This window comes from Corynebacterium phocae (genome assembly GCF_008693075.1).
Taxonomy (GTDB): Bacteria; Actinomycetota; Actinomycetes; order Mycobacteriales; family Mycobacteriaceae; genus Corynebacterium; species Corynebacterium phocae.
The window spans coordinates 172,218-229,756 of record NZ_VXKJ01000030.1; the positions used below are offsets into that span (position 1 = coordinate 172,218).

The following is a 57,539-nucleotide window of genomic DNA, read 5'->3' on the forward strand; positions in this document are numbered from 1 at the left end:
AAGAAATCCCCAGGTTTGAGGTTACCGTTGGCGATCTCCCCTTTCAGGTAGTTTGCAATCTTTAAGTACTGTTGCGGCTCGCGGCGGGACATGATGACAACTCTTTTCGAGGTTAAATACTCATGGGTCGTAACCTATTTTACCCATATTCACCTGGGATTTCCGAAAGTAATGAGAACCTTAACTAAACCAAATATTCGAAAGCCTATTCAAATTGCTCAGTAATTGTTGGTGTGAGGTCGACTGTAGTGCGATCATAAGCTCGTCCACTTGAGAAAGCTTAATTAATTTAAGGAGATCTTTTTTAACTTTCTCAGGTTCTCCGACGGCGTTGTAGCGCAACATGTCCAGAATTTGCCTGCCCTGAAAGGTGTCCATAACTGCGCGGACCTGGCCGTCATCTAGGTCACGTCCACGCCCCACAAAGGCTTTCACACGCCGGAAACACACCTTATCCCACTCGCGCTCAGCACTCTTTTCATCCTCAGCCACCAGCACGTTTATCCCGGCAATGAGATACGGTTCCGGGCACTGCTGGGATGGTTCAAAGTTGTTGCGGTAATGGGAGGCGGCCTCGCGGAGGTGGGTGGGGGCAAAGTGCGAGGCGAACGCGAAAGGCAGCCCCAGGCGCGCGGCCAGGCCGGCCCCAAACATTGAGGACCCCAGAATGTAGACAGGCACGTTGGTACCGGCCCCCGGTACGGCCCGCACGCCGGGGATGGGGCTGGAGTCAGATAAGAACCCGCGCAGCTGTTCTACGTCGTGGGCAAACCTGTCAGCGGCGTGGGCGTCCCGGCGCAGCGCCCGGCCCACAGTGTTCATGTCGGTGCCCGGTGCGCGTCCCACGCCCAAGTCAATCCGCCCTGGGTGGAGCTGCGCCAGGGTGCCAAATTGTTCCGCAATCACGTAGGGCACGTGGTTGGGCAGCATGACTCCGCCGGAGCCCAGCCGGATGGTGGAAGTATGGGCCGCCACGTGGGCTATGAGAACTGCGGGCGCGGAAGAGGAAATGTGTGGCATGTTGTGGTGCTCGGTGTACCAGATGCGCTGGAACCCCCGGGCCTCGGCCTGTTGGGCCAGTTCCACGGAGCGGCGGAAGGAGTCAGCTGCGGTTTCTCCCGGGTAGATGTGGCAAAAATCGAGGAGGGACAGCCCCGTCATAAATTCCTTTCTACCGCACCTGCCATGCGGTCAATGGCTTCTTCCAATATTTCCCGCGAGGTAGCAAAATTCAACCGCGCGTGGCCGGCCCCGCCGGTGCCAAAGCTGGCGCCCTCATTGAGGGCTACTCGTGCGTGCTTGAGCAGCCACGCCGCCGGATAGCTGCCGATGCCCGCCTCCGCGGAGTTGAAGTCCAGCCACGCCAGGTAGGTAGCCTGCGGGGGTTCCACCTTTATGCCCGGGATACGGGAAGGCAGCTGGGCGCAGACAAAGTCCCGGTTGGCGCGCAGTATCTCAAGTTGTTGGTCAAGGTAGGGGTCCCCGTGGTCGTAGGCTGCGGCGGCCGCCAAAATGCCCATTGTGCCGGTTCCCTCCTTGGCCACTAAAGGTAGACCTTTCCACACCCGGTAGTCAGCTTCGTTGGACAAAATTAGCTGGGCGCACTTCAACCCGGCGGTGTTGAAGGCTTTGGACGTGGCGGTGACTGTGATGGTGCGGTCAGCGGCGGCATCGGAAAGGCTAGCCACGGGGAGGTGCCGGCCGTCAAAGACTAGGGGCGCGTGGATTTCATCTGCCAAGATACGCGCGTCATATTTCACCGCCAGGTCCACCAACCCGGTGAGCATTTCCCGGTCCAAGACGGTGCCCAGTGGGTTATAGGGGTTGGCCAGGAGGATTGAGCCCGCCCCGGCGGCAAAGGCACGCTCGATGGATTCCAGATCCAGCCCGCACTCCAGGCGCTCGCGGCCGTGGAGCCCGGGTAGCTCCAGCAGTGGGGGATAAGAGGGCGTGGGTACCGCCACCGCGGAGCCGGCGCGGGTGAAATACTGGATACTAAGGGAAAGCCCGCGCACGACGTCCGGGATCCAGAACACGCGCGCCGGGTCCGGGGTCCAGCCATAGCGGCGGCCGTAGAAACTGGCCACGGATTCGCGCAGCGTGGTGGCCCCCGGAGCCGGGTTATAGCCAAAGCATTCCTTGGCCACCATGTCTTTGATGGCCGCTAGGACCGGCGGGGCGGTGGGAAAGTCTGACTCAGCAATCCACAGCGGCAGCACGTCTGGTCCGTACGTGGTCCACTTGGAGGTACAGCGCTTTTGTAGCGTAGCGAGGGTAGGGAAATCCATGCGCCTTAGTGTAGAGCGTTATCTTTGGCCACGAACCCGTATCTTTTGAGTTTTTCCCGATCTGCCTGGGCAGAGGATTGCGTGAGGGCTAAAAGCTCTGCATAAATTCCGCCGGACCCGGCCAGTTGCGCTGGGGACCCCATTTCCGCCACGCGGCCGTTGTCTAGCGTGATGATGGTGTCCACATCCGCGATGGTGGACAAACGGTGCGCGATGATCAAGGTGGTGCGGTCTTTCATCAATTCTTCTAAGCCGGCCTGGACCACGCGTTCAGACTTGGTATCCAGCGCGGAGGTGGCCTCATCCAGGATGAGGATAGGGGCGTCTTTGAGCATGGCCCGGGCCACGGAGACGCGTTGTTTTTGGCCCCCGGAGAGCTTGAGCCCCCGCTCGCCGATGACGGTGTCATAGCCGTCGGGGAAGGCCGTGATGAACTCGTGGGCGTTGGCGCGGCGCGCGACTGCTTCGATTTCCGCATCCGTGGCGCCGGGCTTGCCGTAGGCAATGTTTTCGCGGACGGTCCCGGAAAACAGGTACGCGTCTTGGAATACCACGCCCACGGACGCGCGCAGTTCCCAGGCACTGAGGTCGCTGATATCACGGCCCAGGACCCGCATGGCACCACGGTCCGGGCGGTAGAGGCCCAACAGGAGGTTGACCAGCGTGGACTTGCCGCCACCGGACTCACCCACCAGGGCAATTTTTTCCCCTTCCCGGGCATGGAAGGTAATGTCTGCGACCACCGGCTTGCCCTGTTCATAGGAAAACCCCACGCGGTCAAAGGCAAAGACCGGTTCACCGGCAACGTCTGGGAGCGCGCGGGGGTGGGCTATGGTCAGCTGCGGGGTATCGGACGCGGTAGTGGCCGCCACCAGCTGCGGGTTGGCGGTGGGCTCAATTTCTTCCTCCATGACCTGGAAATAATCGCGGGATCCGGCAATCGCCCGTTGCGCGGTATCCACCATCCAACTAAGCATGAACACTGGTTGGCGGGACATGGAGACCAACTGGATGAGCATGACCATGTCCCCAATGGTGAAGTAGCCCTCCAGCGTGCGCCAGAAAATCACCGCGTAGACGCCAAAGAAGGCCGCCGCCATGGACAGTTGGCGCAGGGCGTCCATCTGGTGCCACCACCGTGACTGCGGACGGGTTTGGTCCACAGTCCCGCGGTAATGCTTGCCAAATTTCAGCAGCTCCCGCGCCTCTGCCACGAAGGACTTGGTGACCTTGATTTGTCCCACCACCTCGGAAAAACGCCCGTTGGCCTGGTCGATGTGCTCGTTTTTCACCGTCTCATACTTCTGCCACCGCGTGGATGTCAGCGCGGTTAGCCACAGGTAGAGCGGGAAGAGGATAACCAGTAGGACGGCCAGCGGCCAGTAGTAGTAGGCCGTAATAGCTAGTACCGCCGTGATCTGCAGGATCATGGAAAAGAACGTGTTGGCAAAAGACTGCAGGAAGTTGGACACGTTCATAATGGAGCGGTCCAGTCTGGCGATGATAGTCCCGGTTACCTGTTCGTCGAAGTAGCCCTGCGGCAGGACCAACAGCTTAGCGAAGTACCTGGTGGAAAGTATTTGCCGCAGTCGCGCTACCATCACGTCGCCGGCGTAACCGCCAATGTTGTGGATGACGCCGTGGGCGGCGTCGGCAGCTAGGAGCCCTACCGCCAACCATAAGACGGTTGCCAAGGCCCCCTCTGCGGCGCCGTTGTTGATTGCGGCCACGATGGTGTCTGTGGCCTCACGCACCAAAAACGGCGAGACCATAGCCAAAGCCGCGCCTAAGGTTGCTGTGACAATTACCGCTACATAAAAAGGCCACAGGGCAGAAGCAGAACAAATAATCCGGGTCAGTTGTTTCATTGCCAAATCACTATGCCACCTTGTTTCTGTCCCTGCACCTTGCTATTGCCTAAGTAAAACCCGGAGTGGGTTAAAGTAGGAGGGTAAAAGAATTTCGTCCTTTTGAAAGGTCAGCCCCGTGAGTAAAATCTCCCGTGTCCTCCTGGTGCCTACCGCTGTGGCTTCTATGCTGGCGCTATCAGCGTGCGCCGTGCTACAACCCGAGGAAGCCGGCCTGGGCGGTGGCGAAGAAATTGAGGTCACCACCTCAGTTGCGCCACCCTACGAACCCAAGGTGGTTGCCAACAAGGAAATCACCGAACCCAACCGGGACTGGATTAAAGACGAGGGCCTGGGGGTGTCGTGGAAGCTCCAGGGCGTCTACGCCGACACCTACCGCGGCACCGTGGTCACCGTGTTGGTGCGCAACGATAACCCGCAACCGCTGCCGCCTACCGCCATTGGCCAGCCCAAACTTGAGCGCACGGACGGCGTGGACGGTTTCATCCCAGTCGAACCGGTGGAATATGACCCGGAGCTCAACACGGACCTCACCCCACCTGGCTTGGATGTCCCGCTGGGCTCTCAGGCGGCCACCAACTTGCAGTACCGCTTTGACACCGGCGTGGGGTCTTTGTGGAAAGCCAAGTTCACCATTGGCAACGTGACCTGGGTGGGAAACCTCAACGTATGACGGAGCAGGTGGTACTCATAGGTGCGGACGGCCAGCCGGCCGGAACTGCTGATAAGGCCGCCGTCCACACCACTGACACCCCCTTGCACCTGGCCTTTTCCGCGTGGGTGCTCCGCGGCCGGGAGGTGCTTATCACCCGCCGCGCGCTGACCAAGAAAACGTGGCCGGGCGTGTGGACCAACGCCTTTTGCGGGCACCCCGGGCCGGGGGAGGATATGACGGCTGCGGTGCGCCGCCGCGGGGCGTTCGAGCTGGGGTTCGACCACTTCAAACCGTCCCCGGAGCACCAGGGCCCGGAGCTTAGCGGGACGCTTGGAGAGCCAGAGCTTGTAGTTCCGGATTTTTCCTACCGCGCGGTGGACTCATCGGGCATTGTTGAAAATGAGATTTGCCCGGTTTACCTCTGCCGGGTGGCCCCGGGCGTAGAGCCCCGGCCCAACCCGGAAGAGGTGGACTCCTACCTGTGGGTGCCCGCAGCAGCGTTGCTATCCGCGGTTTCTGCCACTCCCGGCGTCTTTAGCCCCTGGATGGTCTGGGAGTTAGAGCACCCCCAGCTCCAACAACGGGTCCTGGGCTAGCTTTCCTGGAAAGCCTGGGTGACGTAGTTCAGCGTGCCGTAGGTGGTGCGCGCGTGACCGGTGTCTAGGTTAAATTCCCACACCGCGTGGTCCGGGCGGTAGGCCTCAAAACCGGGCTCGCCGGTCCGGGCGAATTCCACCAGCCAGCCGTGCAGCAGGGACTCGGTGACACCAAACAAGGGGCGCAGCTCCTGGCAGTGCAAGGCGGGGCCTTCGGCGCGCACGAATTCCATCATCCACGTCTTTCCCGGCGCGCGCGCCCCGACCTGTTCCACCCAGCGCCGGATGAGGCTATCGCCTACCAGCCGGCCAAGGGGATTGGACTTGGCACCGGAAAGGTCAAGCCAGGTGGAAAAACGTTCCCGGCGCATGTCAAAGCGCGGGCACAGCCACCACGCCAGGGTGCGGCGCGCCGGGCTGATATCTGCCTTGCCGCCCAAATCGTAGAATTCCTCCCGCGTGGAAGACAGCACGATGGGGATATCTGCCAGCTCTTCCGGCTGCAAAGGATAGGGCCCCAGCGCCATGTCAAAGCGGTATTTTTTCCGGAACTTCGCGTAGCCTGCAGTGACCTTCTCCGGGGCGGTGGCCTCCAAGTTTGCCTTAGTGATGGGCGCTCCCAAAGCCCGGCGCAGCGTGGCCTTGCGGTGCTCAAAGCCCTGGCGGGGAAAACACGGGGACATGGCCAGTACCCGGCGGAACGCCCCGCGGTAATGATCGCGGCGGGCCAGCCACAACGCTGTGGTAGCCCCCGCCGATTGCCCGACCAGAGTGACGTTAGTGGGATCCCCACCGAACGCCGCAATGTTTTTCTGGATCCACTCCAACCCCAGCTGGCAGTCACCTATAGCCCGATAAGAAAAGTAGTTGTCCTCCGGGAGCTTGGCCAACCCCGGCAGACCCACCCGGTAGCCCAGCTGGACCTGGACTATGCCGGCGCGGGCGTTGGCGGTGCCATCGGCACGCGAGTCTTCGTGCGTGCCGGACTCATAGCGCCCGCCGTGGATGTAGACCACCACGGGGTACCCACCGCTGCGGCGCGGGGTGGGCGCGGTGATGGTTAGCGCTATGGCGTCCGGGCGGGGCGTGGTGGCGTCATACTCACCCAGGTGCGGCGCCGGCTCCGACTCCGCGTATTCACCGGGGATGTGGGAGTACGCGATGGAGTGGAAAGAGTTCACACCATCTTCGGTGCGGCCTTGGAAAGTACCAGCGGGGGCAGTAATGCTCACGTAAGTCATAGCTACAAGACTACAATTTATGAGCATGGAATGGTTTGACTCTTTTGCCCAGTGGATGGTCAACGCGCCCATCGCGGTGCAAATGCTCATCCTGGTGGCCACCGCGGTGCCCGCCATGGTGGTGCTGGCCTGGGTATTGATGTGGGCCGTTGACGCCGTAGCCCGGCTGGGCGCTAGGATTTACTCCCATGAGCAATGAACACCGTGAAGGCCTGTGGGACCCCGAGCGCCCCGTTAAACGCAAACGCGCGCTGCCCAAATCACGGGTCAGCGCGGCGCTATGGGTGCTGTTGGCGCTAGTGGCGGCAACAGCACTGCTGGGGGTTATCTTTTAGCAGCCTGGGCTACTTGCTGGAACAGTTCGTAGTCCGGCAAGTCCTCCAGCAGCACGGCCTGGCCCTGGTCATCAGTCAGCGGGATACACCAGTTGGGGTACAGCGCACGCGTGGTGCCCGGCATATTTTGCGTCCGGCGGTCTCCCACCAGGTCCACCAGGTTGGTGCAGGTCAGCGCGGAGGGGGTGGAGGAGATGAACTCGTGCAAAGCAACCACCTGCTCCTTGGGCGTCTGCGCGCCGGGGGCGGCAAAGTCCAAGACCTGGTCCATCCATTCGCGCTCAATGGCCAGCTCCTCGTCTACCGAGCGGGTCAAAAGCCCCAGCTGGTTGCGCAGCGTGATGTGCTCCCCGGCCAGGTAGCCCAGAGTGGGCGGGAGGTCGTGGGTGCCCACGGAGCTTAAGGCCAGCGGCCGGTAGTCGGAAGCCGGCAGGGGACCGGAGCCGTCAGCGGCGCTTTCAAACCAGATGATGGAGGTGCCCATGAGCCCGCGGTCCGCCAGAGCCCCGGCAACCCACGGCTCCAGCGTGCCCAGGTCTTCGCCTACCACTATCGCGCCGGCGCGCTTGGCCTCAAGCGTAAGCACTCCCACCATGGCCTCCCAGTCGTAGGAGACGTAGGTTCCCATGGTGGGCGGCTGACCCTTAGGAATCCAGTAGAGCCGGAACAGCCCCAGGATGTGGTCCACGCGTACGCCGCCGGCGTTGCGCAGGACGGTGGCCAGCATGTCACGCCACGGCCGGTAGCCGGATTCCGCTAGGCGCTCTGGGTGCCACGGTGGTTGGGACCAGTCTTGGCCCATCTGGTTGTAATCATCGGGCGGCGCGCCCACGGAGGCCTCCGGCACCAGGTATTGGGCCAGGGCGGCCGCGTCCGCGCCCTGGGCGTGGATGCCTACCGCGAGGTCGGTTATCAGCCCCACCTCCATCCCGGCGGCGGTGGCGCGTTCCTGGGCAGCGGCCAGCTGCTCGTCGCACAGGAACTGCAGCCAGCTGTAGAATTCCACCAACTCGGCGTGATCGGTGCTGCGGGCGTGGCGCCGGTTGGGGGTGGCCGCCAGTTCTTGTTGTGCGCACCAGGCGGCAAACTTGCGCAGGCCTTCCCCTTCGCGTTCGCGGAAGGCCTGGAAGGCTTCCTCGCGCGCGGTAGGGCGCGGCAGGCTAAAGAGCTCGCGCAGCACCTGGAGTTTGGCGGCGTAAATTTCATCGCGCACGATGTGCTGGGCGCTGGTGTTTCGTTCGCGGAATTCTGCCTGGAGTTCCTCGACGTCCTCCCGGATGTCTGCTGGCAGCAGGTCCAGCTCGGGGATGTCCGCAATGCTCAAGTAGATGGGGTTGATAAAACGCCGCGAGGTGGGCAGGTAGGGGGAATCTTCCACCGGCGGGAAGGGCTCTGCAGCGTGCAGGGGGTTTATCAGCAGGTAGTCCGCGCCGGCTTCGGTGGCCACGGTTTCGGCCAACAGGCCCAGGTCGCTGAAGTCCCCGATACCCCAGGAGTTGCGGGAGCGCACCGAGTACAGCTGCGCCATCACGCCGGTGCGCGGCCGCGCCAGGAGGGGGTCCGCGGTCTCCAGCCGCCGCGGCGCCACAATCAGCGGGCAGCATGCTTTGCCGATGCCGTCTGAGTCCAGGTGGATTTCATGGTAGCCCTCCGGCAGGTTGCCAGGCACGTGGAAGGTGGCCTCACCCCACATTTGGCCGTCTACGTGGGCGGGAGGGGTGAAGTTGTCATCTTGGTAGACTTCCGCCCGGCCGCCGCCTTCGAGCTCGATGTGTAGGCGCGCCGGGGCGCCGTCATGGACATGGACGGTAAATTGGCGCTCGGTGCCGGCGGTGGTCACCACTGCCGGCGGCAGTGGCCTAGACATCCGCTGGGTATATTCGCGGAAGAGCAGACCGGTGAGTTCTTCTTCATCCGGTTGTGCGGAGATGGGAACCCCAAGCGCCGCGAGCGCATAGATAATTGAGGAACGGGGGATCTCAACGTACTTTCCACTGGCGGAGGTATATCCGGTGGCAACGTTGTACCTTTTTGCAAGCTGTGCGAGAAGATCTGGGATAGTCACATGGTCAATTGTGCCATGAAAGGTAAGGTATCTAGCAGTCGTTGTTAGAAAGAAAGAGATATGCAGGAATTTAGCAGTCCAGCCCAGTTTGAAATTGCCCCCGGGGAAACAGTCCTCACCGCTTTGATGGATACCGCCAAGGCCCGGCCGCATGGTGTGATGTTCACCCGCCCGGCCAACTATGAGTGGGTCAACGTCACCGCGCAGGAGTTCATCGCGGAGGTCTTCGAGGTAGCCAAGGGGTTAATTGCCGCCGGAGTTGAACAAGGTGACCGCGTGGTGTTGCTCTCCGCCACCCGCTACGAGTGGTCCCTTCTGGACTACGCCATCTGGGCTGCGGGTGCGGTGTCCGTGCCGGTCTATCCCTCATCCTCGCTTTCCCAGGTGCAGTGGATTGTGGAGGACTCGGGCGCCGTACTGGCCATCACGGAATCCCGCGACCACTCTGAATTGGTCCGGCACCTGGTGCTGGGGGAAGACGGCCAGCCGGGGTTGAAGGGTTCCACCTCGCAGTTGCGCCGGGTCCTAGAGATTAATTCTGCGGCTATTGAAACGCTGAAATTTGAGGGCCGCGCTGTTGCGGACGCCGCCGTATGGGAGCGCATTCACGCCACGCGCACCGATGACCTGGCGTCTTTGGTCTACACCTCTGGCACCACGGGCCGGCCCAAGGGCTGTATGCTCACCCACCGCAACTGGTTGGCGCAGGTGCGCGGCCTGCTGACTAACCCCATCGGCGGTATTGCCGTTCCTAGTACCCACGTCCTGACTTTCTTGCCGTTGGCGCACGTGTTCTCCCGCGCGGTGTCCCTGGCCATCGCTGTAGGCGGGGCCTCGCAGAACCACTGGGCGGACTTTGGCTCACTATCCGTGGAGTTCTCCCGCTCCCGCCCCAACCTCATCCTGGGCGTGCCCCGGGTGTTTGAGAAGGTGCGGGATTCCGCGGCTAATAAGGCTGCTAACGCGGGCGCTATCAAGGGTGCGTTGTTCGCGGCATCGGAAGCCACGGCCATTGAGTACTCCAAGGCGCTCGATACCCCGGAGGGGCCCTCCCGAGTGCTGGCGGCCAAGCACAAGACCTTTGACAAGCTGGTCTATTCCAAGATCCGCGCCGGCGTGGGCGGAAGCGTCAAGTACTGCATCAGTGGCGGCTCCGCCATCAGCCCGGAACTGCTGCACTGGTTCCGGGGCATCGGCGTGCCTGTGTATGAGGGCTACGGGCTAACTGAGGTGGCTGCGGCCGCCGCCGTGGACTTCCTCAACCAGACCATTGGGACCGTGGGGCCACCGCTGGGCGGCGTTAGCATCCGCACCACCGAGGAAGGCGAAATTGAGCTCAAGGGCGATATCGTTTTTGCCGGCTACTGGAAAAACCCAGAAGCTACTGAGAAGTCTTTGCGCGAAGGCTGGTATTCCACCGGGGATCTTGGCGAAATTGATGAAGACGGCAAGGTGATTATCACCGGTCGCAAGAAGGACATCATTGTCACTGCCGGCGGGAAGAATGTTTCCCCCGGGCCCATGGAGGACCAGCTGCGCAGCCACCCGCTGATTTCGCAGGCCATGGTGGTAGGCGACGGCAAGCCGTTTATTGGCCTGTTGGTCACCCTGGGGGAGGAGGCACTGTCCAGGTGGAAGCTCAAGCACAACATCCCGGAGTCGCGCCCCATGAGCGAGGTTGCCACGGACCCCACCTTGCGCGCGGAGATCCAGGACGCCATTAACCGCGTGAACGCCACCGTCTCCCAGGCGGAGGGGATCAAGAAGTTCTACATCTTGGAGTCTGACCTCACGGAGGAAGAAAACGAGCTCACGCCCACCATGAAGGTCAAACGCAACGTGGTGGCCCGCCGCTACGCGGACGCCATAGCCCACATCTACAAATCTCAGCGCTAGTTCCGCGCTCCACGCCACGGCCGTTTCCCCGCCGGCCCGGTTTCGCGCCTGGCTTGCTTCCCGCCGGCCCGGTTTCGCGCCTGGCTTGCTTCCCGCCGGCCCGGGTTCGCGCCTGGCTTGCTTCCCGCCGGCCCGGGTTCGCGCCTGGTTCTTGCTTCCCGCCGGCCCGGGTTCGCGCCTGGTTCTTGCTTCCCGCCGGCCCGGTTGGCGTCTGGTTCTTGCTGCGCCCGTTTCCCGCCGCGGCCCGGTTGCCGTGGCCGGGTCTAATTGGGCCTTGCTGCACTGGTGGCGCGGCTCCTGGATTTTTGCTGTGAGGATTTTCGGAGTGTCGCACCGGTGCGGGCGTGGAAGTTGGCTAAAGTTTCCACCGTTGAGCAAAAGTCTCAACCTAAACTAGAGGTCTCGAAGGGAGTGTTCGGTGCACAAACACGCAGCCGTGCTACGCCACCGTGAACTCACCCAAGAGCTGTACAACATCGGTGACGAAGTCGCGGAATACATCGAGCACCTCATAGAAGCCATCGAGGACTGGGACCAGGAGCTAACCCTGGACTGCCTGAGCGAACTAGCCGAAATCGTTGAGGACGCGCGCGTGGACTCCGGGCGGATAGTAGGGGAGCTCATTGGCTTGCGCCACGCGTTGGTCTCCGGGGTCCGCGCCGGGAGTATCTCCGCCAGCGTCAGTGGGGATTTTGAGCTGGAACCGCCCCGCGCGATTACCGCGCGGACGCTGGAACTGCGCTTCCCGCTGGAAGGCCCGCAGGCAATCTCGGAGGTAGCCCACGTGCTGCGCAGCCGTACCGAGTGCGTCCAGGCCTACCTGCGTGAGATGGTGGACTACGTCCTGGAGCAGACCAACGCTGTGGCCCGCAACCTGGACATGATTTCTTTGCCGCACCTTTACAAGCGCGCCGGCACCGGCGTCCGCGACGCCGCCTCCGCCTGGGTCCAGACCGTTGCCGCTAGCCACCCTGCGTATGCGCGCACCCTGCGCGGCGGCAACCCGCCCGCGTTTCTGGAGGAGCGCGCCCGGGTCAACGCCATCGTGGAGAAAGTCGCGGCCAAGCGCGCCGCCGCACGAAAGGCCACCGGCACCGCCTAGATAAAGACTTCCTTGTTACCAACATGGCAAGGGCTACAAAAAGCCACCACACTCCCTCGTGGTGGCTTTTGTGTTGCGTTGTGGCGGTCCCCGCCGTTGCACTGGCTTAGTCCTACCGCAGATTCCCAGCTGGGCCGGGGATGTGCCCCAGTGGCACCGCAAGCGTGGGAGGTCCCAGGTGCCAGGTGCAGGCGTGTGGGTGCGGAAGGGGGCACAGGGATCCCAAGGTGCCGGCTGCGGGCGCGGGGGCCGGCGCAGGGGTCCTAGGTGCAGGCGTGCCGGGGCGTGCCGGGGCGGGAACCGGGCAGCAAGAAGCCCGGACCGCAGCTGGGGAGCAGCGGGGCAGGAACCGGGCAGCAAGAAGCCCGGACCGCAGCTGGGGAGCAGCGGGCCGGGCTAGAGCGTGGACGTTATATTAAACCTCGGTGTTTTTAGCCGGGGCCTGTTGGTCAAGCTGCTCGGCAATCTGCGGCCACAGCTGTCCCATGATGTTGTCCCAGGTAAGGCTCCACACCGCGTTGTCTGCTTCCGGGGCACCAACTACCACCAGCTGCTTGCCACGCGCGCGCATGGTGTCCAGCGTGGACTGCACCTTGGTCTGCGGGGTTACGCGCAGCACAGGCTGGGCAAACTGCAGCGCCAGCTCCGTGGGGGCGGCCAGCAGGGTGTCACGGACGTGGACTACCTGCAGGGCGCGCCCCGTCTCATCGGCGATGAGAACGCGCATGGTCCGCTTGCGTCCCACAAACTCTTGCACGTCCGCCACGGTGGCGTCAGCAGGCAGCGGGACAATCTTGGAACCGTGCTCGCGCGCCAAGTCACCAGTGGTAGCGGACTCCAGCTCAATGACGCCGGTGATTTGGTTGGCGGAATCTTGGTCCAGGGCCCCGGTGTCGCGGGAGTGCTCCACCAGGGAGCGCAGGGTTTCTACGTCATACCCGGCGGCGCTGGCGCTGTCCACGGGTTCCTCGCCGGCCGCGCGCACCAGGCGGTTAGCCATGCGGTTGACCCATAGCAGCAAGGGGCGGAACACCCAGATGAACCCGCGTGCCGGCACGGCTACCAGCTTTAATGCCGTCTCCGGGTGGGTGATAGCCCAGGACTTAGGGGCCATTTCACCTACCACGAGGTGCAGGAAGGTAACAATGAACAGGGCCAGGAGAAACGCCACAACGTCAGAGGCGCGGTGGGGAAGGCCTAGGTCGTGGAGTGGGTGGGCCAGCAGGTGGTGGACCCACGGCTCCGTGATGGCACCCAGGGCGAAGGTGGCGGCGGTGATACCAAACTGCGCGCCTGCCAGCATGAGGGTTAGTTCGTTGAGGGAGCGCAGCCCGGCGCGGGAGGCGCGGGAGTTTTCCGCGGTTTCTTCCAGCCGGTGGCGGCGCGCGCCCATGGTGGCAAACTCAATGACCACAAAGAACGCCGAGGCAATCAGAATGAGGATAGTGAGCACGATGTTAAACATCTTGAGCCTCCTCTTCTACCAGTTCCAGCGCCAGGGTGGAGGGAACGTGGCGTTCTACTTCCTCTACGCGCATGATGAGTTTGCGGACGGGCGCGGTGTCGCCTTCCACCCAGTCTTCGGGTTCGGCTTCCATCTCTATCACGTGTTCCTCGCCTACCTCGGGCAGGGAGGAGGACGCGGAAATCAGCAGTCCAGCGATTGTTTCATAGTCACCTTCTGGCAGGTCGTGGCCGATGGCGCGTTCAATCTCATCAATAGGAGTGTCTCCGTCGACCATCCAGTGCGTGGCGTCTTGCAGCGTGATTTCCTCTGTTTCCTCAATATCGTGTTCATCGGTGACGTCTCCAAGGATTTCCTCTGCGAGGTCTTCCATGGTGACTATTCCCACGAAACCGCCGTATTCATCAATAACGCACGCCAGTTTTTGGTTGGAGCTGCGCAGCGCGTCCACGGTGTCGGGCAAGTTCATCAGCTCCGGGACCACCACTGGTTCTTGCATGAGCTTGGTGACCGGGGTGTGGTCCGGCAGGTCGGTATCTAGGATGTCGTAGAGCTGGATGACGCCAATGGGGTTGTGGTCTTCATCGATGATGGGGTAGCGGGTGTGGTTGGTGGCCATGAGTTCCCGGACTTCGCCCAGGGTGGTGTCCGGTTCTACCACGTCCACGCGCGAGCGCGGGATCATGGCGTGCCCGGTGTCCTGGTCCGGGAAGTCCAGCAGGCGGTCTAGCACCATGAAAGTGTTTTCATCCAAGTTGCCGCTGATACGGGAGTCATCCACGATGGATTCCAGGTCATCGGAAGTAGCAGAAGAGTCAATGTCTTCCACCGGTTCAATGCCCACCATCTTGAGGATGCTGTTGGAGGAGAACTCGAAGAAGTTAATCAGCGGGCCGAAAATCTTCAAAAACAGTCCCGTGGAGGGCGTGAGCGCCATGGCCACCTTCATGGGCGTGGCAATGGTGTAGTTCTTGGGAAATAGCTCCGCGAAGAGCATGGTGGCCACGGTGGAGGCGGCCAGCGCCACGACGGTGCCCGCTGCCACGGCGGCGGTGCGGTCAATCCCAAAGTCACCCAGCAGCTCACCCAGGCCGTTGCCAACCAGGGGTTGAGCTACGTAGCCAATGAGCAAGCCGGTGACGGTGATTCCCAATTGGGAACCAGATAGCACGAAGGACGTACGCTTGGTTAGCCCCAGGGCTTGTTGGGCTTTCTTGTCACCGGCGGCGGCCATGTTGCGCAGTTGTGCGCGGTCTACGGACATAAACGCGAACTCTTGGGCCACGAAGTAGCCGTTGCAAGCGATGATGACGCAGATTACAGCTATGCCAGCAATCAGCAGAAGAATAGCAGTGAGCATTAGAGGTTCCTACCCCCAGTTTTTTCCTGGGGACACGGACTCGGAGGTTCCAACTTCACTAGGCCTTTCTCTATAAAAAATTTGCAGAAGATGAGAAACACAGTACACCCAAGATAAGGTAACTTTCCATGAAGGTCCCCTTTGGTCTGTATATCCATGTGCCGTTTTGTTCCTCTAGGTGCGGTTATTGCGATTTCAACACGTATACTCCCGGCGAGCTGGGCGGCACCGAGCTCATTGCCGGATATCTTGACGCCCTGGATAGGGAGCTGGAGTTGGCAGCCGCCCGCGTGGGCCGGCCAGCGGAGACGGTGTTTGTGGGCGGTGGTACGCCCTCGTTGCTGGGGGCGGAGGGCCTGGCGCGGGTGCTGGGGACGGTGAAAAAGACCTTCGGTCTGGTGCCGGGTGCGGAGGTGACCACGGAGTCTAACCCGGAGTCCACCAGCCCCGAGTATTTTGCGGGCCTACTAGAGGCGGGGTTCACGCGGCTGAGCCTGGGCATGCAGTCCGCCAGTCCCGGGGTGTTGGCCATCCTGGAGCGCGCCCATACTCCCGGGCGCGCATTTGATGCCGCCCGCGAGGCCCTGGCTGCAGGTTTCCAACACGTGAACCTGGACATGATCTACGGCACGCCCACCGAACGCGATGCCGATGTCCGCGAAACCCTAGAGCGCGTACTAGACACCGGCGTAGACCACGTGTCCGCGTATTCGCTGATTGTCGAAGACGGCACCCGCATGGCCCGCAAGGTCAACAAAGGACTGCTGCCGGCGCCGGATGAAGACGTGCTGGCTAGGCGTTATAACCTCATCGCGGACACGCTGGAGCAGGCCGGTTATGACTGGTATGAGGTATCAAACTGGGCCCGGCCGGGCGGGGAGTGCCAGCACAACCGCATCTACTGGGTGGACGGCAACTGGTGGGGCGCTGGCCCCGGGGCGCACTCGCATTTAGGTGAGGAGCGGTTTTTCAACGTCAAGCACCCGCGCCGCTACGTCAGCCAGCTGCTGGAAGAAGGACAGCTGCCCATCCAGGGCAAGGACACGGAGGTACTTACTGCGCCTGAGCGCCACACGGAAAAGATCATGCTGGGCCTGCGCCTGCGGGAGGGAATCCCGGAGGACTGGCTGGCACCGGCGGCGGCCGGGGCCATCACGGCCTATGAAAAGCGCGGGCTGCTGGAGCGTTCCGGGGGCAGGTTGCGGGTCAGTGCGGCGGGGCGGTTGTTAGCTGACGGCATAATCACCGACCTGCTCCTGGCGGAAGAAGCGGGCTAAAATGGCTGCTATGTCTTCTCCCACCCAACAACGCCGCAGGGAGGTTCTGCGCGCCATAGTCCAGGACTACATTGCTAGCCAAGAGCCGGTGGGTTCCAGGTCTTTGGTGGAGCGCCACGGGCTGCAGGTTTCCCCGGCAACTATCCGCAATGACATGGCCATCTTGGAAGAAGCCGGGCTTATTACCCAGCCCCATTCTTCCTCCGGGCGCGTGCCCACGCAGGCGGGCTACCGCGAGTTCGTGGACACCCTCCATGACGTCAAGCCGCTGAGTTCCCCGGAACGCCGCGCTATCATGCGTTTCTTGGAAGAAGGCGTGGATTTAGAAGACGTCCTGCGCCGCTCCGTCCGGCTGTTAGCGCAGCTGACCAACCAGGCGGCGGTAGTGGCCCTGCCCAACCTGAATGTCAGCCGGGTACGCCACTGTGAGGTGGTGGCGCTGAGCCCGGTGCGGCTGCTCCTGGTACTTATTACGGACAACGGCCGCGTGGACCAGCGCAACGTGGAGCTAGATACCGTCATTGAGCCGGAAGACGTTACGCGCCTGCGGGAGGCACTCAACCAGGCGTTGGCTGGGCAGACCATGGAGGGGGCATCGGCAAAGCTGGCTAACCTGGCGGAAACCGCCCCGCCGGACGTGAAATACCACCTGGTCAAATGCGCTACCACGCTCATTGACACGCTGGTTGACTCGCGCAGCGACCGCTTTATCATTGCCGGGGCGGCCAACCTCACCCGCGGGCTGCCGGGAATCATCGAGGCTTTGGAAGAACAGGTCATTGTGCTCAAGCTGCTATCCAACCTGCCGGACCTGGGGGATGTCTCCGTGGTTATCGGTGATGAACATGAGCTGGCCAGTCTCAAAGACTCCGCCGCAGTCACCACCTCCTACGGCGGCGGGAGCGGCAACCCCCTGGGCGGAATGGGCGTGGTGGGGCCCACATATATGGACTATTCGGGAACAATTGCTAAAGTGCGTGCTGTTGCACGTTATGTCGGTGACATAGTTGCCGGTGAGTAAACTTTGAACAACCCCGATTAATTTCACAACATAGAACATAGAAGGACTGAATAAACCCGTGGCTCTTGATTATTACGGCATTCTCGGTGTGGGCAAAGACGCCAGCGACCAAGACATAAAAAAGGCTTATCGCAAGCTGGCGCGCAAATACCACCCTGATGTAAACCCGGGTGATGAAGAGGCCGCGGAGAAGTTCCGTGAGGCCTCCGTGGCCCAGGAAGTGCTACTTGACCCGCAAAAGCGCCAGATTGTGGACGCCGGCGGGGACCCACTTGACCGCTCCCAGGGCGGAATGCCCGGTGGCTTTGGCGGCGGCGGCCTGGGGGATATCTTTGCGGAGTTCTTTGGCGGCGGCGGCGCCGGGCCCCGGGGCCCGAAGTCCCGCGTTCAGCCCGGCCAGGACGCACTGCTGCGCACCCGGATTACGCTGGAAGACGCCTTTGCTGGGGTGAAAAAGACCATCACGGTGGACACCGCCGTGTTGTGTGAACGCTGCCATGGAGATGGCTCCGCTAACGGGGAAAAGCCCGTGACTTGCCAGCAGTGCGGCGGCGCCGGGGAAGTCCAGTCCGTACAGCGTTCTTTCCTGGGCAACGTGATGACTTCGCACCAGTGCCCCAACTGCCGCGGGTATGGGGAAATCATTCAGGACCCTTGTTCCCACTGTGGTGGGGACGGCCGCGTGAAAAAGCGCCGCGACTTGACCGTGAATATCCCCGCCGGGATTGGCGACGGCATGCGGATCCGCATGGGCTCCCAGGGTGAGGTAGGCCACGGCGGCGGCCCGGCCGGTGACCTTTACGTGGAGGTCCATACCCAAGCGCACAAGATTTTCGAGCGCGAGGGTGATGACCTGCACCTAACCGTGCGGGTTCCCATGGTGGACGCCGCGTTAGGTTCCAAGGTCAGCATGACTCACCTGGACGGCAGTGAGCTGGAGTTAGAGATTGCCCCCGGCACGCAGCCTGGGCAGTCCATCACGCTGCAAGGCCAGGGCATGGCCCGTTTGCGCCGGGAAGGCCGCGGCAACTTGTACGCCCACGTGGATGTCCAGGTTCCCACGTCCCTAGACCGCAAGACCCGCGAGCTGCTGGAGCAGGTGCGCGAGCGTTCCGATGCCGTCACGGCCATCCATGACGGGCAGACCGAGGAGGCCTCCGTGTTTGACCGCCTGCGCAACAGGTTCCGTATCTAATGAGCCTGCCGGTTTTCTTGCACCCGGATTTGAGCGCGGCCGCGCCGGGTTCCTCCGTTGCCATTGATGGCGCGGAGGGCCGCCACGCGGTGACTGTTAAGCGTGTGCAGCCGGGCCAGCAGGTGGCGTTGGTGGATCCGGAGGGCTTCCGCGCGGAGGTCACGGTGACCGATGTCCAGGGCAAGGACCTGTTGGTGGGAACGGTGGGGGCTATAGCTCAGGTCCCGGAGCCGGACCCACGGGTGGTGGTTATCCAGGCCATCCCCAAGTCCGAGCGCGCGGAGCTGGCCGTGGATTTGGCCACTCAGGCCGGGGCGGACGAAATCATTGCGTGGCAGGCTGACCGCTGCGTGGCCAAGTGGGATGGCAAGAAGGCCCATAAGGCTGTGGCCAAGTGGCAGGCGGCGGCTACTGCTGCGGCTAAGCAGTCCCGCCGCCCGCGCGTTCCTAGGGTCAGCGGGCCGTTGAGCACCGCCCAGGTGGCCCAGCTCATTGGCAACGGCAATCCCGGCGCAACCACGGCCCCAGGCCCAGCCCCTGCCACCGCCTTCGTCTTGCATGAGGAGGGCCAAACCTCCCTGAAAGACGTTCCCCAGGATCAACTTCGCGGCACTATTTACTTGTTGATTGGCCCGGAAGGCGGGATTGGACCCGAAGAACTTCAGCGCTTGGGGGCAACTGCCGTTAGGCTGGGGCCGGAGGTGCTCCGAACGGCGTCGGCAGCCATGGTTGCACTGGCCGTCCTAGGTGTGCGAACAAACCGCTGGTAGATTGGAAAATTGTGTCTGTAATAACTGAGAAAATCAAGGTGGATTCCGCCTATATCGCCACCGTGTTGGGCACGGCGGATGAGAACCTGCGCGTGCTCAACAACTTAATTGACGCGGACTTATTCGCGCGCGGCACCACTGTCACGGTCACGGGCCCTGATTTTGAGGTTGCCCGCGCGGCAAAGGTGCTCGAGGAACTTGAGGCCATTGCGCGGCGCGGTCACGCGATTAGCACCGATACCGTCAAGCACACCGTGGACATGGTGGCCGTTGAGGCCCCGCAGTCTGTGTCCGCCGCGTTGGCGGCGGACATTGTGCGCCGCCGGGGCAAGACCGTGCGCCCTAAGACGGTGGGCCAATCCCAGTACGTCCAGGCCATCGATGACCACACGGTGGTCTTTGGCATAGGCCCGGCTGGGTCTGGCAAGACTTACCTGGCGGTGGCTAAGGCGGTCCAGGCGCTGCAAAATAAGCAGGTAAGCCGGATTATCTTAACCCGCCCGGCGGTGGAGGCAGGGGAGCGTCTGGGATTTTTGCCGGGCACCTTAAATGACAAGATTGACCCTTACCTGCGCCCGCTTTATGACGCGCTGCGCGACATGTTAGACCCGGAGATGATCCCTAAGCTCATGGACGCCGGGATAATTGAGGTAGCCCCGCTGGCGTATATGCGCGGGCGCACCCTCAATGACGCTTTTGTGATTTTGGATGAGGCCCAAAACACCACCCCGGCGCAGATGAAGATGTTTTTGACCCGCCTGGGCTTTGGCTCCAAGGTTGTGGTCACCGGTGACATCAGCCAGGTGGACTTGCCGCGTGGCCAGGTCTCCGGCCTGCGGCTAGTGCGTGAAATCCTGGACGGGGTTGAAGACATGTACTTTGCTGACTTGGGCTCCCAGGACGTGGTGCGCCACCAGCTGGTGGGCCGGATTGTTAGTGCTTACGATAGGTTTGACGCCAAGCATGAGGCCGCCGCGCAACGGGAAGGAAAATAAATGGCTATTGAGTTCATCAATGAATCCGGCAACGCTTCCTTGAATGAGGAAATGCTCATTGACGTGGCCTCCTACGCGCTACGCGCCATGGATGTTAACCCGGATGTGGAGTGTTCTATCTCTGCGGTGGAAGAAGACGTCATAGCGGATTTGCATGTGCGCTGGATGGACCTGGAAGGCCCCACTGACGTGATGAGCTTTCCCATGGATGAACTCACCCCGGGGGCTATGGGTTCTAGGCCCGACGCCCCGGATTTTGGGCCCGCCATGTTGGGCGATATCGTGCTGTGCCCCGACTTTGCCCAAAAGCAGGCCGACGCCGCCGGGCATTCCTTAAGCCACGAGCTGGCCTTGCTTACCGTCCACGGTTGCCTACACCTGCTGGGTTATGACCACGGCACTCCGGCCGAGGAAAAGGAGATGTTTGGCCTACAGAACGAGCTTTTGGCCAACTGGTATGACGACCTGAAGCAGCGCGGAGTTAAGTTTCAGCCCAAGCCCACTGGCCCCAAGGCTTTTCCCGATGCCGCCGAGCGCGCCGCGCTGGACAAGATTGTCCCCGGTGGTGGCGTGCCCGCCATCGCCGAACCCCGTAAGGCGCAGCCGGAGGACTAGCCATCCCGCTCGCCGGTCAACCAGCCATCCGGAGGCGCACCTTCCCCGGAAACGTGTAATTGCCGGGAGAATCCGGGCATAATGGGAAGTCATGAACATTCTTTCCATTCAGTCCCACGTTGCATTTGGCCACGTGGGCAATTCTGCGGCAGTCTTTCCCCTCCAACGCGCCGGGCATGAGGTCTGGCCCGTCCACACGGTGAACTTTTCCAATCACACCGGTTACGGGGATTGGGGCGGGCCGCTTATTCCGGCGGAGCAGGTAACTGAGATAGTCGATGGGATTGAGCGCCGTGGCGCCTTCCCGCGTATTGACGCGATTTTGTCCGGCTACCAGGGCGGGCCGGATATCGCAGGGGCCATTGTGGACGCGGTTGAGCGCATCAAGGAGGTGAACCCGGACGCGCTTTACGCGTGCGACCCGGTGATGGGCAACGCTAAGTCTGGGTGCTTTGTCTCAGAGGCCATCCCGCCGCTGCTGCGCGAGAAGGTGGTGCCGGTAGCCGATATCATCACGCCTAACCAGTTTGAGCTGGGGTATCTCACCGGCGCGGAAACTGGGACGCTGGAGCAGACCTTGGCGGCCGCGGAAAAGGCTCAGGCGATGGGACCAAGCGTGGTACTAGTTACCTCAGTCTCCCGGCCGGAGACCCCGGAGGACACCCTGGAAATGCTGGCGGTGGACGGCCCTGACGCGTACCTGGTGGCCACCCCACGCCTGCCGTTCAAGCGCAACGGTTCCGGTGATGTTACCGCTGCTTTGTTTACCGGCCACTATGCCCGCACGCGGGACGCGCGTTCGGCGCTTGCGGCCACGGCGTCTTCGGTGTGGGACTTGTTAGACCTCACGCACCGGGAAGGCGCTGCGGAGCTGGAACTAATCAAGGCCCAGGATTTCTTTGCTCATCCGCGCCTACAATTTGCGGTCACTAAGGTCTAAAATCCCCGGTGAAACCGGCGTGAAGACCGAAAATCTGGCGCGTAGGGGGTAGTATCTAGTCTTGATGACTAAAGATTTCTTTGATTCCGCTTTCGCGGACCTGCCTGATGACGCAGCTGCCACCCCGACCCCGCACGATTATCGCCAGTTTGAGGACGTCCCGGACGGCTTCCGCTCCGGGTTCGTGTCCTTTGTGGGCCGGCCTAATTCCGGTAAGTCCACGCTCACCAACGCGCTGGTAGGGCAGAAGATTGCCATTACCGCCAACCAGCCGGAAACCACGCGCCACCCCATTCGTGGTTTGGTGCACCGCCCGGACGCCCAGATTGTGGTCGTGGATACCCCGGGCCTGCACCGGCCGCGGACTCTTTTGGGTGAGCGCCTCAATGACATTGTCAAGGACACGTACGCGGATGTTGACGTGATTGGTTTGACCATCCCGGCTGATGAGAAACTTGGCCCTGGTGACCGCTGGATTCTAGACAACGTGCGCAAGGTGGTCCCTAACACCAAGATCATTGGGATTGTGACCAAGCTGGATAAGGCCGGCAAGGATCAGATTGGTGCCCAGCTCATTGAGCTGCATTCTTTGCTCAGCGAGCAGGATGACAACGCGGTGGTCATTCCGGTCTCCGCTAAGGAAGGGGTGCAGCTGGAGGAGCTTGTGGAGGAAATCAAGCTCGCGCTGCCGGAGGGCCCTAAGTTCTACCCGGATGGCCACGTGACAGACGAGCAGGAAGAAAAGCGAATCGCGGAGCTTATCCGCGAGGCCGCGTTGGCGGGGCTCAAAGATGAGCTCCCGCATTCCGTTGCCGTGGAGATCGATGAGATGTTGCCGGATCCAGAGCGCAAGGGCGTGCTCAATATCCACGCCATCATGTACTTGGAGCGCCCCGGCCAGCAGCGGATTATTGAGGGCAAGGATGGTCGCCGTTTCACGCGGATTGTGGGCACTGCCCGCAAAGAAATCATGGCCTTGTTGGACCGCAATGTCTTCCTTGATCTGCGTATCAAGGTGTTAAAGAACTGGCAGCAGGATCCTAAGCACCTGGGCCGCTTGGGCTTCTAGGGTCCGTGGCTAGGCCAACGGTTCATGATCGCGCGGTGGTCATCCGGTCTTATGACTTTGGGGAGGCTGACCGCGTTATCGTGTTGCTCACGCGCAACCATGGCCTGGTTAGGGGGGTTGCCAAGGGTGTGCGGCGCGCCAAGTCTCGCTTTGGCTCGCGCCTGCAGCCTTTTGTGGATCTGGATGTCATGCTTTATCCGGGGCGCAGTCTGTTTACCATTACGCAGGCAGATACCGTGGGTTACTTTGGCGCGGCCATTATTGATGATTATGAGCGCTACGCTGCGGCGTGCGCGGTGCTGGAAACCGCAGAGCGCCTAGCCCAGGCCGGAAATGATGAAGACCCCTTCTTCTACCACGCCATTGTTGCGGCGCTGGAAAAGCTGCAAACCGGTGACCCCAACCAGATTGTGGACGCGTTTATTCTGCAGGCTTTGACCCATTCGGGCTGGGCTCCTAGTCTTTTTGATTGCGCCCAGTGCGGCAAACCGGGGCCCCATCATGCCTTTCATCCGGCGGTGGGTGGGGCGGTGTGTCACTTGTGCCGGCCACCGGGGGCAGCGGAGGTGGACCCGGAGACCCTTCACCACTTGTGGTTGATTGCGCACGGGCATGCTTCTTCTCCTACGCCGTCGCAGGCGGCGGAGGCTCACCGGCTGACGCGCGCCCACTTGCAGTGGCACGTGGAGCGCAAGGTTACCGCGCTTTACGTCATGGATCAGTAGTATTAGATCCGTGATTACGCCAGACCCAAACAGAGTTCTTAATCCGCCCGCTATCCCCAAGGAGTTCATTCCTCGCCATGTGGCGTTGGTGATGGACGGCAATGGGCGCTGGGCGCAGGAGCGCGGCATGGAGCGCACGGAGGGCCACAAGCGCGGTGAGGCGGTCTTGTTGGAGATTGTGGACGCGTGCTTGGCCATGGGCATTCCGTATTTGTCTGCGTACGCCTTTTCCACGGAGAACTGGCGCCGCCGCCCGGCGGAGGTGCGCTTTTTAATGGGCTTTAACCGTGATGTGCTGCGCCGCCAGCGGGAGTGGCTTAATGAACGCGGGGTGAAGGTGGTGTGGGTCGGACGCCGTCCCAGGTTGTGGCGCTCGGTTATTAAGGAACTAGAAACCGCTCAGGAGCTGACAAAGAACAACACGCGGATGACCCTTGCTATGTGTGTTAATTACGGCGGTAGGGCAGAGGTTGTCGATGCCGTCCGGGATATCGCCGCCAAAGCCGCTTCCGGTGAACTTTCCCCGCAGTCTATTTCTGAAAAGACTATCTCCCAGTTCCTCTACGATCCGCAGATGCCGGACGTGGATTTGTTCTTGCGGCCCTCGGGGGAAAAGCGTACGTCCAACTTCTTGTTGTGGCAGTCCGCGTACGCGGAGATGGTTTATCAAGACAAGCTGTTCCCGGATTTCACGCCGGAAGATCTTTTTGCTGCGGTGGAAGAATACGCCCGGCGCGACCGCCGCTTTGGCGGCACAAAGTAGGGTTTCTTGAACCACCCGCGCGCCTGGAAGTCTTCGGGCGCGGCGGTGGTGCGCGGCTGCGGTGACCCAGTGACGCGGTGACCCAGTGACGCGGGTAACCCAGTGACGCGGTGGCGGCACCAAAAACAAGTAGACGAGTCCCCAAACCTACTTAGGTTTGGGGACTCGTCCGCAACATCTGCGCTCAGGGCCCTTCCTGGCCTTCACATCTACGTTAAAACGCAGGATAATGACCAGGCGCTTTGGCGGAAACAGGCCGGCTGCTTGCCTGGAAGGCTAGGACTTGGGTGCGGTCTTGAGCTTGGTCTGGCAGCTACCGCAGACACCAAAGATTTCCGCGTCATGGCCGGTGAGCTCAAATCCGTGCTGCTCAGAGATGCTTTTTGCCCACTCCTCGATGGGGCCGCCATCAACTTCCTCCGTGCGCCCGCAGCGAATACACACCAGGTGGTGGTGATGGTGGAGGGAGTCGCAGTGGCGGTACAGGGTTTCGCCGCTGGGCATGTGGAGTGCGTCAACGGCGTCAATCTCAGAAAGGGATTGGAGGGTACGGTAAACCGTGGTCAGGCCTACCTTCGCCTCCTTAACCTGGAGGGCATTGTAGATGTCTTTCGCAGAGGCAAAGTTATCAAAGTCGCGCAAAACTTTGATGACCGCGGTGCGTTGCCGGGTGTTCCGTGCTCCTAGCTTAGGAATTTTCTGCTGCATGAAGTAGAGATTACCTTAAATATCCCTAGTAAGCGGGGAGAAGTGGTGGCCTAACTTCTAAGAGTTGAGCTCCTCATGCAGCTTGGAGGCGGTTTGGATGAGCTTTATAGCCTTGGGCGTGGACAAAGTGTAGATAACTTCGCGGCCGGAGCGCTCTGACTGTACCAGCCCTGAAGACTTCAGTACGCGCAAGTGCTGGCTAATCAGGGGTTGTGATTTTTCCAATTTGGAAACCAGCTCATGGACAAAGTGCCCGCGTTCAGCGAGCAAAACGAGGATGCGTAGACGCAAAGGTGAATCAAGTGAGCTGAAAAGGATTTCGGCTGCATCTAGTTCGGTGGGGGTTGGGGCAATGCTAGGCATTAGTGTGTCCTCTCTAAATCAGTGTTAATAGCTAGTGTAGCGCAGGCTATTTCAAAAAACCCACGGTAATAGCTGGGAGTTGGCTGATTACCAAATAAATTTTTCATGTGCAGTCTTCTTTTCGAAAATGCCAGGTAGACAAGTCTCCCAATTCGAAAATATTTTCTTGGTGGGAAGTCTGTCAAATCGTGAGCATTTTAGCCGAGGTAAATATGTCCCCAGCGTGCCTTTGGCTACGTGCTCACGCTAGGATAGAAGACGCATTTACTGTACATCTCGCGGGTCTTTGGATTGCAATCGGAGATCCGCGAGTTCGAATTACTTCCGAGGAGTCTTTTAATCTCATGGCATCTGTCATTGATACCGTAGTAAACCTGTGTAAGCGCCGTGGACTGGTCTACCAAGCTGGTGAAATCTACGGCGGCTCCCGCTCCGCTTGGGACTACGGCCCGCTAGGCGTAGAGCTGAAAGAAAACATCAAGCGTCAGTGGTGGCGCCACATGGTGCAGTCCCGCGACGACGTTGTAGGTGTTGACACCTCCGTCATCCAGCCGCGCCAGGTGTGGGTGTCCTCCGGCCACGTTGAGGTATTCACGGACCCGCTGGTGGAGTCCCTCTACACTCACAAGCGCTACCGCGCGGACCACTTGCTAGAAGCCTATGAAGAAAAGCATGGCCACGCCCCAGAAAACGGTCTGGCTGACATCAATGACCCGGAAACCGGTCAGCCCGGCAATTGGACCGAACCCCGCGCTTTCTCCGGCTTGCTCAAGACCTACCTGGGCCCGGTGGATGACAAAGAAGGTTTGCACTACCTGCGCCCGGAGACGGCACAGGGTATCTTTGTGAACTTCAAAAATGTCTTGACCTCCGCGCGTATTAAGCCCCCGTTCGGTATCGCTAACATCGGCAAGTCTTTCCGCAATGAGATCACCCCGGGCAACTTCATCTTCCGCACCCGCGAGTTCGAGCAGATGGAGATGGAGTTCTTTGTCAAGCCTGGTGAGGATGAGCAGTGGCACCAATACTGGATTGATGACCGTTACAACTGGTACGTGGACTTGGGCATCAAGGAAGAAAACCTGCGCCTTTATGAGCACCCCAAGGAAAAGCTTTCCCACTACTCCAAGCGCACCGTGGACGTGGAATACGCCTTCGGTTTCACCGGCTCCAAGTGGGGTGAGCTAGAGGGCGTTGCCAACCGCACCGACTATGACCTGCGCGTGCATTCTGAAGGCTCTGGTGAGGACCTTAGCTACTTTGACCAGACCACCAACGAGCGTTGGATTCCTTACGTGATTGAGCCGGCCGCCGGCCTGGGCCGTTCCATGATGGCCTTCCTGGTGGACGCCTATGATGAGGAAGAGGTTCCCAACGCCAAGGGTGGCGTGGACAAGCGCGTGGTTCTGCGCCTGGACCGCCGCTTGGCACCAGTCAAGGTTGCTGTGCTGCCCTTGTCGAAGAAGGAAGAGCTGTCCACCCCGGCCCGTGAGCTGGCCGCCAAGCTGCGCAAGCTGTGGAACGTGGAGTTTGACGCCTCTGGCGCCATTGGCCGCCGTTACCGCCGCCAGGATGAAATTGGTACTCCGTTCTGCGTCACCGTGGACTTTGACACCTTGGAGGACAACGCCGTGACGGTGCGCGAGCGCGACACCATGGAGCAAGAGCGCGTCAAGCTTGACGAGCTAGAGGCTTACCTGGCCGCCCGTCTGGCGGGCTGCTAATGCACTACACCAGCTGGGACCGCAGTAAGGTCGAGGAACCGGTGTTGCTCATCGAGGACGGTCCGGAGGACCTAGCCGTCTTTGGTCAGGACGTAGCCTCCGTGGGACAAGAGTCCTGGAGCCTGGACGTCAGGGACCAGGAAGGTGCCACCGCCACTTCGTCCACGGGCGCGGTCTACAGCCTTCCGGGCAACTTTGGCCGGGATAAGCGCCTGCACGCCAACGTCAACGGTACCGGGTACGTCTTTGTCAACGAGACCGGCGCCGAGTGGATAATTGATGATGAGGCCAGTCAGAAGGTTGCCCAGTTTTGCGGCAAAAATTCCGGGGTGCGCAAGGCCATCCTGGAATTTGAGGGCCAGGCCAGCATCCCCACTGACCACATCGTGGCGCTTAGCTGGTTTGCGCGCCTCGTCTTGGAAGAAAAGGTAGAAAAATCCTCAACAGCGGTCATAGTCTCTTTGGTTCTGGCGTCAATAGTGGCCCTGCTGGCCTTTTTTGTCTAGGACTCACCCCGGTAGTTAGCATCCAGGTAGTTAGCAATGAGCAGTGAAGTGTGGACGTGGCGGGACAACGTCTTGTTAGACCCCCAGGGGCGTGAGGTTGCGCTGTTTCGTTCCGGGGTCATCCACATGGGGATCCACCACATCTTGACTGAAATTCAGCGTTCAGAGATGAAGCTGGCCATTGCCGCTACTACCTCGAAGGGGGAGGTCTTCTCCTTGGCCCAGGACGGCTTTTCCATTGGCCGCCTCTCCGCCAATTGCGGGGGCCGCCGCTACCGGCTTGACCGCGTGCACCGTTTCCGCCGCGAACGCCTGCTCAAAGATTCAGAAGGCCACGCTTTTGCCCGGACCTGCCCGGCGGGGGCTAGCCTGGAGGTGTTTGATCACCCCCAGGACTGCGCCGTCCCGGATCTCGATTTCATATTCTTGACCTGGGCCTGCAAGGAAGCCGATAACCCCACGCGGCTCTACACCTAGAAGGCGCTACCGCGCGAGCCCCCGCCGCCGCCACCGAAGCCGCCCCCACCAAAACCTCCGCCACCGAAGCCCCCGCCAAAGCCACCGCCGTAGGAACGGCGGCCGCCACCCAGCATCTGGCCTATGACCATGCCGGTGATGACGTTGCCGGCGGCATTGGACATTTGCTGGCGCTGCTGCCGGCGGCGGTAGTTGTCAATGTCATCTTGCGCGCGGCGCTGCGCGGTTTGTGCTGCGAGTACCGCGTCACGGGCGTATTCCACTGCCTGGCGGGTGTCGCGGTCGCGGGCCTGGAGGGCCTGGGCGTGCAGCCGCTTGGAGTCCGCCAGGGCGGTGCGGGCTGAGGCCCCAATGAGCCGGCCGCGGGAAGCAATGAGGTCTTCTGCGGCTTGGATGGTGGTTTCTGCTACCCCGATTTGCTGGCTAAACATGTGCAGTTGCTGCGCGTGGGTGTGGGTGGTGTGACGGAGCTGGTCCAACGCGGCGTCTAATTCCGTGTCAATGTTGGTCAGCTCGGTGTGGTGGGTGAGGGGATCGGACTTCCCACCTTCGCGGGCGGCCTGGACGCCCGTGGACGCGGTGGCAAGCAGCTGCTCTAGCCGCCCCCAGTCTGCTTTGGTGCCTTGGGCGGCGCCTTGGGCTTCCAGCTGGCGGGCTTCGGCGATTTCGCCTTCCACTTCCTCGATGAGCGCGGGCAGGAGAGACTTGGCTTCCATGATGTTGCTGCGGGCGTTTTCTACGCCGTTGAGGAGGCGGTCTGCGACGTCTATGGCGTGCTCGGTGTCCCGGATGGCGGCTACTAGTCCACCTTGTTGCCCGGCGGGTTTGCTGGCCAGCTCCCTGGCAATGCCTAGGGATTTTTCCGCCTCACTAACAGAAACGGTGGCCATCTCGGGGTTGTCAGCCACGGAGCGCAGCATGGCTTCGTCGAATTCTTGGTGGAGTTTGGCCACGGTTTCCTCGGCTCGCGGCAGGCGGGCGCGGACGTCAATGGTTTGCTGGGTGAGTTGGTCTAGGCGTTGCGGGGCCATCACTAGGAGGTTGCGCATGTCTGCGAATTCGGCTGCCTTGGCGTCCAGGGCGTCGTCTGCCTGGCCGCAGGAGGAGATGATGTTAACCAGGAGCTGCCGGCGCTGTTGTTCGCCCATGGCGTGGCCTTGGGTTTCTAGCTGTTGTTTCATAGCAAACGCCCGCTGCAGGGTGGTCCGCGAGTGGTTCATGGCGGCGGTGAACTGGCGGGTGCGCTCTGGTCCGAATTCCGCGATGGCTATGTCTAGTTCTTCTTTGCCGCGGCGGATTGATTCATCGGTGGACACTAGTTCCTCAGCGGCTAGTTTTTCGAGGGTGTCGGTGCTCTGGCGGCTAAGCGCGTTGGTGTTGCCGGGCTCAATGGCGCGGGCGTTAGACACAGCAATGGCGCGGTCTTTTTTACCTTTGCGTTTGGTGGCTGCCCAGATTCCGCCGCCGGCTACGGCTACCGCGGCGGCACCGGCGCCTAGCCACAGTGCCCCGCCTTGGTCACCTTCCCCGCTCGCGCCGCTGTTACCGGCGCTGCCACGGTTTCCGGATAGTGCGGATTTTACGGCGGCATTAGCACCCGCGAACCACTCCGATGCCCCCAGATCCGGCAACGCCGCTTCTGTCAGCGTGTCTTCATCCCCGGAGCGGAAGTCTTCACCAACAGCCACGCCTAGCTGGCGCTGCGTGGTGTCTATGACCACTGCGCCCACGTTGGTGCCGCGGGTGTCCCGGATTTGCTCCGCATAGGCCACCGCCCCACCGGGCGCTGTGTCTATGGTCACGATGTAGAGCAGGTCACCGGTATTTTGCTGTAGTTGGGTGATTTTTTCTTCGAGCTGGGCGGCCTGGGAGCTGCTGAAGACCCCGGCGCCGTCTGTTACTTTGGCGGTTACCGTGCTGGCGTCTTGGGCCAGGACGTGAATTTGTGTGGCATAGGCTGGCGCTCCCGTTGCCAGTCCAAGGAAGAGCGCCGCGATAGCCGCGCGACCGTAATGGCTTAGCCGTCCAAAATTTGTCATAAGCCCTAGAATACCTACTAATGAAACAACCAGTCATTATTTTGGGTGCCGCGCAGTGTGACGGGCGTTTATCACGGACGCTGCGGGCGCGGCTGGATCAGGCAGTGAAACTCCACCGGCGGGATCCTTCCACCTGGTTTATCACCGTGGGCGGCAACCAGCCGGGGGATAGGTTCACCGAGGCAGGCGTTGCCCGGGATTTCCTGGTTGCTAGGGGAGTAGACCCGTCTCAGGTCATTGCCGTTGAACGCGGCGTTGATACGCGCACCTCGCTCGAAGCTGTGGTGGCGGCCCACCCGGGGATAGACGGCAGCAACCGGGTACGGGTGGTCACCGACCGGATTCACGGCCCGCGCACGCAGGCCATTGCCCGTGCCGTGGGCCTGCGCGCCCGCGTCATCCCCGCGCAGGGCAGTCCCACCCGTTTCCCCAAGCCCACGTGGTGGCGCTCCCTTGCCCATGAGCTGGGCGGATTAATCTTCCTGGCCGCGCAACGGTGGCTTCCCGCCCCGGCTGCGTGGCGGGTGCGCAGCGGTTTGTATGCGGTGGAGGCTGTCATCCGGCCATCGTGGCGCGGCCGGCATGAGCGTTTGCAGCAGTAAACACGGGCGCTTGCAGCAGTAAACACGGGCGTTTGCAGCAGTAAACACGGATTTTACTTGGCTGACACCGGGCAAATGGTTAAATGCCTTACTTGACTAAGGTCTACAATGTGGGGCAAATGTATCAATACCAAGAAGTAGATTTTGCCCGCCGCTACCAAGAACCCGGTAAGGGCAGCCAGTTGGAAGCAGAAAACCAGGACCGGGATGCCTTTGCGCGTGACCGGGACCGCGTGCTGCATTCTGCGGCGCTGCGCCGGTTGGCGGATAAAACCCAGGTGGTGGGCCCGCGTGATGGGGACACCCCGCGCACCAGGCTCACCCATTCCTTGGAGGTGGGGCAGATTGGCCGGGGAATTGCCCAGGGCTTGGGTCTGAACCAAGACCTGGTGGACATGGCGGGGCTAACCCACGATATCGGCCATCCGCCTTACGGACACAACGGGGAAAATGCCCTCAATGAGGTTGCCCAGCACGGCTTTGAGGGCAACGCGCAGACCTTGAGAATCTTGGCCCGCTTGGAGCCTAAGGTGGTTGCTGAGCAAGACGGCAACCTTATTAGCTACGGCCTTAACCTCACCCGGGCTAGCCTGGACGCCGCGTGTAAGTACCCGTGGGTCAAGACTAACCCCGACGGTAGTACCAACCGGAAGTACGGGGCCTATGATGAGGACGCGGAGCTGCTGGCTTGGATAAGAAAAGGCCATCACACTACCGCCAAGTGTATTGAGGCACAGGTCATGGACTGGTCTGATGACGTGGCCTATAGCGTCCACGACGTGGAGGACGGCATTATCTCCCGGCGCATTTCGCTGGGCGTCTTGTGGGATCTGGTTGAGCTGGCCACCCTGGCGGAAAAGGGGGCGCGCGCCTTTGGCGGTACCGCCGATGAACTCCTCGAAGCTGCGGATTCCCTCCGCCGCTTGGACGTTATCAACGATATCGGCCCGTTTGATTACTCCTTGCGTTCTTATACCACCCTCAAGAAGATGACCTCTGAGCTGGTGGGCCGCTACGTGGGCGCTACCGTTTCCGCAACCAGGGAGGCCAACGCGGAACTTATTGCCCGTGGGCAGCTAGGCAGAACCCAAGGCACCCTGGCCGTGCCGCCCACCGCAGTAGCAGAGGTGAAGCTGCTGAAGACTATTGCCGTGCTCTACGTCATGGATGAGCCTGCGCACCTGAAGCGCCAAGACCGGCAGCGGGAGCGTATCTACCGGGTGTACGACTATCTGGTGGCCGGCGCGCCGGGCTCACTGGACGCGATGTTTGCCGGGTGGTGGCGCGAAGCAGATGATGACCGCCAGCGCGACCGGGTCATTATTGACCAGATTGCCTCCATGACCGAGTCCCGCTTGGAACGCCTTGCAGAGCGCGCCGCAGCATTCTCACCTTTCCTCGACTAACGACAAGCCCCGGCAAACGCAAAAGCCGTCAAGCAAGCCCCGGCAACGTGGGCAGTGGCTTCTCAGAGGGGCTAGAGACTCCGCCCCCAAGCGTACAATCCGGTCAATTTAGGCTCTCGGGAATCAACAAACGCTGTGGTTTCGTTGTAACGTGTGACTATGGCAAGAGGAAGAATTCCCCAAAGTGACATCGAGGCTATTCGTGAGCGTGCAGCCATTGATGAAATTGTGGGCGAGTACGTGCAGCTAAAGCCTGCTGGCTATGACTCTATGAAGGGGCTTTCTCCTTTCAAAGATGAGCGCACCCCTTCCTTTCACGTGCGCCCTCAGCACGGGTATTTTCACTGTTTTTCCACCGGCATGGGTGGAGACGTGTTCAAGTTCCTCATGGAGTTGGAGCAGCTGAGTTTTCCCGAGGCGGTGGAGGCCGTGGCGCAGAAAATTGGCTATCAAATCAACTACCAGGGCAGCTCTACTGGGCAGCGGGATGAGAAACCCGGGCTAAGGCAGCGCCTTATTCAGGCCAACAAGGAAGCCCATAAGTTCTACCGGCAGCAGTTAGAAACGCCGGAGGCTGCGCCCGCGCGGGATTTCTTGCTGGACAGGGGTTTTTCCAAGGATATTATCTACGCCTTTGAGTGTGGTTATGCCCCGGAGGGCTGGGATACGCTGACCAAGTACCTGCTGCGTATGGGCTTTGATTATGAGGAACTGGAGCAAGCTGGCCTGTCTAAGATGGGCACGCGCGGCCCCATAGATATGTTTCACCGCCGCCTGCTGTGGCCCATTAAGGACATGTCTAGCAATGTTATTGGCTTTGGTGCCCGCAAACTCTTTGATGATGACAACATGGGCAAGTATATGAACACCCGTGAGACCATGCTTTACAAGAAGAACAAGGTCTTATTTGGACTGGATTTGGCAAAGAAGAACATTGCGGACTCCCATCAGACGGTGGTGGTGGAGGGCTACACGGATGTTATGGCCATGTACGCCGCCGGCGTGAAGACTGCTGTGGCTTCTTGTGGCACGGCTTTTGGTGATGAGCATTTGCAGCTAATCCGCCGGTTGATGTTGGATGATTCCTATTTTAGCGGTGAGCTTATCTACACCTTTGACGGTGATGAGGCTGGGCAAAAAGCGGCCATGCGCGCTTTCCAGGGGGAGCAGAAGTTTACGGGTCAGTCCTTTGTGGCCACCGCCCCTGATGGAATGGATCCGTGCGATTTGCGTCTCAAGCGCGGTGACGCTGCCGTGCGGGAGCTTGTAGCCAGCCGGATTCCCATGTTTGAGTTTGTCATCCAGTCTCTCATTGAGAATTACTCTATTGACACCGCAGAGGGGCGTCTACAGGCCTTGCGCCGGGCCGTTCCTGTGGTGGCGGATATCCGGGACAAACCGCTGCGGGACGCTTATTCGCGTCAGCTGGCTAGCTGGGTGGGGTGGCCGGACCCGATTGAGGTTCTGGATATGGTGGAAAAGCAGCGGCAGGCACCGAGGAAACCGGAGCGTAAGTACCGCAAGTTCGAGGCCTCTAAGCAGCCACCCCAGCAAGACGCGCCTATGTTCCATGTGCCGGATCCTAAATCTGCACCTCTATGGCCACAACGTGAAGCGCTTAAGCTGGCTTTGCAGTTCCCTGAGGCTGCCGGGGCCTACTTTGACGGTATTACCGCTGACGCCTTCACCAATGAGGCCTATCGAACTGTCCGGCGCGCGATTGGGGACCAAGGCGGGGTAGTGCGCGGTGCCAGTATGAAGGCGGTGGATTGGATTGCTGCGGTAACTGATGAGATGAGGGATTTGACTGCCCGCAACTTTGTCTCCGAGCTGGCTGTGGAGCGCATCATTCCTGCGGACAACGGTCAGGCGGGGATGCCGGAATACGCCGATGCCGTCCTATCCCGCCTCCAAGAAGGCCGGGTAGGAGATCAGGTGGCGCAGCTTAAAGCCCGCCTGGGGCGCATGCGCCCTTCTGATGACCAGGAAACCTACAACTCTTTGTTTAGCGATCTGATGGCGCTAGAGCAAGCCCGCAGAGAGCTCAAAGACCGAGCTTTCCGGGGGCAGCAGCGTTAAGAGTTTTAGTCTTGGTCGGGCTCGTAGATACGGTCTGTACTACGACGCCGGCCACGGCCCACGTCCTTGATTTCCTTCATGCGTGGTTCCGGGTCTAGCTTGCTGGCTACAGTCTTGCGAGCTGCGCTGACGGCTTTCTTGGTTACTGGGGAGTTAACTACTTTCCCGTAGCCGTCCTTGAGCTGGTGGTAGCGCTTGCGCCCGGCTTTGGTGCCAAAGACGTATCCGGCAGCTGCACCTACAACAAATTGAATCACGTGGTTGGCTCTCCATCTAATTAAAATTGGGGTCAAAATTCTAGTGCCCCAGCATACCCAAGTCTGAAGTTTCTTTCTCAAACTTTTTCCGGCGTAGACCGGGCACGCACCTAGAAAGTCCGATACCCTTATCTGCAGAGCCGCTAGACCTTTCACATGAGGGTCCGTTGGCTCCCCGGGTCATTTCCCAACCTTATTCACCCAACCCTTCCTCTAAACTTCCACCACTGGTTACTATTCCTTTACCCTAGGTTAATCATATGTTGCTATCAGAATCCTCACGCCTTCGTTACCTCCTATCCACCGTTGTCGCTGCCAGCTTGGTTGGCTCGGGAACAACCGCTGCCCAAGCCCTACCGCTTACGGTCCCATATTTGCGGGAGCCGGTCACAGGCCAAGTTATTGGTACCGCCCCGAAGTTATATCCGGGCGCGCCGGTCCCAGAGCCCTTCACTACTGACTACCTTGGGGGATATATTTCTGATGTTTCCTCCTATGATTTTGGTGTCTATTGGGAGGTGGTTCGGCTCTTTGACTCTCTCAAAGGCCAACACCCTGAGATCATGCGCGCTAACTTGGATAAAGCCATAGCCATCAACAATGCTGCGGCCGCGGATCCTGAACTCATCCGCCGCGCCCAGGAGGATGCGGCGGCGGACAAAGAAGGCGTTATGGAAGCTATCTCCGACGCCATGGGGCCGGAACTAGGCCAAGCCTTCCGCGCCGCGCTGGCTGATAACAGATTGCCTAAGACCCAGTACCTCCTGGGCAACGGTTACGCCGCCCGTGCCGGGGGATTGGCTAGTTCAACTTTCCCGGAAAAGTACTATTTCCAGTACCGCCGGCCTTACCAGGTAGCTCCGGCGCACGTTAAGCGGTACCCGGTGGCCGGTAAAGACTTGTACCCAACGTCTCCTTCCTTCCCATCTGGGCACACCAATCAAGCGGTGTGGATTACCACGCTGCTTGCGTTCATGCTCCCTGAGGTAGCGCCTCAGTTGGTGTTCCGGGGTGCCCAGTCCGGGCACTCCCGGGTGGTAATGGGCGTTCATTACCCACTAGACGTGGTTGGTGGGCGCATGACTGGCCAGGCCGCCGCTGCTGACCGCCTCAACGACCCCCGTATGCGTGACGCCCTTCATCAGGCATCCGTGGAAATCAGGAAAGAAATCAAGTGGCGTACCGGTAAAGATGTGGGGGAGTTGGCGGCCACGGAAATTCCCTACATCACGGCTAAACAAGCGGCCCAAGAATACTCTGAGTACCTGGGCTACGGTTTTACCCCGACCTACCACCTGGACGCCCCTATGGTGGTGCCCAAAGCAGCACCTGTGCTGTTAGAGGCAGCCTTCCCTGAACTGACCTGGCAACAACGCGAGGAATTGCTGCGTATCACGGCAGCGCCCGCCGGGCACCCCCTCGACTGGCAAGGCCCCGGGGGCTCATGGCAGAGAATCAACCTGGTTAAAGCACTAACCTCCAAGGTTGAGGTAACCAGCAACCGTTCTCTTAGGGTCACCTGACCTACAGAAAACTTTTATACGTGATTAAATGATGATAGACAAACACTCTTAAGGAGACCCGTGTTGAAGCCCAAGATAATGACCGTCTACGGCACCCGCCCGGAGGCTATTAAGGTAGCGCCGGTAATTAAAGCGCTAGAAAAAGACGATAGGTTTGAGACGGTAGTTGTCTCCACTGGACAGCATAAAGAGATGCTGGCGCAGGTCAACAAAATGTTTGGTATTGAGCCGGACCACGACCTGGAACTTATGAAGCCCGGCCAGCAATTAAATGATTTGGTTGCACGTGCTATCGCTGGTCTGGACAAGATTATCGCCGAAGAAAAACCTGATGCGATCATCTCTCAAGGAGATACCTCCACCGCTATGGCGGCGGCGTTGGCAGGATTTCATCGTGGCGTGAAAATCATCCACCTTGAAGCAGGCTTGCGGACTGGCGATATCCATTCTCCATTCCCCGAGGAAGCAAACCGCAAAATCATCGGTCAAGTTACCGAGCTCCATCTAGCTCCTACCCAGGGAGCGAAGGATAACCTTCTCCGCGAAAATTTCCGTGAGCGAGACGTGGTTATCACCGGCAATTCAGTTATCGACGCACTATTGGAAGCAGCTAGTTGGGATACTGAGTTTGCAGATCCGCGCTTAGAAGCCGCAGCTGATTCAGACAACCGCATGGTAGTGGTAACTACTCACCGGCGCGAGAATATCGATGCCATGAAGGAAATTGGTGGCGCTGTTCAGGATTTGGCTAGCGCATACCCTGACATCAACTTCGTTCTTCCGTTGCATCTGAACCCGTTGGTTCGGCAAGCAGTATTGCCTGCCGTCGAAAACTTTGACAACGTTATCATCACGGATCCGCAGCCGTACGATCAATTTACCCAGTTGCTCAAGCGTGCAACTCTGGTATTGACGGATTCTGGTGGAGTTCAGGAAGAAGCACCAGCACTGGGTAAACCTGTCCTGGTGATGAGGAAGAATACTGAACGTCCCGAAGCCGTTGTATCCGGTACAGTCAAACTAGTCGGAACAGACCGTGATCTTATTGTCGCGGAATCAAAGCTTCTCCTGGACGATGAAGCTGCTTACCAGGCTATGGCAAATGCCGTTAACCCCTACGGTGACGGAAAGGCTGCCAAGCGCTCCACGTCCGCTATCGCGGATATGTTTGGACTAGGGAACAGGGAGGACGATTTCACCCCGGGGATTTAGGGATACCATCATCTAATTCCATACCGGGGGAAGATCCACCGGCCAATACTTGCAACCCCAATCCCCACTATTTTCCGAAGAGCCACTTAATCCTCGTGGGGCTGCCTCGGAATGGACAGTCAACAAGCTCAACTTCCGGGCGGTCTTTGACGTAGGCCTGGCTATGGCACAGTCCGTATTTCTGAGGGGGTATCACCTACTCAATAGTGAAAACAGCGGGCTCATCTTCCCAGTCGAAGTCAAGGCCTCTTACGTCCTTGAAGCCCACCATCTCATGGACGATTTTGCTATAACCAATGGCGGTGGGTTTCGTAGTATTTTCTTTGTTCACAAACTGAAATTATACGAAACCCACCACCAGTTTTTCAGCACCCTCCAGCAGGGGGTCAGAAACCCCAGATCCCACCCATTTCCGAAGATCCCTTTTAGCCCTAGAATTCGGGGTATTAACAAATAACCCCGAAGACCAAGAGTTTTGATCTTCGGGGGAATTGCTCCTCCAACTGGGCTCGAACCAGTGACCCTTCGATTAACAGTCGAATGCTCTGCCAACTGAGCTATGGAGGAAAGGTCAAGAGAGACCGTGCGAGGTCTTCCCTTCAACGTTTAGATACTCTACTTGCACTCGACTCAATCGGCAAATCGGCTGGTAGTCAAACGTTTTGTCGGTTACTAGCGGCGCGAAAAGGGCTGAGTTTATTTCGGCAATCAGGCATCCCTGTTTGGTATTTGAAATATGAGGTTGAAAGGTGTTGAATGATGGGAAGGTTTAAGGTTTGTGTACGCTTGTACTCAGGCGTTTCCTCATTTCGGGAGAAATAAATTCAACGGCAAGGAGATAGCTAGTGCATATATTAGTGATCTCTCAGTACTGGTTTCCGGAGAATGGCGTTCCACAGCGTCGGTGGACCTGGTTGGCGTCCTTGTTTCGCGTCCATGGTGCTGAAATTAGCGTGATTGCTCCACCTCCCCATTATCTACGGCGGCTTTCCGTGGCGGAGTGGCTCAAGTCGATTTTCCGAGGTCACAAGAAAGGTCATGAGACAGGGTCTTCTGGAGAACGAATCTTCAGAACTTTCTATCTTCCCACAGGTCAATCACTCACGGTTCGCGCTGTCAGCCAATTGGTAGCATCGGGAGCCGCGATTTGGACTGCTTTTTGGGTCCACAAAGTGGGCGGCGAGCGTGTGCCGGACGTGATAATAGGAACGGTACCGGCTCTGCCGACTGCCGTTGCCACTTTGCTAATTTCTAAACTTCTGAAGCGACCCTACTGGATCGACCTTAGGGATGCCTGGCCGGATCTCCTCTCCAACCGGTCGCGGTGGAATGAAAATCTTGGAAGGCTATCCGTACATGAAAAAATTTTTTCGAAGGGAATCGGTCAGGTGGTTAGCTATGTGACGGATTGGGTCCTGAATTGTGTTTTCTATAACGCGGAGGGTTTAATAGTCACCTCTAGCGAACTAGCAGCCACTTTAAAAAGCAAGAAACATAAGACTAGAAGTGGACACCATATTGTCACGATTAGGAATGTATTCCCGGTGCAATCCGATCTTCGTAGGGGGAGCTTACCACCGCGAGGGGAAAAGGGGCTGCACGTTCTTTACGCCGGAACTTTAGGGAGAGCACAGAATCTCGCAAATGCCGTTCGTGCAGCGGGTATCGCCAGAGATCATGGCTTTAAGGTCGAACTCAGGTTTGTCGGTGCAGGTGCCGCTAAAGAGTCGCTTGAAGAATTGGCTGCCGCTGAAGGGATCGAATCGCAGTTCGAGGTTAGAAAACCCGCTTCGCAGCTTGATGATCATTATCGTTGGGCAGATACCGCACTAGTGCACCTCACGGATTGGGAACCTTTGCGGCGAGCAGTGCCATCAAAAACATACGAGTTGATGGAAGTTGGCATTCACATTTCCGGAGTTGTGAGCGGTGAAGCGGCCTCTATCATTTTGGATAACAATGCAGGTCACGTGGTCTCTCCAGAATCACCGGAGGCTCTTGCCGCTCTTTGGGAGTATCTGATTGAGAATCCGGAGAAGCTCAAAATTGGCAATGGAGGTCGAACCTGGGTTGCTAGAGAACGGTCGGAGATTGCACCGGCGCTTGTTGAACGCTTGGTAAACGGGGTTTTTAGAATTGGTTCATAGCGTCTATCGAATCCGGCAAATCTGGCTTCTGCCATCCCTCATTTTCGCACTTTTACTCGAAGACTCCACTGGCTTTTGGTCGAAGTTAAAAAATCGGTTCGCCTGTCTCCAGTATGCGGCAACATTTTTTCCATCAAGAGACAATAGTAGCGATCAGGAAGTATCCAGGATGAACTACGAATTACCTGGCGAAATTTTGAAGAGTCGCGATCTTCCACTCGAAGCCGAACCGAGAGTTCTGTATTTTGCGACTAATTCATTGCCTCATTCTGTAGCTGGATATTCGATCCGCACGCAATCACTCTTGGAGGCGTTGGTATCAAACGGGATCGAAGCTAGATGTTGTACCCGGCTCGGCTATCCATTGTCCGTTGGGCGTTTTGCCTTCCGACAAGTTGAGGAAATCAACGGAGTTCGGTACTCGAGAATGCTCCCACTTTGGATGCCGCTCAAGAGAGCATCCCAGTTGAAACTGGCGGTCAAAATGCTCGTAAAGGAGGCGGAACGCTCGCGAGTAACGGTAATACATACAACGACCGATTATACTAATGCTTACATCGCCTCCCGAGCAGCAGATATCCTGGGTATTCCTTGGGTCTACGAGATACGTGGCGAGAGGCATAATACATGGCTTAGCGTACAATCTCCCAGCGGCTCTCCGACTGCGGCTGGCTATTACCCTTACGCAGTCGGCAAAGAACATGATGCAATCGAGAATGCGGCAGGTTTGGCGGTCCTAACTGTCGGCAAATTCGAATCGATAAGGGAAAAGTATCCCGATAAGAAGATTTGTTTGATCCCTAACGGTATATCTACGAAGTTGAAAAAGCCTGGACGGGACAGTTCCCCAATCGCTGTAGGTCGGACTAAAAGCCACCGGCTCCTGGTGGGAAGTATATCTAGTTTGGTCCCCTACGAGGGTTTCGAGACACTGATCCAGGCCCTGCCCTATCTTCCTGACTCTGTGGAAGCGATTTTAGTGGGCGAAGGCGTACACAGAAAGAAGCTCGAGAAAGAAGCACGTGATCTGGCGATTGCGGATCGGGTCACTTTTGTCGGGAGTCAAGACTACAGCCAAATAGATACTTGGTACGAGAAAATCGACATATTTGTTGTCCCACGGCTAGACAAGGAAGTTACTCGGAATATTGCCCCGATCAAACACTTACGCGCGATGCAGTTAGGGAAACCCGTAGTCGCTTCAGATCTTCCAGCTTTGGTCGAAGCTACAGGTGGGCTGGCATGTTATTTTCCGCCAGGGGATGCTAAAGCTTTGAGCGAAAAAATTCTGGGCTTGTGTAGAAATGAAATTGATTACGAATACGCAGAAATTCAGGATTGGATAAAAACCAGGACCTGGAATTCAAACGCATGTAAATTAGCACAGATGTATAGGTCTGAATAGTGCTGCTATGTGCGCCAGCGCCACTTTTCACTGGATTTGGCCGAAGATGGCACCGAGGGATAGGGGATTTACGATGAAAAATGCGGGAAAAAAGGTACTCAATAGTGTCAAGACCCGTGGTGTTAAAACCACTGCCAGGAAAATAGTTGGTAAGCTTCGGGGTTCGGATCCTGTTGAAAAAATTTTTCCAATAGATAATCTGCCCAAAAGCTATAGAGCCTCTCCCTTTAAGCGATTTCGAGTTGCGGTAATTATGGACGATTTTTCGAGAATCGCTTGGGGGGAAGAGTTCTCGGTCATCGCTATATCGCCGCAGATGTTCAGGGAGGAAATTACCTACGCGGATGGTTCCCCCAAAGTGGATTTCCTATTCGTGGAATCAGCGTGGAATGGGAACAACGGTAGGTGGCAGTACCATCTTTCCGGAGAAAATGCTCCATCTAAGGAATTGATGGAACTCATAGATTTCTGCAGATCTGCAAATATTCCAACGGCTTTCTGGGCTAAAGAGGACCCGCCCCACTACGACGATTTCGTATCCGTAGCAACATTGTTCGATCATGTATTTACGACGGCGGCCGAAAAACTTTCAGACTACACAGACCTTCCCGGAAGGCGTTCAGTATCTATTTTGCCTTTTGCTGCGCAGACTTCGGTTCACAACCCAATTAAACCGAGAAGCACTTACAGAAAAGATGACGTATGTTTCGCGGGTATGTACTTCGCGGAAAAATTCCCCGATCGGCAGGCGCAGATCGAAATACTCGTTTCCGGGGCAGCTGAGGCGGTAAAGGGTGATTCGACACGTCTCACTATTTTTTCCAGGTTTGAGGGTCACCACCAGAAGTATAATTTCCCCGCGAAATTCCAAAAATACGTCAGAAGGGGTATTCCGTATTCCCATATGCTCCTTGCTTACAAGAGGTATAAGGTTATCCTGAACGTAAACTCTGTGGTCTCGAGCAAGACTATGTGTTCGCGCCGAGTTTTTGAAGCGATAGCCAGTGGAGCAACGGTAGTTTCAACACCGACCCCCGCCCTGGAAAACCTATTCAAACATCACTGGCTCCCCCTAGCCGAAAACACTCACGATACGGCTCTACTAATTCGTGCGCTGCTGCGCTCAGATGAGTTGCGTGATAGAACGAATCATCTCCTTCAACGGCAGATTTGGAATGAACACACATACTCAGATCGAGCCCGAGACGTGGTTTTCAAGGTCCTGGGAGAATACGTCCCTTCGGTCACCGAAAGCTCGATTGTAAGCGTAATTACCTCTACCAACCGTCCTGAGCAGGTGGATCATATATTTGGCCAAGTCATGGGTCAAGAAGGTGTGAAGGTTGAATTCAATCTTCTTTGTCACGGTTTCAAACTAGATGAGAGGCACCAACTCTACCTCAAAGAAAAATTTCCAAATCTTAACTTTAATATAATCTATGGAGCGCCAAACCTCTCTCTCGGACAGTGTCTAAATAGACTGGTCGCAACGTCGACGGGAGACTTTATCGCGAAGATGGATGACGACGATATCTATGGTAGTCACTATCTCTCTGATTATCTCCATGCCTGGAGTTACAGTGGCGCAGACCTTCTTGGGAAGCAAGCGGTATATGTTTACCTGGAGGGTTATGGTGTAACCGTACTGAAAAGTCCCGAAAGGGAGAAAATTTGGACCGACTTCGTTGCTGGCCCCACGCTTTTTGGGCCTCGAAAGACTTTCGAGGACGTGCCTTTTCAAGATCGGACCCGGGGCGAAGATACTGCTTTTATATCGGATGTTTTACGTAAAGGTAAGAAACTGTTCTCATCCGACCGTTTTAACTTCGTCCAGGTTAGACATGACTCCAAACACACATGGGAGCTCGCCGACTTGGTTTTCCTGGCGAACAGCGATGTTAAAGCCTATGGCTCACTACTGAACCATATCAATTTCTAGATCAACGGGCGGTAGATCTATCGAGGGCACACACAAACTCATCGTCGAAGTAAATTGTGGGGCGAGTGTATTTTTCCGTCATGCCCTTGATGATCTTCGCGGCTTCGGCCGACCTACCCGTAGCAACACGGTTTCCCCAGACACGATAAGACTTTGTTACCTGATTAGCAGGACCATCTGCTATCACTCTACCTTCATGTAGCCAAATTGCCCGTGAACAGTGCTGCTGAACTGTCTCTGCCCCGTGCGAGACTAAGAACACCGTTCCGGCAGTGTCTAGGAACTCATTCATTCTCTTCGTGGCTTTTGCTTTAAACGTGGCATCGCCGGTCGAAAGTGCCTCATCAACTAAGAGGATCTCCGTCTGGACAGCAGTTGAAATTGAAAACTTTAAGCGGGCCGCCATTCCCGATGAATAGGTGGTCATGGGGCGGTCAATTGAGTCTGATAGTTCTGCCCACTCGATTATCTTTGGAGTTAGTTCTTTGACTATATCTGGGGAAACACCCATAGCGAGTAATCCAATTCTTACATTCTCGCGGCCCGACATTGACTTTTGCATTGCAGCAGATACCCCGAGGAGGGTTGGTTTGGCCGAAACCAGTACCTCCCCCTCGGACGGAGACTCCGCACCGGCAATCAATCTGATCAGAGTGGACTTGCCGGAGCCGTTTTTCCCTAAGATGCCGATAGACTCTCTGGCCCTGGCAACGAAACTAGTGGATTGGAGTGCTTTAATTTCCCGGGCCCTGCTTTTGGAGAATGCGAGGGAACTCCCACTATTTGGAAGGAAGTAGGATTTGGCGAGATTTCTAGCGACTACAGTTGTCTTATCTGACACTAGGGTACCTTTCTTCAGCTTGCCAGAAGAACAATAATCCTACCGAAGCTAGACCGAAGCTCCAGAGCGCCAATTGGATCCAGGTGGTCATGGTGGGCAGCTGGTGATAGATTGTAACGTCTCTAATCGCTTGGAGATATAGGTACCCCGGATTAGCGCTAATGACCTTCTGAAGGTGTGGACTTCCTGAAAAACGGTCTAAAGTAAAAAACACTCCTGAGGCGAAGAATAGCGCCCTAGATAGCAAGCTGACTAATGCTGCCAGGTCTGGTATGAACGCGGTGAGGCGAGCCACTATTAGGGTTAGCCCGAGCATAGTTAGGTGAAGCATTAAATAGATGCCCGGGAGTAAAACAAGATGCCAAGTCGGACCGTTGGGCCATTGAAAAAGGAAAGCGAAAACGACAGCAAGAGTAGCCGGTACGAGATTATCTATGAGTTGTCTCAGGGTTTTGGCTATTGGCAGCGAAGCTTTAGGAAAAGAGAACGAGCCAATTAAACTCTTCGAGGATTGAATTAGGCGCGTGCCACCTAAAAATCCTCCAGAAAAGAAACCGAAAAAAATGACCCCAAGGGTTAAAAATCCAAGAAAGTTATCGATGCCCCGGGATGTTTTCAGGATTAGGCCGAAGATGAGAGCGTAAATCGCAATATCAAGCAATGGTTGAACAATAATCCATATGCGGCCCAAAAAAGTATTACGCGTCGATTGAAATGCTTTAGTTCTGGCGTCGGCAACGATGAAATGCCTCCGGTCCCAGAGTTCGACTAGGTAATCACGAAAGCCTGGGCGAGCGTTTAACGCTAGTAACTTGGAACGGTCAACTAAGACTACAGTCTCTTTCGTAGGTGTCTTGTCTGACAGTGGGAATCCGCCTTTAACATCGCTAGGACTCGGCGTACACGAAGAGGCTGACCGCTGTTCGCTGTCAGACATGGATACCTGCCTCCAAGGTTTGCATTTATGCTCGATCCTCTTATCCGGTGAGTGAAACAAAGGTTGTTGATCCAACCTTAGCGTTAGTACTCTGGTTTTTAGAATTTCGAGTGCCGGGTCTTCACTAAAACTCCGGTATGCCGTCAGGTTCCAGCGTGCCTGAGTGAACAGTCTAAAGTACGGGGATAGAATGGATAGTAATGGCGTTGCGAACCGTTAGACCCAGAAACGCGACTCCGGTCTTAGGATTTGCGACCGGCCTATTCTGGCCAAAATCCTGGACTGGTTCGGCGAACCCCTACGCTAGTTCCTAAACTTAGAATGAGGAAATATTGATGGATGTGCTTGTCTTTGGTGGCTGTGTAAGTCGTGATGCGATTGAGTATGCGAGTGGATTCGATGTCACGCTAAAGAAATACATAGCTAGGAGTTCTTTGCTTTCGGCAGGGACCGATGCTCGGCCGAATCTTCCTAACATTAAGTTGTCTAGCAATTTTCAAACAAAAATGGTTCTCCAGGACGTTCTCGGCTACAGTGTTCAGCACATGAAATGGAGCTCTAAAGTAGACTTATTCTTATGGGATATTAACATTGAGAGGGTGGGCGTGTGGCAGTTTCCAGATGGTTCGATTTTGACGAATTCTCCAGAAATTCTAAAGGCACCCGGAGTTAGGGAAGCTTTGGGTAGTGCTCGTTTCGTTGCCTTCGGCACTGATGAGCACTTTCACAGGTGGGCGGGGGCCGCTGCACTGTTTTCTGAAGCGCTCAAGCTATTAAATCTGTATCAGAAAGTCGTCGTGTTAGCCCCTGAATGGGCGCTCTCAGGTTATGACAGCCTCGGCGAGGAAAAGAAGCAAGAGATGTTAAGTAGGGCGACAACTTTCAATCGTGAGTCAATCCGATATTATCAAGTCCTTGAGCATTTGGGATTCGATATCTGTCATTTAGGGGGAACCGTTGCTGGTCTGCATAATAAGTGGGGAGTAGCTCCTTTCCACTATGGCCCCGAAACTTACGAACATTTGATCTCTTATGCGTGGCATTCCTACAGAAGTAGAACTAGGCGCTAGCGCGGGCGAGTGATTTTCTCCAATAGTCTCGAGAAGCATGTCTGACGTGAATGCTCAGAAAACGGGTGAACAACGATAGTAGTTTGAGTTCTCGGCAAAGAAAGATACTTACACACCTCAACTTGTGAGGTAAAGGGCCAGGTAAAGGGCTTTTCAGAGACCGTTTCCTGAGGCTATGCTAAAATCGCCAAGGGAAAACATAAAATTATGGGAGAGGCAAAGGTTGCTTTCTATTAGGAAGAGTATCGAGCTGCGGTATCGTAAACTGCTCGATGAAATGAGTCGTCGCCGGGGGAAAAGGATTGGTAAGAGTGTGCTCTCTGACGTACTCGAAGAACCGGCGGTAAAGCGGAACATGTTCGTTGCTGGTACGCTTGCATCCGGAGTGGCTGTACTGTCCCCGTTGGGTTCCTTACCCCCAAAGTTTCAGGTCTCAATGGGCTTCTTCGGAACTTCGATGTTCCTCGCACTTATATCCCTACAGAGCCGCCAACTTTCATGGATCGCGAAAAGTAATTTCAAGACACTGTCCGATCCTAATTCGCAGGCGAATAAAGCGCCGGCTAAAGTTGATCTCAAGTCGATAGAGCAGCTCTGCGCACTTGAGACCTCAAAAGTCGAAAAGCAATTGTTGAAAATGCTTAAAGAAAACGAGAAATCAATCGAACGGATTGTCAAATCTTTCGAGAGTGAATTCGCAGGGGCGGAATTAGAGCGCGGGACTTGGGGAGAGCAGCTGCAGCGTGAAATCCCAGATGAATTCTTTGCCGTTATCCCTTTTATCAGGGGCTTGCGCCCGGATAACCGCATGCTCTACCTGGGCCCTTCTCATTCGGTCGATAAGATCGAGCATTGGTTGTTGGAACATGGATTTCTCAAATCGAAAGTATTATCCTGGGACAGGATAGAACCGGAGCGTCTAAAAGTCGAAAGGTTCTCAACTATCATTTTAAATCTTGTTGGACTATCAGGGAGGCATCCGGTGCATCAGCTTGATGCTGGGGCGTTTTCCAGTGAAGCTCAAATTCTTTCTATTGGTCACGCGAAAGACGACTCGAGCTCCGTGAACCTTGTCAACCTGAATCCAGCGGTGACTTTGAGGTCGGTTCCAGACCGTGACCTTGCGTATGGAAAAGTGATTCGCATATGGAAGGAATGGAAGTGAAATTGGAAAGACCAAAAACAGCTTTCTATCAACCCCACCGGACTTCGCCGCATAATGGATCTTCTCTGAACATCCTGGCTATCTTGGATGATTTTTCAAGTCTTAGTTTTAGCGATGGCGCTAACCTATGGAGGCTTTCTCCTGATGATGTGGGCATTGACGAGCCTTTAGTGAAACCCGACTTTTTGTTAGTGGAGTCTGCGTGGGCAGGAAATTTCGATACCTGGAAGTTTAAGGTTACGACAAAAAACGGTCCGGCCCCAGTGTTGAAAACACTCGTTAAGCGGTGTAAAGCCCTCGGAATTCCTACCGTTTTTTGGAACAAAGAGGATCCTCCCCATTTTGAGGACTTCATCGAGACTGCGAAATTGTTTGATCACATTTTCACTACCGAGGAGTCTAAAATCGGAGAGTATTATGCTAGGACTGAGGCCTCCAGTGTAGATCTGCTTCGATTTGCTGCGAACCCTGCGATTCACAACCCCGCTTGGGTTGAGGACTACAGGGCTGGCGATATAGCGTTCGCCGGGATGTATTTCAAACACAAATACCCGGAGCGTCGAAAGCAAATCGATCAACTTTTTCCTCCAGCTACGAATTATAAGTTTGAAATTTATTCGAGGCATGCCGGAGGAGACTCCCGTTACCAGTTTCCGGAGCCGTTCGATAGCTACATCGTGGGCAGGCTGCCATACGAGGAAATGGTGCGTGCCTATCGGAAATACAAAATCTTTCTAAACCTGAATTCGGTGCCGAATTCGAAATCGATGTGTGCTCGGAGGGTATTTGAGCTCTCAGCGGCAAAGACTGCTGTTGTAGGCATGCATAGTGATGCGATCCGATCTATCTACGACGAATCAGAGGTTCTTCTGGCAAACGATGAGTCAGAGGTTAGGGAGATATACGAGTTTTTACTCGGCGATGAATTGGGGCGCCGGCGTCTAACCCAACGCGCTTGGAGGAAGACTCTGAGCACCCATACCTACCGATACCGAATAGCACAGATGGCGAAGACCGTAGGGATAGAGATCCCCGATCAGCCGGTTCGGATAGTACTCATGCTCGATAAGGTCAAATCTTACGAACATGCAAGTAAGATTTTGGGACAAGCGTACAACCAGAGGTTTACCTTTCCTCGAGAGGTAAAATTCGGTTGGTTCCTAAGCTCCGAAACTAGAACAATGCTGACTATGTCGGAAATCGTAGACCTCGAGAATTCGTTTGGCCCTCAGATTGTGGGGGATCTAGCTGGTTGTCATATAGTTTACATTAACGCGGAATTTGAATTGGGGACTTTTTATTTGAATGACTTGCTTTTAATGAGTGAGCAGATGAAGACCGATTTTGTCGCGAAGTCCATCGGTAGCTTGGAGACTGTTCGTGAGACGGAGGAACGTTTTTCATCCTCGCTTCCCCCACACGGATGGATGAGTGGCATTATTGGCAGCCGAGATGTCTCAGAACTGATTGCCCAGGAGAATGCCATCAATGTGGGGGGGAAGGCTCCGACAGTCTATGTTGGAGATCCTTTCGGCATTGCAAAGTTCCAACTTGGCGAAACGTCGCCGCTACTTTCAGGATAGGGTGAAAGGCTATGATAGTAATTCTCTATTCACCTAATGATTTTTCAGAAACTCTGGAACTCGCTTCGGAGCTCGAGGGTATAGGTATAGATGTAGAAACCCGCCTTTTGCCCGAAATTGGGAGGTCCGCCGTTAATGAATCGGAGGTGCTCCTGAATTCAGAGGCGGTAGTAACTAGAATCATCGAAGCCGCCCCGGATGCAATTATTGTGTGTTCACCAGACCGAGTTCGGGACACAGCTCTAGTAGCGCTTTCCGAGTCTAAGGTGCGTACCCTAGGCGTTTTCCGCAGCCCGAACAGTCTTACTGGCTCAAACGGGTACCGGGCACTTTTCTTCGATGATATTCTCTACAATTCTACAGTCGTTCCGAAACGACTAGAATTATCGAAGAAAATTCACTACTTTCCAGGCTGGGCCGGTGCCCGACTCTCGCCCACGGATGTGACCGCTATACTCCAGAGTCCATCTACCGGAATAGCTCTGCTCTCGAATACAGGGACTCCCGAATCAAGGGCGAAGTATTACAAGATTGACGAACTTGGCGGTGGTGTAGCCATACACGGAGAGACCGGCACTGACTATCGAAGACTGGGCGGCGGCACGCTATCCAATCAACTTGATCTAATCGCTATTTCCGCCAGATACCGGGCCAGTATTTTCTTTGATGATGGAGATCTCTCCATTGACCCGGATGGAAATGGATTCTCTCGCTTTCCTAAGGAAGTTATTCAGTCGCTGTCGGTGGGTCTGCCAATTGTAGTAATATCGGAACGCGATGAAATTTCAGCTGCCGGGAGCGCTGGTATCACTGTCGTTCGTACGCTCGCCCAAGCGAAACTTGAAGTTGAATCATGGTCCCAGGAAAAGTTATTAGGCGAACGCCGAGCAGCTTTCGATAAATATGCCGAGCTTTTTTGTCCTGAGCTGCGAGCTTCTCAGCTCGCAAGAATTCTAGGACTGCAAGAGAGCAAGGGGGAACCTTATAAACTACAGTGCCAGAATTTAAGCATTAATTCGGAATCTCTATCGGAAACCTCCGGTTTGTTAGCTTGGAATAGGTGGTTCCTTCGTGACTCGATTTTGAACGTTCCCGCGTATCAAGGAAAGCAGCTTAGGATTTTAGCGGTGGTAGGGGGGGAATACGGGATCTCATCGCGAGAGCGCAGCCTCCTTCGGACACTAGACCATTTGGGGCATGAAGTACGGGTTCTCGAAAAAGAGCAGGCCGACCTTTTGCTGGCCCGGGACCCGAGAAAAGTTTGCAAGTTTGTCCTGGATTTGGGGAAGGTCCAAAGTCTTGGTGTAGAGTTGGACTATTACGATATATTGCTAACCATCGGATTGGATGTCGCGATAGAGGCTCCGATTAAAGCTAAATTGGCTGATGCTGACGTCCGCACGATACATTTTGACGATGGCCACAGTTTATGGGGAGTACATCTCGGTAGGCTTGCGGGAAGTTTCGATGTGGTGTGCACTGCTAGTCGCGTGACGGTAGAAATCGCTCAAGAACTTGGATTTGGAAACGTCCTATTTATTCCATATTTCATAAATACTGATTTAAAAGAAGAGCTAACTAAACTAATCTCTGAAAAACACCCTATAGTCAAGGTTAGACGAAGTCTTGAGCGTGAATATGAATTGGCACCGGGGCTGGGGGTAGATGGTGGAACTGTACCTGACGATAATATTCATCATTTTTTACATCTGAAAACGCGAGAGCCCGAGCTAATCCTGGAGCGACTAAACTCCGAGATGCTCCTTCTCTCGCACGAGGGTTTCCGGGAAAATCCTCAATACGATGAGGTTATGCCCATAGCTGCATTGAGCACCGATCTCTTAGTTTTCCCAAGGACGGAAACCCCAGAACGGCTCTTGCCGTACTCCGTCATGGGTCTGAACGCGCGTGAGATTGGCGAGCTTTCTTCTAAATTCGATTTCCTAAAGTCGAGCCCGTACTACAGGAAATCTATGAGGGTTTGGAAGTCCTGGGGAGATAGCATTCTGACTTCCGGAATCCCTCATATGGCATCTCTACTCGGATACGTTTTTCGGGAAAAAAAGGCGAAGCCTTTCGGTGGTCTAGCAACGAACACACGTTTCGTATTGAACGACCACGTTGTACGAGATGCAACAAATACTGACCAAGTGCTAGTGGGCGTTCATTTGGATGTTGCTCACCTCACGGGGAGTCTGTCGGACTGGAAATGTGTGGTGTCGGTCGGAGGAAAGATAATTTATGAAGATGGACTAATGTCGAAAGAATCCTTCGCGTTCTTAGCCCATCCACGGACGACTGTTGTTGTCGAAGCGGTCTATAAGGGGGCGTCCTTGAAGCAAACCCGAAACCTAGCAGTTAAAGTTACAGCTACAATTTCCGACAGTGATGTGGAAGTACAAGGATTGTCAGCCGGGATGATACTCGGCTAATCGATAGTGGCCGTCATTTCAAATAGAACCCGAAACTTTATTTTCTTGTTTAGCTTAGAAAAGGTAACGAAATTGAAAATCGAATTGAACGAACCAAAGAAATTGTTAAAGCTCGAGCACAAAGCTCCTGAATCCGAAGGTTTTAGTGTCCGCTGCAAGGTGCCCGTCGACTGGTTTCTGGAAGGTGGCGATATCCGATTTAGCTGGCAGACAGCTGAAGCGGATGAGTCCGTGCGGTTCGATGTGCCGAGAGACTCCGATCTTCGAACTCGGTTGAACGGATTTGAAAGTTTGTGGCTCTCTTTCAACCTCGAATACCCTCAGTCGGACGCCTGTCTGTTGGTCGAGAGGTTGGGGACTGCAGAAGCGGAGGATGATGATGAAACGATAGTCGTGGAAGTATCGGCAGGGGAGAGCACGCGCGATCTCTCAGAACCTCTAGACGTCCAGTTCGCTCAACTATACATACTAAGGAATTCCCTCGATTCTGTAAAGTTTCTTGCTGACGTCGTTGGAGGCTCAAGGAGAGCGTATACTCCTCTATCTGCAGCCTGTTTCTCATCCGAGGGGATTGAGTTGGTTCCTGCGGAAGAACAAGCCATCGACGCTAGGTTTGGGGGAGCCTTGCTTGTCGAGGGCGCTGGAAACTATTTGAATAGCCAGGAAATAGATTTCAATCTATCTCCCCAAACTAAGTACGTATTAATCTCCGGGAAAGGCTATGGCGAGAGGTTGTCCCTTGCCTCTCCTCTACGTCTCAGGGAAGGGTCGTTGGCCGCACATGAGGTAAGGACTTTCCTTGATCGTGCCGAGGAATCTGGTTCGTTAGTCCTCTGGGTAGAGTCGTTAGGAGCTTTTCCAGTAAGCTCAGGGGATGTACGCCGTACCGACCTGATAAAGATGCTGACTGACTCTGGTTTTATAGTCCTTCTTGCCTCGGATACCCAACCTAAGCGGGAGATGCCAGTAGGTTTTTCTTCGAATTACATGACTGTTCCAATCGGTGACTTAGATCTTATCGCGGGGTATTTTGGACACCAAGGTTCCGGGACTCGGAAGGTGATCGTTGTTTCCGGTTTGCCTACGCCTCGAATCGTGGCGTCTGCTACTCGTCTTAAGTTGAGTGGCTGGGAAGTAGTCTATGAGGCTCTGGATAATTTTGAATTAATTTGGCGTAGGTTTGGAATGAAAATTTATTCGCCAGCTTTAGAGCGGAATTTACTAGGGCTAAGCGACCTCGTATTCGCTAGAAATCATTACCTCATCAAGGCCATTAGAAATTTCGCTCCCTGGGGCCTTAACGCCATAACAGTTGAGCAGCGGCCGGATAAGATTGCGCTTCAGGAAGCAATACCTAATCGAAAAGCCTCGACCGTAGTCACAAGAAATCACCGACCTGTGTTGGGCTATCAGGTTCGCGCTTGTGACAACAGCGGAAATTATGGCATCCTCAAAACTTTGGCTACTGAACTACCGTTCCTGCAGATAGAAATAGTTGGAAATATCGATAGTCGCCAGGCGAAATCTTTCGAGTCGCTGCCTAATGTCCGTATTTTCGCGGAGTTAAATACTGCGAGTGCCCTGACTAGGAAAATGTCTGAGTGGAGGTACGGTTTGGTTTTTGTCCCGAAAGGTGCCGTAAGCTTGGCATCACAGTATCCGGAGGCTCAGAATTACCAGATTAACGGAATTGTTCCGGTGATAAATCCGAAGTACTCCGGTACGCTTCCGGATTTTGCCATTGGCTATGAGGGCGCCTCCGATTTGGTTTCCAAACTGGATGCGGACATCCATCGAGAGTACTCCATCGATACTATTCACGATTTTGAGAAGCTCGTAAGCAGCTTCGATCTTCCGGTGGCTGGTAGAGAGAGTTTTCTTAAATTCATCGAAGGTAAGAAGAGGTAGGCACTAATGAAACGAAAGTTAATCGTATATCCAAACTGCTCAAAGGGCGGAGTTACGACAGTTATCAGAAACCGGGCTGCGGCGGAACCGAACAAGCAGTATGTAGCAGTATTCCATAACGATAGGGGTGGTAGATTCGCGTTCGATGATCTTCCCAATGTGCAAGTCAGAATCATACCCCCAGAAAAAATCGAATCTTATTTAAAAGGTTTGATTTCATCTTATTATTTCGATGAAATTTCGATCCTTCACCTCCCGAGGCTCGCCAACGCATTAATAGGAGTTGGAAGGGGAAAGCTGACTGTAGAATTTCACACCTCAGCTTTGGGCTGGATTATGTCGGAACTAGAGCAGCTGAACGTCGACGAAATTTCTGAATTTGTAGTTCCATCTCCGCAAATGTATCAGTTATTGCAGGAGAGTGTCGAACCCCGTATTGTTGAAAAGCTTGTGGTGCGTCCTAATCAGTTGAATAATCAGATCTTTGCTAGTTCTGGTCCAGCTGACAGGTTGTCGGCTATCCTTGGAGATGGGAATAAGGTTCCACTTGTTTGGATCGGTCGGCTCGAGTGGTTGAAAGGTGATGTCGATTTTCTCCGTGTAGCCGCTTTGTTACCCGAGAATTACGTTGCCGTAATGATGATCAGCCTAGAGAATGACGCAGCAAAAATCGAGCGACTGTTGAATGAAGTAAACGCTCTTGGCTTACAGGATCGTTTCTACTTCCTTATGGATCTTCCCCAGACGGAGGTAGCTGCTATTTTGAGAGCTGTTCGAGATGCGGGAGGTTGGTTCATTTCGACTTCTTACATAGAGTCGTTTGGATACGCCGTTTTTGAGGCGCTCTCAACGGGGTTAAGAGTAGCTGGCTATCGGCCCAAAGTGCCGGTCTGGGATCATCTCTCACCGGAGGACGGAGCTTTCTTCGGGGAGCTCGGAGATATCGAAGAGCTGGCAAAAGTCGTCCGTTTGAACAGTTCTTAGCCTCGAATAGAGTAAACAGTTTTTTGGATGCTTTTCAAATTTACGTAGATCCCCCGACGAAATCGAAGAGCGTTTTATTCGAGCACGAGGGCTGTCTCGCTATCGTTCCCCAGGCTGCCCGTACAAACTAATCAGTACGTAGGAGGTAGGTTTTCGAGTGGCCAGCCGCTAGACGCACTTTAGCCTTGGTGGCTCTCCAGGATCGTTCCGAACCCAAGGGATAGAGCAACGTTCGGTGTTCCTCCCACAAATTTTTTAGTCGCTATGTCACTGGTGTGGGCTGGGATATTCGGACCGGTAAACTTGAGTGTGCGCCATAGTAGACCTTGAGGACAAGGAGAATGGTCATATAAGGAAATTTAAGAAGCACACCCCGGAGCAGATTGTTGTGCGTCTGGAGAAGGCAAGCAAGCTTTCCGAAGAAGGAAAGACCAACGCAGAAATCTGCCGTGAGCTCCAGATCTCGGAGGCAACGTTGAGCCGCTGGCGTCGGGAGTACGGCACAATGTCGCGTGCCGCAGCTCGGGAGCTTAAAACGCTCCGGAAGGAAAACGACCGCCTCAAACGACTGCTTGCGGAAGCAGAATTGAAAAAGCTGCGTACAAGGATCTCGCTAAAGCAAAATTCTAAGCCCCGCACACCGCCATGAAACCGTAGATTACCTCACTCACAAAGGCTATCCGCAACGGTTATCATGCAAGGTCGCTGGGCTATCCCGGTCGGCGTACAACCGCCGGAAAGCAATCAACAAGCAACACAATCAGCAGCCTGCAGCCAGGCCCCATGCTCTATTGATCGAGTGGATGATTAACTTCGCCGATGAGCATCGCCAGTGGGGATACCGCAGGGCACTGGTTCATGCGCGCGCTGCGGGTTTCACTATCGGTCGTGATACTTTCCGCAGGTTGTGGCGTCAAGAGGAGCTAAGGGTATTTCCCAGGAAGAAGTCGAAGCGAACTCTAGACCGCGAACCGACTCCCCGCACGTCCCCCGCAACGCGCCCTGGTGAGGTGTTGGCGTTGGACTTTTTAGTTTGATTCGGACTTTGACGGCCGCCAATCTGGATCACTTCTAGGAGACCACATACAGCCAGTCCAAGGTATGCGACATCATCGATGAGTTCACCAGGGGAATATGTTGATTTCAAGGTTGATCGCTCTATAAAGGCCCGCGGGCTGTCAGGACCGGGTAGATGGTACTCCAATTCCGGGTAGTCGGTGTGTAATGTCATATCCTTGCTAACGAACAATGTCATAGCTCTTTTCACACTCGATGTCATAGCTCTTTTCACAGATCCTGCGGGATTTTAGGTACCGGGTTCTTGGTCGGTGGATTGGTTAGCAAAGCGCTTCTCGGCTGCGGCGTGTTTGCATTGCCAGTGGGCTGGCGGGTCTTTGAGCCAGGCTCCTTTAACGTTGTAGGAATTGATGAACCTCGGACTGTCGCTGGGTTGCGTCCGCTAGCGTGGTGTATCTGTATCCCGCGATAGAACTGATGTCGATACGCAAAAGGTGACCATTGCGGGGTATCTTTCGAATCAACTACCAAATCTCCTCGAAAGGATGAGAACCCACAATGGCCACTGACCCTAATCATATAGATCCAACTCAGTATCTCGAAGAATTACTGGTTCAAGCGTCACCAGACCTCATGCGCCAGATGTTGACAGACTTCATCAACCAAATCCTGTCTGCCCAAGCGGACACCATCTGTGGCGCTGAATACGCCACCGTTTCAGAAAACAGAACCAATTCCCGAAATGGGTATCGTCACCGTGCTTTAGATACTCGCGTCGGCACCATTGACGTGGCTATCCCCAAGCTACGCTCTGGGTCGTTCTTTCCTGACTGGTTGCTAGAACGCCGCAGCCGTGCCGAACGTGCCCTGTCAACTGTCATCGCAACGTGCTACCTCAAAGGGGTCTCCACCAGGCGAATGAATGACCTGGTAGCAACCCTTGGAATCGACAACTTGTCGAAGTCACAAGTATCTGAAATGGCCAAAGAACTTGACCAGATGGTCGAAGACTTCCGGACCCGACCACTAGACCAAGGCCCCTACTCTTATGTGTCTTGCGATGCTATGACCGAGAAAGTCCGTGAAGGTGGACGTGTAGTGAAAACCAGTGTGTATTTTGTCAAGCTGAAGTGATCCGTTTTGGCGCGGAAAAGTGATCCGTTTTGGCGCGTGCATGTTTTTTTATTTGGGTGTGTTTGTGGGGTTGGGGTGGTCGGTGTTGGGCAGGTTTAAGCGCCCCGTTGGCTTCTGCGGTTGGTGTGGTGGTGGTTGCAGGTGCCAGGGGGCGTTGTGGTGTGGTTGTTGGGGGTTATTTCATCAGGGCGTGTGCGACGCGGTAGCTGGGGCCGGTGAATTTGAGTAGGCGTCCGTAGTGGACGATTCGGTCGATGGCGGCGGCTGCCATGTCGTTGTTGCCGAATACTTGGCCCCATTGGGTGAAGGGGAGGTTGGTGGTGATGATGAGGCTTCGTTGTTCGTAGGCGTCGCTGATGGCTTGGAATACGAGTCTGGCTCCGTCGTCGTCGATGGGGACGTAGCCGAATTCGTCGATGACGAGGAGTTCGTTTTTCCCGAGTTGTTTGAGCTCTCGTGTCAGGGTGCCGTTGGTTTTGGCGTTGCGTAGGTGGTCTACGAGCCCGGCTGTGGTGAAAAATTGTGCTGGGATTCCTTGGGCACATGCGGCGGTGACTGCTGCTGTGGCGAGGTGTGTTTTGCCGGTTCCTACGTCGCCGAATAGGACGAGGTCTTCGTGGTTGTTAAGGAAGGTCAGGTCGGTGATGTGGTCGCGGGTGATGTCTGGGGGCAGTTCGATGTTGTCCCAGCTGTAGCCGTCGAAGTGCTTGAGTGTGGGGATTTTGGCTTTGCGTAGCAGGCGAGTTCGTCGGTTGGCTTGGCGGGAGGCAATTTCAGCGAGAAAAACCTGCTGGAGGAATTCGCGTTGTTTGGGGGTTGCGTGTTGGAGTTGTTGGCTTAGCACGCTGCGGGTGAGGAGGATTTGCCGCCCGTTTTCGATGATTTCTTCGTTGGTCAATTTCATGAGATACCTTCGGTGTTAGTTGGGGTCTTTCGGCTGGTAAATACGTCATAGGCAGCGAGGTTGGCCGTGGATTCTGGAATGGGTTTGCCTTCGTGGATTCTGCGGGCGAGCATGTCTAGATTGTGCCGATTGATGACAGTTACCTCTTCGGTAATCGTCGGCTGTGACACCATGCGGGTTGCTGCTGTGACGGCGGCAGAAAAAGAAGTTGTGTCTTGGACTTTATCGAGCGCAGAAAATGCTTCTGCCCGTTTGTCAGCTGTTGCCTTATCAAGCCACTGTTTTAGTTGCTCAGGTACGTCATTGCGAAGCATTGACTGGTTCCATGCCCCTGGTTTGCGACTGAGATGTGCCAACAGGGAGGCTGGGGAGTAGATAATGTCCGGGTTCGTTCCAAAAGACCTGGGCAACACCACGACGGGGTTGTACTTTTCGTCCAAAAAGGTGACCTCTTCGGAAGACAGTTGCGCTGTGAGCTTGCGCCTGGCGAACGACGACCCCACCATGTAGAGGTTGGAATCGATAGAGGCAACACCGGCCTTATTGGGTGTACAACTGCGGAAAGATACTGCCTGAAACGGCGTGGATGGCAGTTCCAGCAACACTGCCTTATCAGCGTCAAAGAGCTCAATAATCGGCTTTTTATGGCGGTAATGCAGCTTGTTGCCGAACTCGACGGAGCGGGCAAAGAACTCATCATTGAGCTCTTTGAGATTCGGTCCCGCCGGGTAAGGCACGAGAAGGTTGCGCCTTAAGAAACCTACGGCATTTTCGACGTTTCCTTTCTCATGCCCAGACCTTGGATTGCAAAACCGGACAGTGGTCCGGTAATGAGTGCAGAACTTTCCAAACAGATCAGAGGTCTTAATTACCTCGCCAAACCGACGGCCGATACCAGTGGCGTTATCAAAGACCATCTCACGGGGAACACCACCG

The 57,539-nt window shown here is 56.5% G+C and carries 51 protein-coding genes, 1 tRNA gene and 1 pseudogene (1 of these 53 only partly in view); 35 read left to right on the forward strand and 18 right to left on the reverse strand.

Annotation, left to right across the window (positions count from 1 at the left end; translation table 11 throughout):
- The 4 genes from F4V58_RS02980 to F4V58_RS02995 form a co-directional block, all read right to left on the reverse strand.
- Window positions 1-92, reverse strand: the beginning of a protein-coding gene (locus F4V58_RS02980; RefSeq protein ID WP_075733236.1) for a GntR family transcriptional regulator. 670 nt of this gene lie to the left of the window's left edge; 92 of the gene's 762 nt are visible here — the first part of the coding sequence; it begins with the start codon at window positions 90-92; its stop codon lies beyond the left edge, outside the window.
- 88 nt (window positions 93-180) lie between these two features.
- Window positions 181-1,161, reverse strand: a complete 981-nt coding sequence (locus tag F4V58_RS02985; protein ID WP_075733238.1) for an LLM class flavin-dependent oxidoreductase — start codon at window positions 1,159-1,161, stop codon at window positions 181-183.
- Entirely contained in the window at window positions 1,158-2,288 is a 1,131-nt protein-coding gene (locus F4V58_RS02990; protein ID WP_075733240.1) for a MalY/PatB family protein, read from the reverse strand. The genes F4V58_RS02985 and F4V58_RS02990 overlap by 4 nt, the downstream gene beginning before the upstream one ends.
- A gap of 5 nt (window positions 2,289-2,293) precedes the next feature.
- A complete protein-coding gene (locus tag F4V58_RS02995; RefSeq protein WP_075733242.1) occupies window positions 2,294-4,156 on the reverse strand; it encodes an ABC transporter ATP-binding protein in 1,863 nt (620 codons plus the stop codon).
- 118 nt (window positions 4,157-4,274) lie between these two features.
- Here F4V58_RS02995 and F4V58_RS03000 point away from each other — a divergent pair, with 118 nt between their 5' ends.
- Both F4V58_RS03000 and idi read left to right on the forward strand, forming a co-directional pair.
- Entirely contained in the window at window positions 4,275-4,829 is a 555-nt protein-coding gene (locus F4V58_RS03000) for a hypothetical protein (RefSeq protein WP_245803024.1), read from the forward strand.
- Window positions 4,826-5,407, forward strand: a complete 582-nt coding sequence (idi, locus tag F4V58_RS03005; RefSeq protein ID WP_075733244.1) for an isopentenyl-diphosphate Delta-isomerase — start codon at window positions 4,826-4,828, stop codon at window positions 5,405-5,407. The genes F4V58_RS03000 and idi overlap by 4 nt, the downstream gene beginning before the upstream one ends.
- Here idi and F4V58_RS03010 read toward each other — a convergent pair.
- Window positions 5,404-6,648 carry a carboxylesterase family protein gene (locus F4V58_RS03010; protein ID WP_075736434.1) on the reverse strand — a complete coding sequence of 415 codons (1,245 nt, stop codon included), beginning with the start codon at window positions 6,646-6,648 and terminating at the stop codon, window positions 5,404-5,406. The two genes, idi and F4V58_RS03010, sit on opposite strands and share 4 nt — an antisense overlap.
- 19 nt (window positions 6,649-6,667) lie before the next feature.
- Here F4V58_RS03010 and F4V58_RS03015 point away from each other — a divergent pair, with 19 nt between their 5' ends.
- A complete protein-coding gene (locus F4V58_RS03015; RefSeq protein WP_150385686.1) occupies window positions 6,668-6,847 on the forward strand; it encodes a hypothetical protein in 180 nt (59 codons plus the stop codon).
- Window positions 6,837-6,983, forward strand: coding sequence for a hypothetical protein (locus tag F4V58_RS12450; protein ID WP_169833300.1), 147 nt, complete (start codon window positions 6,837-6,839; stop codon window positions 6,981-6,983). Before F4V58_RS03015 ends, F4V58_RS12450 begins: the two co-directional genes overlap by 11 nt.
- On the opposite strand, the gene malQ is transcribed toward F4V58_RS12450, so the two are convergent.
- Window positions 6,973-9,048, reverse strand: coding sequence for a 4-alpha-glucanotransferase (gene malQ, locus F4V58_RS03020; RefSeq protein WP_075733246.1), 2,076 nt, complete (start codon window positions 9,046-9,048; stop codon window positions 6,973-6,975). The genes F4V58_RS12450 and malQ overlap by 11 nt on opposite strands.
- Before the next feature lie 60 nt (window positions 9,049-9,108).
- On the opposite strand from malQ, the gene F4V58_RS03025 reads away from it, so the two are divergent.
- Both F4V58_RS03025 and F4V58_RS03030 read left to right on the forward strand, forming a co-directional pair.
- Complete coding sequence (locus F4V58_RS03025) at window positions 9,109-10,944, forward strand: AMP-dependent synthetase/ligase (RefSeq protein ID WP_075733248.1); 1,836 nt, start codon at window positions 9,109-9,111, stop codon at window positions 10,942-10,944.
- Window positions 10,945-11,362: 418 nt separating this feature from the next.
- The gene (locus tag F4V58_RS03030) at window positions 11,363-12,046 is read left to right on the forward strand and encodes a hypothetical protein (protein ID WP_075733250.1); all 684 of its coding nucleotides are present in this window, start codon (window positions 11,363-11,365) and stop codon (window positions 12,044-12,046) included.
- 415 nt (window positions 12,047-12,461) lie between these two features.
- Here the strand turns inward: F4V58_RS03030 and F4V58_RS03035 are convergent, their stop codons facing one another.
- On the reverse strand, window positions 12,462-13,511 hold the full coding sequence (locus F4V58_RS03035) for a CNNM domain-containing protein (protein WP_075733252.1): 1,050 nt from the start codon (window positions 13,509-13,511) through the stop codon (window positions 12,462-12,464).
- A complete protein-coding gene (locus F4V58_RS03040; protein WP_075733254.1) occupies window positions 13,504-14,871 on the reverse strand; it encodes a hemolysin family protein in 1,368 nt (455 codons plus the stop codon). The genes F4V58_RS03035 and F4V58_RS03040 overlap by 8 nt, the downstream gene beginning before the upstream one ends.
- Window positions 14,872-14,999: 128 nt before the next feature.
- On the opposite strand from F4V58_RS03040, the gene hemW reads away from it, so the two are divergent.
- From hemW to F4V58_RS03090, 10 genes are all read left to right on the forward strand, one after another.
- Window positions 15,000-16,148, forward strand: coding sequence for a radical SAM family heme chaperone HemW (hemW, locus tag F4V58_RS03045; protein ID WP_075733256.1), 1,149 nt, complete (start codon window positions 15,000-15,002; stop codon window positions 16,146-16,148).
- 10 nt (window positions 16,149-16,158) lie between these two features.
- The gene (gene hrcA / locus F4V58_RS03050; RefSeq protein ID WP_075736438.1) at window positions 16,159-17,169 is read left to right on the forward strand and encodes a heat-inducible transcriptional repressor HrcA; all 1,011 of its coding nucleotides are present in this window, start codon (window positions 16,159-16,161) and stop codon (window positions 17,167-17,169) included.
- Window positions 17,170-17,227: 58 nt separating this feature from the next.
- Window positions 17,228-18,364: a molecular chaperone DnaJ gene (dnaJ, locus tag F4V58_RS03055; protein WP_075733258.1), complete on the forward strand. Its 1,137-nt coding sequence runs from the start codon at window positions 17,228-17,230 to the stop codon at window positions 18,362-18,364.
- A complete protein-coding gene (locus tag F4V58_RS03060) occupies window positions 18,364-19,134 on the forward strand; it encodes a 16S rRNA (uracil(1498)-N(3))-methyltransferase (RefSeq protein WP_075733260.1) in 771 nt (256 codons plus the stop codon). The genes dnaJ and F4V58_RS03060 overlap by 1 nt, the downstream gene beginning before the upstream one ends.
- An 11-nt stretch (window positions 19,135-19,145) precedes the next feature.
- The gene (locus F4V58_RS03065; protein ID WP_075733262.1) at window positions 19,146-20,129 is read left to right on the forward strand and encodes a PhoH family protein; all 984 of its coding nucleotides are present in this window, start codon (window positions 19,146-19,148) and stop codon (window positions 20,127-20,129) included.
- Complete coding sequence (gene ybeY, locus F4V58_RS03070; protein WP_075733264.1) at window positions 20,130-20,744, forward strand: rRNA maturation RNase YbeY; 615 nt, start codon at window positions 20,130-20,132, stop codon at window positions 20,742-20,744.
- Between the two features lie 91 nt (window positions 20,745-20,835).
- Window positions 20,836-21,684: a pyridoxal kinase PdxY gene (gene pdxY, locus F4V58_RS03075; RefSeq protein WP_075733265.1), complete on the forward strand. Its 849-nt coding sequence runs from the start codon at window positions 20,836-20,838 to the stop codon at window positions 21,682-21,684.
- Window positions 21,685-21,748: 64 nt separating this feature from the next.
- Entirely contained in the window at window positions 21,749-22,753 is a 1,005-nt protein-coding gene (gene era / locus F4V58_RS03080; protein WP_075733267.1) for a GTPase Era, read from the forward strand.
- A gap of 5 nt (window positions 22,754-22,758) precedes the next feature.
- Window positions 22,759-23,478 carry a DNA repair protein RecO gene (gene recO / locus F4V58_RS03085; RefSeq protein ID WP_075733269.1) on the forward strand — a complete coding sequence of 240 codons (720 nt, stop codon included), beginning with the start codon at window positions 22,759-22,761 and terminating at the stop codon, window positions 23,476-23,478.
- A 10-nt stretch (window positions 23,479-23,488) separates the two neighbouring features.
- Window positions 23,489-24,241, forward strand: a complete 753-nt coding sequence (locus tag F4V58_RS03090) for an isoprenyl transferase (RefSeq protein ID WP_075733271.1) — start codon at window positions 23,489-23,491, stop codon at window positions 24,239-24,241.
- A gap of 276 nt (window positions 24,242-24,517) precedes the next feature.
- On the opposite strand, the gene F4V58_RS03095 is transcribed toward F4V58_RS03090, so the two are convergent.
- Both F4V58_RS03095 and F4V58_RS03100 read right to left on the reverse strand, forming a co-directional pair.
- Window positions 24,518-24,949: a Fur family transcriptional regulator gene (locus F4V58_RS03095; protein WP_075733273.1), complete on the reverse strand. Its 432-nt coding sequence runs from the start codon at window positions 24,947-24,949 to the stop codon at window positions 24,518-24,520.
- 57 nt (window positions 24,950-25,006) lie between these two features.
- Complete coding sequence (locus tag F4V58_RS03100; protein WP_075733275.1) at window positions 25,007-25,312, reverse strand: ArsR/SmtB family transcription factor; 306 nt, start codon at window positions 25,310-25,312, stop codon at window positions 25,007-25,009.
- A gap of 344 nt (window positions 25,313-25,656) precedes the next feature.
- Between F4V58_RS03100 and F4V58_RS03105 the strand changes: the two genes are divergently transcribed.
- The 3 genes from F4V58_RS03105 to F4V58_RS03115 are packed head-to-tail and all read left to right on the forward strand — an operon-like array spanning window position 25,657 to window position 28,019.
- The gene (locus F4V58_RS03105; RefSeq protein ID WP_075733277.1) at window positions 25,657-27,036 is read left to right on the forward strand and encodes a glycine--tRNA ligase; all 1,380 of its coding nucleotides are present in this window, start codon (window positions 25,657-25,659) and stop codon (window positions 27,034-27,036) included.
- Window positions 27,036-27,542: a hypothetical protein gene (locus tag F4V58_RS03110; RefSeq protein ID WP_075733279.1), complete on the forward strand. Its 507-nt coding sequence runs from the start codon at window positions 27,036-27,038 to the stop codon at window positions 27,540-27,542. Before F4V58_RS03105 ends, F4V58_RS03110 begins: the two co-directional genes overlap by 1 nt.
- Window positions 27,543-27,578: 36 nt before the next feature.
- Window positions 27,579-28,019, forward strand: coding sequence for a hypothetical protein (locus F4V58_RS03115; RefSeq protein ID WP_075733281.1), 441 nt, complete (start codon window positions 27,579-27,581; stop codon window positions 28,017-28,019).
- Here F4V58_RS03115 and F4V58_RS03120 read toward each other — a convergent pair.
- Entirely contained in the window at window positions 28,016-30,058 is a 2,043-nt protein-coding gene (locus tag F4V58_RS03120) for a TPM domain-containing protein (protein WP_075733283.1), read from the reverse strand. The two genes, F4V58_RS03115 and F4V58_RS03120, sit on opposite strands and share 4 nt — an antisense overlap.
- A 20-nt stretch (window positions 30,059-30,078) precedes the next feature.
- Here F4V58_RS03120 and F4V58_RS03125 point away from each other — a divergent pair, with 20 nt between their 5' ends.
- The 3 genes from F4V58_RS03125 (at window position 30,079) to dnaG (ending at window position 34,145) form a co-directional block, all read left to right on the forward strand.
- Window positions 30,079-30,660 (forward strand): YdcF family protein, encoded by a 582-nt coding sequence (locus tag F4V58_RS03125; RefSeq protein WP_075733285.1) that lies wholly within the window; start codon window positions 30,079-30,081, stop codon window positions 30,658-30,660.
- Window positions 30,661-30,779: 119 nt separating this feature from the next.
- A complete protein-coding gene (locus F4V58_RS03130; RefSeq protein WP_075736440.1) occupies window positions 30,780-32,066 on the forward strand; it encodes a deoxyguanosinetriphosphate triphosphohydrolase in 1,287 nt (428 codons plus the stop codon).
- Window positions 32,067-32,225: 159 nt separating this feature from the next.
- Window positions 32,226-34,145 carry a DNA primase gene (gene dnaG / locus F4V58_RS03135; RefSeq protein WP_075736442.1) on the forward strand — a complete coding sequence of 640 codons (1,920 nt, stop codon included), beginning with the start codon at window positions 32,226-32,228 and terminating at the stop codon, window positions 34,143-34,145.
- Window positions 34,146-34,150: 5 nt separating this feature from the next.
- On the opposite strand, the gene F4V58_RS03140 is transcribed toward dnaG, so the two are convergent.
- The gene (locus F4V58_RS03140; protein ID WP_075733287.1) at window positions 34,151-34,402 is read right to left on the reverse strand and encodes a hypothetical protein; all 252 of its coding nucleotides are present in this window, start codon (window positions 34,400-34,402) and stop codon (window positions 34,151-34,153) included.
- Between the two features lie 260 nt (window positions 34,403-34,662).
- On the opposite strand from F4V58_RS03140, the gene F4V58_RS03145 reads away from it, so the two are divergent.
- The gene (locus F4V58_RS03145) at window positions 34,663-35,925 is read left to right on the forward strand and encodes an acid phosphatase (RefSeq protein WP_075733289.1); all 1,263 of its coding nucleotides are present in this window, start codon (window positions 34,663-34,665) and stop codon (window positions 35,923-35,925) included.
- Between the two features lie 60 nt (window positions 35,926-35,985).
- Window positions 35,986-37,137 (forward strand): non-hydrolyzing UDP-N-acetylglucosamine 2-epimerase, encoded by a 1,152-nt coding sequence (wecB, locus tag F4V58_RS03150; protein WP_075733291.1) that lies wholly within the window; start codon window positions 35,986-35,988, stop codon window positions 37,135-37,137.
- A 196-nt stretch (window positions 37,138-37,333) separates the two neighbouring features.
- Here the strand turns inward: wecB and F4V58_RS12960 are convergent, their stop codons facing one another.
- On the reverse strand, window positions 37,334-37,468 hold the full coding sequence (locus F4V58_RS12960; protein ID WP_281247311.1) for a hypothetical protein: 135 nt from the start codon (window positions 37,466-37,468) through the stop codon (window positions 37,334-37,336).
- Between the two features lie 163 nt (window positions 37,469-37,631).
- Window positions 37,632-37,704, reverse strand: a tRNA-Asn gene (locus F4V58_RS03155).
- A 278-nt stretch (window positions 37,705-37,982) separates the two neighbouring features.
- Between F4V58_RS03155 and F4V58_RS03160 the strand changes: the two genes are divergently transcribed.
- The 3 genes from F4V58_RS03160 to F4V58_RS03170 all read left to right on the forward strand — a co-directional run bounded on the left by F4V58_RS03160 (window position 37,983) and on the right by F4V58_RS03170 (window position 42,628).
- Window positions 37,983-39,284, forward strand: coding sequence for a glycosyltransferase family 4 protein (locus F4V58_RS03160; RefSeq protein WP_075733295.1), 1,302 nt, complete (start codon window positions 37,983-37,985; stop codon window positions 39,282-39,284).
- A 169-nt stretch (window positions 39,285-39,453) separates the two neighbouring features.
- Window positions 39,454-40,689, forward strand: a complete 1,236-nt coding sequence (locus tag F4V58_RS03165) for a glycosyltransferase family 4 protein (RefSeq protein ID WP_075733297.1) — start codon at window positions 39,454-39,456, stop codon at window positions 40,687-40,689.
- Between the two features lie 73 nt (window positions 40,690-40,762).
- The gene (locus F4V58_RS03170; protein ID WP_245803025.1) at window positions 40,763-42,628 is read left to right on the forward strand and encodes a glycosyltransferase family protein; all 1,866 of its coding nucleotides are present in this window, start codon (window positions 40,763-40,765) and stop codon (window positions 42,626-42,628) included.
- 1 nt (window position 42,629) lies between these two features.
- Here the strand turns inward: F4V58_RS03170 and F4V58_RS03175 are convergent, their stop codons facing one another.
- The gene (locus F4V58_RS03175) at window positions 42,630-43,469 is read right to left on the reverse strand and encodes an ABC transporter ATP-binding protein (RefSeq protein ID WP_169833301.1); all 840 of its coding nucleotides are present in this window, start codon (window positions 43,467-43,469) and stop codon (window positions 42,630-42,632) included.
- Window positions 43,459-44,406: an ABC transporter permease gene (locus F4V58_RS03180; RefSeq protein ID WP_084559663.1), complete on the reverse strand. Its 948-nt coding sequence runs from the start codon at window positions 44,404-44,406 to the stop codon at window positions 43,459-43,461. The genes F4V58_RS03175 and F4V58_RS03180 overlap by 11 nt, the downstream gene beginning before the upstream one ends.
- A 335-nt stretch (window positions 44,407-44,741) precedes the next feature.
- On the opposite strand from F4V58_RS03180, the gene F4V58_RS03185 reads away from it, so the two are divergent.
- The 8 genes and pseudogenes from F4V58_RS03185 to F4V58_RS03220 all read left to right on the forward strand — a co-directional run.
- A complete protein-coding gene (locus F4V58_RS03185; protein ID WP_075733299.1) occupies window positions 44,742-45,476 on the forward strand; it encodes a DUF6270 domain-containing protein in 735 nt (244 codons plus the stop codon).
- 313 nt (window positions 45,477-45,789) lie between these two features.
- On the forward strand, window positions 45,790-46,641 hold the full coding sequence (locus F4V58_RS03190; protein ID WP_150385688.1) for a hypothetical protein: 852 nt from the start codon (window positions 45,790-45,792) through the stop codon (window positions 46,639-46,641).
- Window positions 46,623-48,224 (forward strand): CgeB family protein, encoded by a 1,602-nt coding sequence (locus F4V58_RS03195; protein WP_084559664.1) that lies wholly within the window; start codon window positions 46,623-46,625, stop codon window positions 48,222-48,224. Before F4V58_RS03190 ends, F4V58_RS03195 begins: the two co-directional genes overlap by 19 nt.
- An 11-nt stretch (window positions 48,225-48,235) precedes the next feature.
- Window positions 48,236-50,656: a CgeB family protein gene (locus F4V58_RS03200; protein ID WP_075733305.1), complete on the forward strand. Its 2,421-nt coding sequence runs from the start codon at window positions 48,236-48,238 to the stop codon at window positions 50,654-50,656.
- Window positions 50,657-50,728: 72 nt separating this feature from the next.
- Window positions 50,729-52,564: a glycosyltransferase family protein gene (locus F4V58_RS03205; RefSeq protein ID WP_150385689.1), complete on the forward strand. Its 1,836-nt coding sequence runs from the start codon at window positions 50,729-50,731 to the stop codon at window positions 52,562-52,564.
- A gap of 6 nt (window positions 52,565-52,570) precedes the next feature.
- Window positions 52,571-53,548 (forward strand): glycosyltransferase, encoded by a 978-nt coding sequence (locus F4V58_RS03210; protein WP_075733309.1) that lies wholly within the window; start codon window positions 52,571-52,573, stop codon window positions 53,546-53,548.
- A gap of 307 nt (window positions 53,549-53,855) precedes the next feature.
- Window positions 53,856-54,197 carry a transposase gene (locus F4V58_RS03215; protein ID WP_084559665.1) on the forward strand — a complete coding sequence of 114 codons (342 nt, stop codon included), beginning with the start codon at window positions 53,856-53,858 and terminating at the stop codon, window positions 54,195-54,197.
- Window positions 54,198-55,123: 926 nt separating this feature from the next.
- Window positions 55,124-55,678, forward strand: a pseudogene (locus F4V58_RS03220) (transposase); the annotation flags it as partial.
- A 196-nt stretch (window positions 55,679-55,874) separates the two neighbouring features.
- Here F4V58_RS03220 and istB read toward each other — a convergent pair.
- On the reverse strand, window positions 55,875-56,603 hold the full coding sequence (gene istB / locus F4V58_RS03225; protein WP_150385690.1) for an IS21-like element helper ATPase IstB: 729 nt from the start codon (window positions 56,601-56,603) through the stop codon (window positions 55,875-55,877).
- A partial coding sequence (locus tag F4V58_RS03230; RefSeq protein WP_211362711.1) for a transposase occupies window positions 56,600-57,539 on the reverse strand: 940 nt, incomplete at its 5' end. The genes F4V58_RS03230 and istB, both read right to left, overlap by 4 nt.

Excerpts from the sequence above, each read along its gene's own strand:
- F4V58_RS02985 (WP_075733238.1), bottom strand. The coding sequence starts at position 1,161 with ATGACGGGGCTGTCCCTCCTCGATTTTTGCCACATCTACCCGGGAGAA.
- F4V58_RS02990 (WP_075733240.1), bottom strand. The coding sequence starts at position 2,288 with ATGGATTTCCCTACCCTCGCTACGCTACAAAAGCGCTGTACCTCCAAG.
- F4V58_RS02995 (WP_075733242.1), bottom strand. The coding sequence starts at position 4,156 with ATGAAACAACTGACCCGGATTATTTGTTCTGCTTCTGCCCTGTGGCCT.
- idi (WP_075733244.1), top strand. The coding sequence starts at position 4,826 with ATGACGGAGCAGGTGGTACTCATAGGTGCGGACGGCCAGCCGGCCGGA.
- F4V58_RS03010 (WP_075736434.1), bottom strand. The coding sequence starts at position 6,648 with ATGACTTACGTGAGCATTACTGCCCCCGCTGGTACTTTCCAAGGCCGC.
- F4V58_RS03015 (WP_150385686.1), top strand. The coding sequence starts at position 6,668 with ATGAGCATGGAATGGTTTGACTCTTTTGCCCAGTGGATGGTCAACGCG.
- F4V58_RS12450 (WP_169833300.1), top strand. The coding sequence starts at position 6,837 with ATGAGCAATGAACACCGTGAAGGCCTGTGGGACCCCGAGCGCCCCGTT.
- F4V58_RS03025 (WP_075733248.1), top strand. The coding sequence starts at position 9,109 with ATGCAGGAATTTAGCAGTCCAGCCCAGTTTGAAATTGCCCCCGGGGAA.
- F4V58_RS03035 (WP_075733252.1), bottom strand. The coding sequence starts at position 13,511 with ATGTTTAACATCGTGCTCACTATCCTCATTCTGATTGCCTCGGCGTTC.
- F4V58_RS03040 (WP_075733254.1), bottom strand. The coding sequence starts at position 14,871 with ATGCTCACTGCTATTCTTCTGCTGATTGCTGGCATAGCTGTAATCTGC.
- hemW (WP_075733256.1), top strand. The coding sequence starts at position 15,000 with ATGAAGGTCCCCTTTGGTCTGTATATCCATGTGCCGTTTTGTTCCTCT.
- hrcA (WP_075736438.1), top strand. The coding sequence starts at position 16,159 with ATGTCTTCTCCCACCCAACAACGCCGCAGGGAGGTTCTGCGCGCCATA.
- F4V58_RS03060 (WP_075733260.1), top strand. The coding sequence starts at position 18,364 with ATGAGCCTGCCGGTTTTCTTGCACCCGGATTTGAGCGCGGCCGCGCCG.
- ybeY (WP_075733264.1), top strand. The coding sequence starts at position 20,130 with ATGGCTATTGAGTTCATCAATGAATCCGGCAACGCTTCCTTGAATGAG.
- pdxY (WP_075733265.1), top strand. The coding sequence starts at position 20,836 with ATGAACATTCTTTCCATTCAGTCCCACGTTGCATTTGGCCACGTGGGC.
- era (WP_075733267.1), top strand. The coding sequence starts at position 21,749 with ATGACTAAAGATTTCTTTGATTCCGCTTTCGCGGACCTGCCTGATGAC.
- F4V58_RS03095 (WP_075733273.1), bottom strand. The coding sequence starts at position 24,949 with ATGCAGCAGAAAATTCCTAAGCTAGGAGCACGGAACACCCGGCAACGC.
- F4V58_RS03100 (WP_075733275.1), bottom strand. The coding sequence starts at position 25,312 with ATGCCTAGCATTGCCCCAACCCCCACCGAACTAGATGCAGCCGAAATC.
- F4V58_RS03105 (WP_075733277.1), top strand. The coding sequence starts at position 25,657 with ATGGCATCTGTCATTGATACCGTAGTAAACCTGTGTAAGCGCCGTGGA.
- F4V58_RS03110 (WP_075733279.1), top strand. The coding sequence starts at position 27,036 with ATGCACTACACCAGCTGGGACCGCAGTAAGGTCGAGGAACCGGTGTTG.
- F4V58_RS03115 (WP_075733281.1), top strand. The coding sequence starts at position 27,579 with ATGAGCAGTGAAGTGTGGACGTGGCGGGACAACGTCTTGTTAGACCCC.
- F4V58_RS03120 (WP_075733283.1), bottom strand. The coding sequence starts at position 30,058 with ATGACAAATTTTGGACGGCTAAGCCATTACGGTCGCGCGGCTATCGCG.
- F4V58_RS03125 (WP_075733285.1), top strand. The coding sequence starts at position 30,079 with ATGAAACAACCAGTCATTATTTTGGGTGCCGCGCAGTGTGACGGGCGT.
- F4V58_RS03130 (WP_075736440.1), top strand. The coding sequence starts at position 30,780 with ATGTATCAATACCAAGAAGTAGATTTTGCCCGCCGCTACCAAGAACCC.
- dnaG (WP_075736442.1), top strand. The coding sequence starts at position 32,226 with ATGGCAAGAGGAAGAATTCCCCAAAGTGACATCGAGGCTATTCGTGAG.
- F4V58_RS03145 (WP_075733289.1), top strand. The coding sequence starts at position 34,663 with ATGTTGCTATCAGAATCCTCACGCCTTCGTTACCTCCTATCCACCGTT.
- F4V58_RS03165 (WP_075733297.1), top strand. The coding sequence starts at position 39,454 with ATGAACTACGAATTACCTGGCGAAATTTTGAAGAGTCGCGATCTTCCA.
- F4V58_RS03170 (WP_245803025.1), top strand. The coding sequence starts at position 40,763 with ATGAAAAATGCGGGAAAAAAGGTACTCAATAGTGTCAAGACCCGTGGT.
- F4V58_RS03180 (WP_084559663.1), bottom strand. The coding sequence starts at position 44,406 with ATGTCTGACAGCGAACAGCGGTCAGCCTCTTCGTGTACGCCGAGTCCT.
- F4V58_RS03185 (WP_075733299.1), top strand. The coding sequence starts at position 44,742 with ATGGATGTGCTTGTCTTTGGTGGCTGTGTAAGTCGTGATGCGATTGAG.
- F4V58_RS03195 (WP_084559664.1), top strand. The coding sequence starts at position 46,623 with ATGGAAGGAATGGAAGTGAAATTGGAAAGACCAAAAACAGCTTTCTAT.
- F4V58_RS03200 (WP_075733305.1), top strand. The coding sequence starts at position 48,236 with ATGATAGTAATTCTCTATTCACCTAATGATTTTTCAGAAACTCTGGAA.
- F4V58_RS03210 (WP_075733309.1), top strand. The coding sequence starts at position 52,571 with ATGAAACGAAAGTTAATCGTATATCCAAACTGCTCAAAGGGCGGAGTT.
- istB (WP_150385690.1), bottom strand. The coding sequence starts at position 56,603 with ATGAAATTGACCAACGAAGAAATCATCGAAAACGGGCGGCAAATCCTC.